Source organism: Mesorhizobium sanjuanii, from assembly GCF_002529485.1.
Classification (GTDB): Bacteria; Pseudomonadota; Alphaproteobacteria; order Rhizobiales; family Rhizobiaceae; genus Mesorhizobium; species Mesorhizobium sanjuanii.
Window position 1 is genome coordinate 1 of the sequence record NZ_NWQG01000068.1, and the last position, 50,794, is coordinate 50,794.

General features: G+C 62.9%; 51 protein-coding genes. 30 read left to right on the forward strand and 21 right to left on the reverse strand.

What is annotated here, in order from left to right:
- Both scpA and CN311_RS12670 read right to left on the reverse strand, forming a co-directional pair.
- Window positions 1-1,423, reverse strand: a 1,423-nt coding sequence (gene scpA, locus CN311_RS12665; RefSeq protein WP_097574060.1) for a methylmalonyl-CoA mutase, incomplete at its 3' end; no start/stop codon positions are given.
- Window positions 1,420-2,862 (reverse strand): methylmalonyl-CoA mutase subunit beta, encoded by a 1,443-nt coding sequence (locus CN311_RS12670; RefSeq protein WP_097574061.1) that lies wholly within the window; start codon window positions 2,860-2,862, stop codon window positions 1,420-1,422. The genes scpA and CN311_RS12670, both read right to left, overlap by 4 nt.
- Window positions 2,863-3,141: 279 nt before the next feature.
- Between CN311_RS12670 and CN311_RS12675 the strand changes: the two genes are divergently transcribed.
- Entirely contained in the window at window positions 3,142-4,686 is a 1,545-nt protein-coding gene (locus tag CN311_RS12675; RefSeq protein ID WP_097574062.1) for a helicase HerA-like C-terminal domain-containing protein, read from the forward strand.
- Between the two features lie 176 nt (window positions 4,687-4,862).
- Here CN311_RS12675 and CN311_RS12680 read toward each other — a convergent pair whose 3' ends face one another.
- From CN311_RS12680 to CN311_RS12690, 3 genes are all read right to left on the reverse strand, one after another.
- Window positions 4,863-5,150 carry a hypothetical protein gene (locus CN311_RS12680; protein ID WP_097574063.1) on the reverse strand — a complete coding sequence of 96 codons (288 nt, stop codon included), beginning with the start codon at window positions 5,148-5,150 and terminating at the stop codon, window positions 4,863-4,865.
- A gap of 298 nt (window positions 5,151-5,448) precedes the next feature.
- Complete coding sequence (locus tag CN311_RS12685) at window positions 5,449-6,276, reverse strand: L,D-transpeptidase (RefSeq protein ID WP_097574064.1); 828 nt, start codon at window positions 6,274-6,276, stop codon at window positions 5,449-5,451.
- Between the two features lie 166 nt (window positions 6,277-6,442).
- Complete coding sequence (locus tag CN311_RS12690; protein ID WP_097574098.1) at window positions 6,443-7,105, reverse strand: haloacid dehalogenase type II; 663 nt, start codon at window positions 7,103-7,105, stop codon at window positions 6,443-6,445.
- Between the two features lie 207 nt (window positions 7,106-7,312).
- Between CN311_RS12690 and CN311_RS12695 the strand changes: the two genes are divergently transcribed.
- The 4 genes from CN311_RS12695 (at window position 7,313) to CN311_RS12710 (ending at window position 10,517) form a co-directional block, all read left to right on the forward strand.
- The gene (locus CN311_RS12695) at window positions 7,313-8,191 is read left to right on the forward strand and encodes a branched-chain amino acid aminotransferase (protein WP_097574099.1); all 879 of its coding nucleotides are present in this window, start codon (window positions 7,313-7,315) and stop codon (window positions 8,189-8,191) included.
- 186 nt (window positions 8,192-8,377) lie between these two features.
- Entirely contained in the window at window positions 8,378-8,974 is a 597-nt protein-coding gene (locus CN311_RS12700) for a superoxide dismutase (protein ID WP_006330956.1), read from the forward strand.
- 142 nt (window positions 8,975-9,116) lie between these two features.
- Window positions 9,117-9,560 carry a c-type cytochrome gene (locus tag CN311_RS12705; protein ID WP_097574065.1) on the forward strand — a complete coding sequence of 148 codons (444 nt, stop codon included), beginning with the start codon at window positions 9,117-9,119 and terminating at the stop codon, window positions 9,558-9,560.
- Between the two features lie 9 nt (window positions 9,561-9,569).
- Window positions 9,570-10,517 carry a cytochrome c gene (locus CN311_RS12710; RefSeq protein ID WP_097574066.1) on the forward strand — a complete coding sequence of 316 codons (948 nt, stop codon included), beginning with the start codon at window positions 9,570-9,572 and terminating at the stop codon, window positions 10,515-10,517.
- A 6-nt stretch (window positions 10,518-10,523) separates the two neighbouring features.
- On the opposite strand, the gene CN311_RS12715 is transcribed toward CN311_RS12710, so the two are convergent.
- The 4 genes from CN311_RS12715 to CN311_RS12730 all read right to left on the reverse strand — a co-directional run bounded on the left by CN311_RS12715 (window position 10,524) and on the right by CN311_RS12730 (window position 14,823).
- Complete coding sequence (locus CN311_RS12715; protein WP_097574067.1) at window positions 10,524-11,372, reverse strand: LON peptidase substrate-binding domain-containing protein; 849 nt, start codon at window positions 11,370-11,372, stop codon at window positions 10,524-10,526.
- Window positions 11,373-11,576: 204 nt separating this feature from the next.
- Entirely contained in the window at window positions 11,577-11,966 is a 390-nt protein-coding gene (locus tag CN311_RS12720) for an SET domain-containing protein (RefSeq protein ID WP_097574100.1), read from the reverse strand.
- A gap of 110 nt (window positions 11,967-12,076) precedes the next feature.
- On the reverse strand, window positions 12,077-12,703 hold the full coding sequence (locus CN311_RS12725; RefSeq protein ID WP_097574068.1) for a LysE family translocator: 627 nt from the start codon (window positions 12,701-12,703) through the stop codon (window positions 12,077-12,079).
- A complete protein-coding gene (locus CN311_RS12730; protein ID WP_097574069.1) occupies window positions 12,700-14,823 on the reverse strand; it encodes a S9 family peptidase in 2,124 nt (707 codons plus the stop codon). Before CN311_RS12730 ends, CN311_RS12725 begins: the two co-directional genes overlap by 4 nt.
- A gap of 115 nt (window positions 14,824-14,938) precedes the next feature.
- Here CN311_RS12730 and CN311_RS12735 point away from each other — a divergent pair, with 115 nt between their 5' ends.
- Window positions 14,939-15,310 (forward strand): SH3 domain-containing protein, encoded by a 372-nt coding sequence (locus CN311_RS12735; protein ID WP_425351071.1) that lies wholly within the window; start codon window positions 14,939-14,941, stop codon window positions 15,308-15,310.
- Window positions 15,311-15,744: 434 nt separating this feature from the next.
- On the forward strand, window positions 15,745-16,170 hold the full coding sequence (locus tag CN311_RS12740) for a Ros/MucR family transcriptional regulator (protein WP_023673680.1): 426 nt from the start codon (window positions 15,745-15,747) through the stop codon (window positions 16,168-16,170).
- A 71-nt stretch (window positions 16,171-16,241) separates the two neighbouring features.
- On the opposite strand, the gene CN311_RS12745 is transcribed toward CN311_RS12740, so the two are convergent.
- Together CN311_RS12745 and CN311_RS12750 are read right to left on the reverse strand one after the other, a co-directional pair.
- On the reverse strand, window positions 16,242-16,670 hold the full coding sequence (locus CN311_RS12745) for a SufE family protein (RefSeq protein WP_097574070.1): 429 nt from the start codon (window positions 16,668-16,670) through the stop codon (window positions 16,242-16,244).
- 113 nt (window positions 16,671-16,783) lie between these two features.
- Window positions 16,784-17,176, reverse strand: a complete 393-nt coding sequence (locus CN311_RS12750) for a DUF5330 domain-containing protein (protein ID WP_097574071.1) — start codon at window positions 17,174-17,176, stop codon at window positions 16,784-16,786.
- Window positions 17,177-17,709: 533 nt separating this feature from the next.
- Here CN311_RS12750 and CN311_RS12755 point away from each other — a divergent pair.
- The 3 genes from CN311_RS12755 (at window position 17,710) to CN311_RS12765 (ending at window position 20,632) form a co-directional block, all read left to right on the forward strand.
- On the forward strand, window positions 17,710-19,449 hold the full coding sequence (locus tag CN311_RS12755) for an ATP-binding protein (RefSeq protein ID WP_097574102.1): 1,740 nt from the start codon (window positions 17,710-17,712) through the stop codon (window positions 19,447-19,449).
- Window positions 19,424-20,197 carry a peptidoglycan-binding domain-containing protein gene (locus CN311_RS12760; protein WP_097574072.1) on the forward strand — a complete coding sequence of 258 codons (774 nt, stop codon included), beginning with the start codon at window positions 19,424-19,426 and terminating at the stop codon, window positions 20,195-20,197. Before CN311_RS12755 ends, CN311_RS12760 begins: the two co-directional genes overlap by 26 nt.
- A gap of 87 nt (window positions 20,198-20,284) precedes the next feature.
- A complete protein-coding gene (locus CN311_RS12765) occupies window positions 20,285-20,632 on the forward strand; it encodes a DUF1491 family protein (protein ID WP_097574073.1) in 348 nt (115 codons plus the stop codon).
- Here the strand turns inward: CN311_RS12765 and CN311_RS12770 are convergent.
- Window positions 20,619-21,563 carry a hypothetical protein gene (locus CN311_RS12770; protein WP_245440818.1) on the reverse strand — a complete coding sequence of 315 codons (945 nt, stop codon included), beginning with the start codon at window positions 21,561-21,563 and terminating at the stop codon, window positions 20,619-20,621. The two genes, CN311_RS12765 and CN311_RS12770, sit on opposite strands and share 14 nt — an antisense overlap.
- Between CN311_RS12770 and CN311_RS33400 the strand changes: the two genes are divergently transcribed.
- Both CN311_RS33400 and CN311_RS12775 read left to right on the forward strand, forming a co-directional pair.
- On the forward strand, window positions 21,484-21,753 hold the full coding sequence (locus CN311_RS33400; RefSeq protein ID WP_245440820.1) for a hypothetical protein: 270 nt from the start codon (window positions 21,484-21,486) through the stop codon (window positions 21,751-21,753). The genes CN311_RS12770 and CN311_RS33400 overlap by 80 nt on opposite strands.
- Before the next feature lie 79 nt (window positions 21,754-21,832).
- On the forward strand, window positions 21,833-22,042 hold the full coding sequence (locus tag CN311_RS12775; protein WP_245440816.1) for a hypothetical protein: 210 nt from the start codon (window positions 21,833-21,835) through the stop codon (window positions 22,040-22,042).
- A gap of 134 nt (window positions 22,043-22,176) precedes the next feature.
- Here CN311_RS12775 and CN311_RS12780 read toward each other — a convergent pair whose 3' ends face one another.
- The 4 genes from CN311_RS12780 to CN311_RS12795 form a co-directional block, all read right to left on the reverse strand.
- On the reverse strand, window positions 22,177-22,725 hold the full coding sequence (locus tag CN311_RS12780) for a DUF1254 domain-containing protein (RefSeq protein ID WP_208866484.1): 549 nt from the start codon (window positions 22,723-22,725) through the stop codon (window positions 22,177-22,179).
- Window positions 22,718-23,302: a DUF1214 domain-containing protein gene (locus tag CN311_RS12785; protein WP_097574077.1), complete on the reverse strand. Its 585-nt coding sequence runs from the start codon at window positions 23,300-23,302 to the stop codon at window positions 22,718-22,720. Before CN311_RS12785 ends, CN311_RS12780 begins: the two co-directional genes overlap by 8 nt.
- Before the next feature lie 117 nt (window positions 23,303-23,419).
- Window positions 23,420-25,576: a transglycosylase domain-containing protein gene (locus tag CN311_RS12790; protein WP_097574078.1), complete on the reverse strand. Its 2,157-nt coding sequence runs from the start codon at window positions 25,574-25,576 to the stop codon at window positions 23,420-23,422.
- 177 nt (window positions 25,577-25,753) lie between these two features.
- Window positions 25,754-26,392, reverse strand: a complete 639-nt coding sequence (locus CN311_RS12795; RefSeq protein ID WP_097574079.1) for a TetR/AcrR family transcriptional regulator — start codon at window positions 26,390-26,392, stop codon at window positions 25,754-25,756.
- A 120-nt stretch (window positions 26,393-26,512) separates the two neighbouring features.
- On the opposite strand from CN311_RS12795, the gene CN311_RS12800 reads away from it, so the two are divergent.
- From CN311_RS12800 to CN311_RS12815, 4 genes are all read left to right on the forward strand, one after another.
- Entirely contained in the window at window positions 26,513-28,924 is a 2,412-nt protein-coding gene (locus tag CN311_RS12800) for a GcvT family protein (RefSeq protein WP_097574103.1), read from the forward strand.
- A gap of 12 nt (window positions 28,925-28,936) precedes the next feature.
- Window positions 28,937-30,490 carry a trimethylamine methyltransferase family protein gene (locus CN311_RS12805; protein WP_097574080.1) on the forward strand — a complete coding sequence of 518 codons (1,554 nt, stop codon included), beginning with the start codon at window positions 28,937-28,939 and terminating at the stop codon, window positions 30,488-30,490.
- A gap of 195 nt (window positions 30,491-30,685) precedes the next feature.
- Complete coding sequence (locus tag CN311_RS12810; protein WP_097574081.1) at window positions 30,686-30,940, forward strand: hypothetical protein; 255 nt, start codon at window positions 30,686-30,688, stop codon at window positions 30,938-30,940.
- Window positions 30,937-31,203, forward strand: a complete 267-nt coding sequence (locus tag CN311_RS12815) for a DUF1488 family protein (RefSeq protein ID WP_097574082.1) — start codon at window positions 30,937-30,939, stop codon at window positions 31,201-31,203. The genes CN311_RS12810 and CN311_RS12815 overlap by 4 nt, the downstream gene beginning before the upstream one ends.
- A 91-nt stretch (window positions 31,204-31,294) precedes the next feature.
- Here CN311_RS12815 and CN311_RS12820 read toward each other — a convergent pair whose 3' ends face one another.
- Together CN311_RS12820 and CN311_RS12825 are read right to left on the reverse strand one after the other, a co-directional pair.
- Window positions 31,295-31,471 (reverse strand): hypothetical protein, encoded by a 177-nt coding sequence (locus tag CN311_RS12820; protein WP_245440817.1) that lies wholly within the window; start codon window positions 31,469-31,471, stop codon window positions 31,295-31,297.
- A 47-nt stretch (window positions 31,472-31,518) separates the two neighbouring features.
- On the reverse strand, window positions 31,519-31,734 hold the full coding sequence (locus tag CN311_RS12825) for a hypothetical protein (RefSeq protein WP_097574104.1): 216 nt from the start codon (window positions 31,732-31,734) through the stop codon (window positions 31,519-31,521).
- A gap of 233 nt (window positions 31,735-31,967) precedes the next feature.
- Here CN311_RS12825 and CN311_RS12830 point away from each other — a divergent pair, with 233 nt between their 5' ends.
- From CN311_RS12830 to CN311_RS12870, 9 genes are all read left to right on the forward strand, one after another.
- Window positions 31,968-32,375 (forward strand): DUF3168 domain-containing protein, encoded by a 408-nt coding sequence (locus CN311_RS12830; RefSeq protein ID WP_097574083.1) that lies wholly within the window; start codon window positions 31,968-31,970, stop codon window positions 32,373-32,375.
- A 167-nt stretch (window positions 32,376-32,542) separates the two neighbouring features.
- Window positions 32,543-32,842, forward strand: coding sequence for a hypothetical protein (locus CN311_RS12835; protein WP_097574084.1), 300 nt, complete (start codon window positions 32,543-32,545; stop codon window positions 32,840-32,842).
- 102 nt (window positions 32,843-32,944) lie between these two features.
- A complete protein-coding gene (locus tag CN311_RS12840) occupies window positions 32,945-33,610 on the forward strand; it encodes a response regulator transcription factor (RefSeq protein ID WP_097574085.1) in 666 nt (221 codons plus the stop codon).
- Window positions 33,594-35,048 carry an ATP-binding protein gene (locus CN311_RS12845; protein ID WP_097574086.1) on the forward strand — a complete coding sequence of 485 codons (1,455 nt, stop codon included), beginning with the start codon at window positions 33,594-33,596 and terminating at the stop codon, window positions 35,046-35,048. Before CN311_RS12840 ends, CN311_RS12845 begins: the two co-directional genes overlap by 17 nt.
- A 214-nt stretch (window positions 35,049-35,262) precedes the next feature.
- The gene (locus tag CN311_RS12850) at window positions 35,263-35,703 is read left to right on the forward strand and encodes a hypothetical protein (RefSeq protein WP_097574087.1); all 441 of its coding nucleotides are present in this window, start codon (window positions 35,263-35,265) and stop codon (window positions 35,701-35,703) included.
- A 123-nt stretch (window positions 35,704-35,826) separates the two neighbouring features.
- A complete protein-coding gene (ccmI, locus tag CN311_RS12855) occupies window positions 35,827-36,960 on the forward strand; it encodes a c-type cytochrome biogenesis protein CcmI (RefSeq protein ID WP_097574088.1) in 1,134 nt (377 codons plus the stop codon).
- Between the two features lie 3 nt (window positions 36,961-36,963).
- Window positions 36,964-37,407, forward strand: a complete 444-nt coding sequence (gene ccmE, locus CN311_RS12860) for a cytochrome c maturation protein CcmE (RefSeq protein WP_097574089.1) — start codon at window positions 36,964-36,966, stop codon at window positions 37,405-37,407.
- Complete coding sequence (locus tag CN311_RS12865) at window positions 37,407-39,398, forward strand: heme lyase CcmF/NrfE family subunit (RefSeq protein WP_097574090.1); 1,992 nt, start codon at window positions 37,407-37,409, stop codon at window positions 39,396-39,398. The genes ccmE and CN311_RS12865 overlap by 1 nt, the downstream gene beginning before the upstream one ends.
- Entirely contained in the window at window positions 39,395-39,856 is a 462-nt protein-coding gene (locus tag CN311_RS12870; protein WP_097574091.1) for a cytochrome c-type biogenesis protein, read from the forward strand. Before CN311_RS12865 ends, CN311_RS12870 begins: the two co-directional genes overlap by 4 nt.
- On the opposite strand, the gene CN311_RS12875 is transcribed toward CN311_RS12870, so the two are convergent.
- Together CN311_RS12875 and CN311_RS12880 are read right to left on the reverse strand one after the other, a co-directional pair.
- On the reverse strand, window positions 39,853-40,161 hold the full coding sequence (locus tag CN311_RS12875; protein ID WP_097574092.1) for a type II toxin-antitoxin system RelE/ParE family toxin: 309 nt from the start codon (window positions 40,159-40,161) through the stop codon (window positions 39,853-39,855). The genes CN311_RS12870 and CN311_RS12875 overlap by 4 nt on opposite strands.
- Window positions 40,158-40,427 carry a CopG family ribbon-helix-helix protein gene (locus CN311_RS12880; protein WP_097574093.1) on the reverse strand — a complete coding sequence of 90 codons (270 nt, stop codon included), beginning with the start codon at window positions 40,425-40,427 and terminating at the stop codon, window positions 40,158-40,160. Before CN311_RS12880 ends, CN311_RS12875 begins: the two co-directional genes overlap by 4 nt.
- Window positions 40,428-40,622: 195 nt before the next feature.
- Here CN311_RS12880 and CN311_RS12885 point away from each other — a divergent pair, with 195 nt between their 5' ends.
- From CN311_RS12885 to CN311_RS12905, 5 genes are all read left to right on the forward strand, one after another.
- Window positions 40,623-42,161 (forward strand): DegQ family serine endoprotease, encoded by a 1,539-nt coding sequence (locus CN311_RS12885; RefSeq protein WP_097574094.1) that lies wholly within the window; start codon window positions 40,623-40,625, stop codon window positions 42,159-42,161.
- 318 nt (window positions 42,162-42,479) lie between these two features.
- On the forward strand, window positions 42,480-43,154 hold the full coding sequence (locus tag CN311_RS12890) for a response regulator transcription factor (RefSeq protein WP_165779684.1): 675 nt from the start codon (window positions 42,480-42,482) through the stop codon (window positions 43,152-43,154).
- A gap of 6 nt (window positions 43,155-43,160) precedes the next feature.
- Complete coding sequence (locus tag CN311_RS12895) at window positions 43,161-44,627, forward strand: sensor histidine kinase (RefSeq protein WP_097574095.1); 1,467 nt, start codon at window positions 43,161-43,163, stop codon at window positions 44,625-44,627.
- Window positions 44,627-47,593 (forward strand): bifunctional [glutamine synthetase] adenylyltransferase/[glutamine synthetase]-adenylyl-L-tyrosine phosphorylase, encoded by a 2,967-nt coding sequence (locus CN311_RS12900; RefSeq protein WP_097574096.1) that lies wholly within the window; start codon window positions 44,627-44,629, stop codon window positions 47,591-47,593. The genes CN311_RS12895 and CN311_RS12900 overlap by 1 nt, the downstream gene beginning before the upstream one ends.
- A 61-nt stretch (window positions 47,594-47,654) precedes the next feature.
- Window positions 47,655-48,128, forward strand: a complete 474-nt coding sequence (locus tag CN311_RS12905; RefSeq protein ID WP_097574106.1) for an EF-hand domain-containing protein — start codon at window positions 47,655-47,657, stop codon at window positions 48,126-48,128.
- Between the two features lie 93 nt (window positions 48,129-48,221).
- Here CN311_RS12905 and CN311_RS12910 read toward each other — a convergent pair whose 3' ends face one another.
- A complete protein-coding gene (locus CN311_RS12910; protein WP_097574097.1) occupies window positions 48,222-50,543 on the reverse strand; it encodes a PAS domain-containing sensor histidine kinase in 2,322 nt (773 codons plus the stop codon).
- Window positions 50,544-50,794: the final 251 nt, after the last annotated feature.

Consider the following 50,794-nt stretch of genomic DNA (forward strand, 5'->3'; position numbering starts at 1 on the left):
CCTCGGCATTGTCGATCTTCAGCACGTCGACCTCGATGTCCGTCTCTGGCCGATGCGCGTTGACGCCGACCAGCATCTGCTCGCCCGAATCGATGCGCGCCTGGGTGCGGGCGGCCGCCTCTTCGATGCGCAGCTTCGGGATGCCCTTTTCGGTTGCCGCGGCCATGCCGCCAAGGCTTTCGACCTCCTCGATATGGGCGAGTGCGCGCGCCGCCAGATCGTACGTCAACCGCTCGACATAGGCCGAACCGCCCCATGGGTCGATGATGCGGGTCGTGCCGGATTCCTTCTGCAGGATGAGCTGCGTGTTGCGGGCGATGCGGGCCGAATGGTCGGTCGGCAGAGCCATCGCCTCGTCGAAGGAGTTGGTGTGCAGCGATTGCGTATGGCCTTGAGTCGCGGCCATCGCCTCGATCATGGTGCGGGTGATGTTGTTATAGGGATCCTGCGCCGTCAGCGACCAGCCCGACGTCTGGCAATGGGTGCGCAGCGACAGCGAGCGCTCGTCCTTCGGCAGGAAGTTCTTCAGCATCAGGCTCGACCACAGAAGCCTTGCGGCCCTGAGCTTGGCCACTTCCATGAAGAAGTTCATGCCGATCGCCCAGAAGAACGAAAGCCGCGGTGCGAAACGGTCGATATCGAGACCGGCCGCGACGCCGGCGCGGGCATATTCGATGCCGTCGGCGATCGTATAGGCGAGCTCAAGGTCGGCCGTCGCTCCCGCCTCCTGCATGTGGTAGCCGGAGATCGAGATCGAATTGAATTTCGGCATATGCCGGGACGTGTAGGAAAAAATGTCCGACACTATCCGCATCGAAGGCTTGGGCGGATAGATGTAGGTGTTGCGCACCATGAACTCTTTCAGGATGTCGTTCTGAATAGTTCCGGCGAGGTCCTTCTGCGCAACGCCCTGCTCCTCGGCGGCCACGATATAGAGCGCCATGATCGGCAGCACCGCGCCGTTCATCGTCATCGAAACGGTCATCTCGTCGAGCGGGATGCCGTCGAAGAGCTGGCGCATGTCGAGGATGGAATCGATGGCGACGCCGGCCATGCCGACATCGCCCGCGACGCGCGGATGGTCGCTGTCGTAGCCGCGATGCGTGGCGAGATCGAAGGCGATCGACAGTCCCTTCTGGCCGGCGGCAAGGTTGCGCCGGTAGAAGGCGTTCGATTCCTCCGCCGTCGAGAAGCCGGCATATTGCCGGATCGTCCAGGGCTGCTGGACATACATGGTCGGGTAGGGGCCGCGCACAAAGGGCGGCAAGCCGGGATAGGTGTCGAGGTTAGGCAGCCCCTTGAGATCGCCCTGGTTGTACAGGTGCTTGACACTCAGGCCTTCCGGCGTCAGCCGCTGGCCTTTGATCTCGATCGGTGCGCGGCGCGGCGCCGACCAGTCGACCTTGCTGAAGTCCGGGATCATGACGCTGCTCCGATCGCCTGGTCGATCTGGATCGGAAGCAGCGGCTCGCAGACCGCCACGCTTTCGCTCAACGCTTGCCGCCTCTCGGCCGCCAGCGTTTCGACCGGACGTTCGCTACTGGACGGGTAAAGCGTCGTGCCGATGATGGCGCGTTCGCCCGCCTGATAGGCAGCGTTGCGGCGCGCCGAGGCTGCCTGGACGCGCTTCTGGATGTGCCCTTGCTGGAGGCTGGACAGCACGCCGCCTTCCGCCTCGATCCGCTGGAATTCTTCCCAGGCTGCTTCACAGAGGTCCGTGGTGAGCGCCTCGACGGCGCCCGAGCCGCAGGCGGGATCGGCGACATGATCGATATGGCTTTCATTGGCCATGATCAGTTGTGCGTTGCGGGCGACGCGGCGGGCAAAGCCCGCCGGCAAGCCATGCGTGATCGTGTGCGGCAGGATGGAGATCGAATCCGCGCCGCCGGCCGCTGCCGCAAAACCGGCAATCGCGGTACGCAGGATGTTCGTCTCCGGGTCCATCGTCGTCATCATGCGGAAGGACGTTTCGGCATGGATACCGGCCGTGGAGGCAGGGATCGAGCAGGCCTCCTGAACACGCGCCCACAACCTGCGCAGCGCCCTGATCTTTGCCATCGACACGAATTGGTCCTGGTCGACGCTCAGCGCAAAGCCGATATGGGGCGCTGCATAGACGAGCGGCTGGCGGGCCTCCTCGAACATTCTGAGATAGGAGACCGCCGAGGCCATCATCGTGCCCAGTTCCTGCGCCTCGGTGGCGCCGGCATTGTGGAATACGCGTCCATCCGCTTCCAGCAGAACACCCGGCACGCCCATCGAGAAGAAATGCGCCAGCGATTGCGGCATCGACGCCTTCAAGGCCTCGATCGACATACGCAGTCGTCCGGTTCCGGCAAAGATCGCCGCCGGATCGATGCCGAAGGACAGATTGAGCTTGGTCGGGTCGGACCGGCGTTTGCTCAGGAACGCAACCAGCCAGTCGGCCACGGCGCGGCTCCAGGGATGGGCGTCGATGCGGACCTGGACGCGGCTGAGCGGCACGCCGTCGAGCACGGTCTCCAGCGCCTCGGCCGTCCTCGGCAAGCCATAGCCGAATGCATTCGGCGCGCCTTCGAAAACCAGCGACAATCCGGTCGCACCCTGCGCGACATCCTCCAGCGCCTGGCTTCTGGCGCGGTCGATATCTGGATCGTCGACACGCTGGCTGACGATCCATGGCGATCTGGGGTTTGCCCGTACGAGAGGCTCCGCCGCCGCGGCGCGATCGTAGAGTGGCTCGATGCGGATGGCATCGTCTGTATGGGAGACGAGCTTTTCCTCGAAGGATCCGCCGGCGAGCGCCTTTTCCACCAGCGCCAGCCATCGCTGCCGCTCGGCGTTCGGAAGTTCGGCATCGTGGATCAAGGCACCGGCGCCCATCCGCTCTCCTCGTCTTGTTGGCCTCGTCTTTTCGGCCGTGTGTGTCGGCCTGGAAGGCCAGTCTACGGTTCCCGTTCCCATATCACAATGCGACATGCTCCCTGTGACGGTGAACCGTTAACCGATTGCCAAACATGCACAAAATCCGCAAGCTTCGAAAATGCAATTTCGACCACGGGCATTGTCGCTGCCCAATCGCGTCATTATACCTGCGGCAGGGCCCGTTACTTTATCATATTCAGGCCTTTGATCATTTTGGGCTTTGCGGAGACCGGACACATGGCTGACGACACAAGCATCTTCATCGGGGCCAGCCGCAAGCCCGACGACAGCTACCAGCGCCCCGAACGCCTGCTGCTGCAATATGGCAATCGCCATGGCATGGTCACCGGCGCGACCGGCACCGGCAAGACCGTCACCTTGCAGATACTGGCGGAAAGTTTCTCCAATGCCGGCGTGCCGGTCTTCTGCGCCGACATCAAGGGCGACCTGTCGGGCATCGCCATGATGGGCACGGCACAGGATTTTCTGGTCAAGCGCGCCAAGCAGGTCAAGCTCGATCCTTATGAATTCCAGGAATTTCCGGTCATCTTCTGGGATCTGTTCGGTGAGCAGGGCCATCCGATCCGCGCCACCATATCGGAAATGGGGCCGCTGCTCCTGTCACGCCTGATGAACCTCTCCGAGGCGCAGGAAGGCATCATGAACATCGCCTTCCGCATTGCCGACGAGGAAGGCCTTTTGCTGCTGGACCTGAAGGACCTGCAGGCGCTTCTTTCCAACATTGCCGATCGCGCCCAGGAAATCGGGGCTCGCTATGGCAATGTCACCAAGCCTTCGGTCGGCGCGATCCAGCGCTCCTTGCTGGTCCTTGAGAGCCAAGGCGCGGCGAACTTCTTCGGCGAGCCGGCGTTGCGGATCGCCGACATCATGCGCACCACCCGCGATGGGCGCGGCGCCATCAGCGTGCTGGCCGCCGACAAGCTGATGATGAATCCCCGGCTCTATGCGACATTCCTGTTGTGGCTGATGTCGGAACTGTTCGAGGAACTTCCCGAGGTCGGCGATCCCGACAAGCCAAGACTGGTCTTCTTCTTCGACGAGGCGCACCTTCTGTTCGACGATGCGCCCAAGGTGCTGATCGACCGGGTCGAACAGGTGGTCCGCCTGATCCGTTCGAAGGGCGTCGGCGTCTACTTCGTCACCCAAAATCCGCTGGATGTCCCGGAAACCGTCCTGGCCCAGCTCGGCAACCGGGTGCAGCACGCTTTGCGCGCCTACACGCCGCGGGAACAGAAGGCCGTGAGGACGGCTGCCGAGACGTTCAGGCCCAATCCCGACTTCGACTCTGCGACCGTGATCACGCAGCTCGGCACCGGCGAGGCACTGGTTTCGACGCTGGAAGCCAAGGGTGTGCCATCCATGGTCCAGCGGACGCTGATTCGACCGCCAGCGTCGCGCCTTGGTCCGATCACGCCCGACGAGCGTCGCAAGCTGATCGCTGAGAGCCCGGTTGCGGGGCAGTACGACCAGACCATCGATCGCGAATCGGCTTTCGAGATGCTGCTGAAAAAAGCCAAGGACGCTCAGGAAGCGGAGGCGCAGCAGCAGGAAAGCGGCCGCTCACGCTGGACCATTCCAGGCTTCGGCAATGACGATCCAGTCCCCCAGACCACCGGCGGCAGGCGCACATCGGCACCCCGACCGTCCAATCGCCAGACGGTGGCGGAGGCGGCGATCAAATCGGTGGTGCGCTCGGTCGGCTCGTCCGTGGGCCGGGCGATCGTGCGGGGGATTCTCGGCAGTTTGTCGAGGGGGCGGTGAGAGCGTCGTGCGAATGTCGCGTTGCGCCATGACTGCCGTCGCGATGCATGTTGGTGAACGACCGAAATTGGCCGGGGAACGACCGCTGTCAGGGCGCTGCACCACGGCGGCGCCGGGCCGACGCCCATAACGCAGGCGATTCGATGCGACGGGCGCCAAGGGCTGTACCTGACCCCCTATGTTCCCTTCACGATTCTTGGTTTAGTCGGTCGGCGGGATTGAGCAGCGCTCTCGAGGGCCAAGGCCAACCGCTTCTCGTCTTCGATGGCGCGATCGACTGCCTCAATTTCCTCTTGGAGCACCTTCAGCTCCGCTCCGTAGCTGGAGCCCTCGCTGTCCCCAATCTGAAAGCCACTTGCCCGCATTGCGTCGCGAGTATGGTGCACGTTACGGACTCCTTCGCGTCGAGTTGCGACCAGGATGTCCCTGAACTCTCCAAGACGTTCAACGTGATTGCGAGCCATTGAGTTCTCCTATTTTGTCGTCATCGTCGCCGTAGGCGATTCAGAACGGCTGAAACTTACGGAGATACTCTCGACAAAGCATGAGTGCGGAAGCTCAAATTTGAACGTCTTGCAATCGCGTGGAGCGCGGCAAGCGACGCTGATCTCAACGTCCGAGATCGGCGCGAATCTGTCGTAGGCACGCCGACTGTGGGCGTCGCGCCGGGCCGCCACACGGCACGGCAAAGCCCGATGGCTCGCGCCACTACCAACCGAAAACCAGCAGTAGTGAGGAAGCTCTCGTTCGGCTTCAACCAGCTCAGAAAACCTGGTCGGTAATCGCCCTCACCGGGCCAAGCAGAATCGATCCTTCCGGCACGCCGGAGTCGATCGGAATGGCCTTCCGGTTTGGCGTCGCCACCATCTGCTGGCCGACACCGGCGGTAACGATTACCGGCGTTTTCGAGGGCACACGATCATAGAGATCGATGATGTCCTGGTTTATCAGGCGAACGCAGCCCGAAGACACCGATTTGCCGATCGAGTTCCATTCCGGCGAGCCGTGCAGGCGGTAGAGCGTGTCCACATTGCCCTGGAACAGATAGAGCGCGCGCGCGCCGAGCGGGTTCTTCAGCCCGCCAGGCATGCCGCCATTGTCGGCGCTATATTTTGCCAGTTCGGGTTGGCGTGCGATCATTTCGTCCGGCGGGGTCCATTTCGGCCATTTCTGCTTCCACTGGACGACGGCGTCGCCGGACCATTCGAAGCCGGCGCGGCCGAGCCCGACGCCGTAGCGGATGGCCTGCCCACCCTGACGCACGAGATAGAGGTGGTGGCCGACCGTATCGACAACGATTGTGCCGGGCTGCTGGCCGGTCGGATCAGGAACGATCTGACGCAGGAACTGCTCGTCGATTTTCTCGTACGGTATGCCCGGCAAGTCGAACCCGCCATCGCTGACCGGAGCATACATTGTCGCGTAGTCGAGCAGCGGTGGCTCGACAAAGGCCGGCGGCGGAGGCTCCACCGGCTGCCGCTGCCCTGCGGTGGCGCAGGCGGAAACCGCAATCGAGGCGGCGCCAAGCGCTGCGGCGTTCAGAAAGCCGCGGCGGCTCAGGCGATAGGATTCGATGTCGGTTGTAAACATGGTTGCCTTTATTAGGTTTCAAATCGAAACAAAGCGTGAATGCGTTGATTGGTAACCCACCAATGCCCGGCGCGATAGGCGGTTCCAAATCTGGCCTGACGGTGGACAAACAAAGGCGAAGCTGTGACCGCGCCGTCCCTGTTGCACTGCGGCCACATGTTGAGCATCAGCCGCCTGTCAGCAGGCCTTCGAGCGAGGGCAGGATCAGCGCCGGCGGAAAGTCCCGGTATTCCTCGGGCTGGTTGGCGCGGTTGATCCAGACGGTCCGGAAGCCGAACTTGGTGGCGCCGGCCACGTCCCAGCGGTTGGATGACTGGAACGACACCGCGCCGGGATAGAGGCGCCAGTTCGTGGTGACCATGTCGTAGACCGACGGATCGGTCTTGAAACGCTTGACGGCATCGACGGAGTAGATGTCGTCCAGGACCTGGTCGAGCGCGGCGGATTTGACCGCCGCTTCCAGCATTTCAGGCGAGCCGTTGGACAGGATCGCCAGTTTTGCACCCGACGCCTTCAGCGCCTTGAGCACGGCCGGCACTTCCGGATAGCAGTCCAGTCGCCAATAAGCCTCAAGCAGTTTCGTCTTGAGCCCCTTGTCCGCCGATGGAACCTTGCGCAAGGCGAAATCGAGCGCCTGTTCGGTGAGCTGCCAGAAGTCGGCATAGGCGCCCATCAGCGTTCTCACCCAGGAATATTCCAACTGCTTGGCGCGCCAGATCTCGGACAGAAGCTGGCCGTCCGGCCCGATCTGATCGGCATGACGACGCACGGCAGCATGCACGTCGAACAACGTGCCGTAGGCGTCGAAAACGTAAGCCGCAAAATGCATGGCGACAGTTTTGCGGTGCGGCGGCACAAGGTGCAAGCCCTGATTGCAGTCAGGGACCAAATCGACGCCGACGGGTCGCCGCAGGCTGGACACCGATATCGGTTGGTCTGGACCGCTGGCCCTCAACAAATCTCGCCTATGCCCGTTGACGACTGCCGCCAAAGCATCTTCCATGCCGGCTCCAAGGCACGAAAACGGAACCAAGCGATGACACTGGCGACTGCGGCGCAATCCGCGACATGGACGTATGTCGACGGCGACTGGTATGAAGGCAACGTCGCGATCCTCGGGCCGCGCAGCCATGCCATGTGGCTCGCCACCAGCGTGTTCGACGGGGCCCGCTGGTTCGAAGGCGTCGCCCCCGACCTCGACCTCCATGCCGCAAGGGTGAATGCATCGGCGATCGCGCTCGGTCTTAAACCGTCGATGAGCGTCGACAAGATAGTGGGGCTGACCTGGGACGGGCTGAAGAAGTTCGACGGCAAGACGGCGGTCTATATCAGGCCGATGTACTGGGCCGAGCATGGCGGCTACATGGGGGTGCCGGCCGATCCGGCATCGACCCGCTTCTGCCTTTGCCTCTACGAATCGCCGATGATCTCGCCGACGGGCTTTTCGATCACCGTCTCGCCGTTCCGGCGTCCAACCATCGAAACCATGCCGACCAACGCCAAGGCGGGCTGCCTTTACCCCAACAACGGCCGGGCCATCCTCGAGGCCAAGATGCGTGGTTTCGACAATGCGCTGGTGCTCGACATGCTGGGCAATGTCGCTGAGACCGGGACCTCGAATATTTTCCTTGTCAAGGACGGCCACGTGCTGACGCCGGCGCCGAACGGCACCTTCCTGTCCGGCATCACCCGCTCGCGCACGATGACACTGCTCGGCGAGTACGGCTTCAAGACCACTGAAAAGATGCTGTCGGTGCGCGATTTCCTCGAGGCCGACGAGATTTTCTCGACCGGCAACCATTCGAAAGTCGTGCCGGTCATCCGCATCGAGGATCGCAATCTCCAGCCCGGTCCGGTGGCCAAGAAGGCGCGCGAACTCTATTGGGATTGGGCGCATTCGACGTCCGCCGGCTGATCCGCCATCGTTTTGCCTGCCTGCCCGTTGTTTTGACGCAGGGTCCTTGCGCAAAACCATGTGACACTCTTCCGGAACCCGCCTAGAAAGGGAACCGGCGCTTCATTCCGGAGTTGTTCCAGCTCAATCCAGCCCTATCTTAGTCCGGTATCGACACCGGGTTCTTTCCACGAGGGAGTATCATCCATGGCTTTTGAATTGCCCGCTCTGCCCTATGACTACGAGGCCTTGCAGCCTTACATGTCGAAGGAGACGCTAGAGTATCATCACGACAAGCACCACAAGGCCTATGTCGACAACGGCAACAAGCTGGCCGCGGAGGCCGGCATGGGCGACCTGTCGGTCGAGGAAGTCGTCAAACAATCCTTCGGCAAGAACGCCGGGCTCTTCAACAATGCCGCCCAGCACTACAACCACATCCATTTCTGGAAATGGATGAAGAAGGGCGGCGGCGGTAACAAATTGCCGGGCGCCCTGCAGAAGGCCGTCGACAGCGACCTGGGCGGCTACGACAAGTTCAAGGCGGACTTCATCGCCGCCGGCACCACACAGTTCGGTTCGGGCTGGGCCTGGGTTTCCGTCAAGGATGGCAAGCTGGCGATCTCGAAGACGCCGAATGGCGAGAACCCGCTCGTCCACGGCGCGACGCCGATCCTTGGCGTCGATGTCTGGGAGCATTCCTATTACATCGACTATCGCAACGCCCGGCCGAAATATCTCGAAGCCTTTGTCGACAGTCTCATCAACTGGGACCACGTCCTCGAACTCTACGAAAAGGCCTGATTGATCTCCAGAAAAGCCCCATCGGGGGCTTTTCTTTTTTCGGCTCAAGATTCACACAAGCGTGAGGCGAAGTTCCGGAATTATTAGGCCATCCTTGCCGTTAGTGTTTTGTCCTGAAATGCCTCAACATGGAGCCAATTGAATGAGAAAGCTTGTTATCGCCATCTCTATGCTCGCCTTTGCCTGTTCGGCGGCTTTTGCCGACCCGATACTGGATCGGCAGGCTCTGATGAAGGAACGCGGCAAGATCGTCGGCGGATTGTCGAAAGTGGTCAAGGGTGAGGAGCCTTTCGACGCGGCGGCGGTGCTGACGCAGTTGCAGGCGCTTGAGGCCAACGCCGAGAAATTCGATACCGGCGTTGAAGCGCTTTTTCCGGCGGGCAGCGATACTGGCGACACCACGGCTTCGCCAAAGATTTGGGAAGACATGGCTGGCTTCAAGGTGGCTGAACAAAAGTATCTCGCCGACACCAAGGCTGCGGTCGCTGCCGCACCCGCTGATGTCGACAGCCTGAAGGCGCAGTTTGAAACGATTGCTTCCAATTGCGGCACTTGTCATCAGAGCTACCGGATTAAAAAGGGCTGATCGCGGGCGATGCGCCTGCTGAAAAAACTCGTCGGCGCCGTTCTCGTTCTGGGCGGCGTCGGCGCCGTCGCCGGCTGGTTCCTGTCGGCGCCGGTCAGGCTCGATGCCGAAACGCTGGCTAAACTCGGCCCCGGCGATGCCGCCAGGGGCAAGCGCATCTTTTATGCCGGCGGCTGCACGTCATGTCATTCCAAGCCGGGATCGCAGGGTGATGCCCGCCTTCAGCTGGTCGGCGGTCTCGAGCTCAAGACGCCGTTCGGCACCTTCGTGCCGCCCAACATTTCGCAGGATGCCAAGGACGGCATTGGCGCATGGTCCGTCGAAGACCTCGCCAACGCCATGCTGAAGGGCGTCTCGCCAAGCGGCGAGCATTTCTATCCGGCGTTTCCCTATGCATCCTACGCGCGCATGAAGCCGGCCGACATTGCCGATCTCTACGCCTTCTTGAAGACGCTTCCCGCGGTGGCCGGCAAGGCGCCAGCCAATTTGCTGGGCTTCCCATTCAATATTCGTCGCGGCATCGGATTGTGGAAACGGCTCTATCTGAGCGACCAGCCGGTGATTGCTTTCCCCGACGGCACGCCGGCGCCGGTGTTGGCCGGCCGCTATCTCGTCGAAGGACCGGGCCATTGCGGCGAATGCCACACGCCGCGGGACTTTATCGGCGGCACTAAGAAGAGCGAATGGCTGGCCGGAGCCCCTGCCGCCGAAGGCAAGGGCATCGTACCGAACATCACCCCGGGCGAAGGCGGCATCGGCGAGTGGTCGCAGGCCGACATCGCCAATTATCTCGAAACCGGCTTCACGCCGGATTTCGATTCCGTTGGCGGCGCCATGGTCGACGTCCAGAGAAACATGGCCGAGCTGACGCCGGACGACCGCGCGGCGATTGCAGCCTATCTGAAGGCCGTCCCGCCGCACCCTAACGGCTATCCGGCGCGAAAGCCGGCGAATTAGCACCCGTCAGCCGGTTGGCGCTGGCCTTATCTCAGGCCGGCCGGCCTTCATCAGGTCGAGGATTTTTTCGAGCCGGGCGACGACATCACCGGTTTCCAGAAGTTGCTGCTTCTGTTCGATACTGATCGACAGCAGCGGCGCGAGCGTATCGGCCAGCACACCGGGATCGCCGATGGAGGACAGACCGAGCCGCGCCTTGGGCCTTCGTTGGATCGAGGAAAAATCGATGTTGGCGTAGCTCTGATATGTTTCGAGAACCGCGCTCGAACGTGCTTCCGCCTCCGCCGATTGGCCACGCTGCTCTTCGACCGGCGCGACCTCCGCCGTCAGAAAGTCGGCGTTGACCAGGCGAAGGATCGCTGTTCGCTGGAGGCCGGAGACGGAAACCTTGAGAACTCCATCCACCTGCGTCTGGCAGTTTATCACGCTTGCCGCGACACCCACCGGATAGAGAGAATCAAGCGTGCCGGGATCATCGTCGGTCGCCCGCCTCTGGGCGACCACAAGAACGCGGCGGTCGCCTGCCACCGCGTGCTCCACCGCGCGCCGCGTTTTGTCGCGGCCCACGAAGACCGGCACCGTCATTTGCGGAAAGAGCACGAAATCCCGCATTGGAAAAATCGGCAGCACCGCGCCGGAGGAGGGGGGCAGGCTGGCCCTGGGCGTGGGGTTTCTGGGCCCGGCGCCGACTGGTTGGCTCGCCTGAATCCTCGCAGCCAACACGTTCCAGTCGCGGAGGCCGAGGATCCTGGCAATGAGCTCGAGGCTTTCGCTGTGGGACAGGGAAACGGATTTGGCGCTCAGCGCTTCGGACAGCGTTTGCGCCATGGCTTTTGCATCGCGGAAATCGCGCATGGAATGATCCTTTGCTTTGAAGAACGGAAGACGTCAGGGCTTGCGTTACTGACCCGTTCGTTCGGGCAAAGGGAGCCTGAAGTGGCTCGATACATTCACCTTACCCCGGAGGGTGCAAGCAGCAGGTCGTATCCACCTGCCTGGAAGGTGCGCTGAAGGTCCGGTGTTGTCAATCCTGCCCGCGCTGCATTCCACGTTCCCGATTTACGGGTGGCGATCGCCCAGGAAATCGAAACCGGTTTCGAAGAAATGATTGTAGTCACAGGTCAATTCCTCGCCGGCCGCGATGTCGCGCAACGCATATGTCTCCTCCGGCGAGGAGACGTCACAATTCGGATCATCGTCGTGGTTCATATAGCGCGCATCGTCGGCTTCGAAGACGATGTAGTTGGGGTCGCGGCGGTCGGGATAGGAGTAGCGGTCGAGATAGGCTTTGACCGGCCCGGTTTCACGCTCGTAGGTCTCGACCTCGATGCGGCGGTCGTATTTGGGGTCGAGCTTCCACACCAACGTGCCGCGGGGAATGTGGTTCTTGGCAAAGACGCCGATACCCTGGATGGGCGATTTGTCGAGATAGACGTCGACGAGCAGCATGGCGGAACCTTGGCGTGACCGGTGGTTTGCGGCTGTGAAAAAGCCGCGCACTGGGTAGCGCGCGGCCGTTGCAATTGCGAGCGGAAAATCAGCGGATCGTCGTTCTCGCTTTAGCGCTGCTGCAGCGCCAGACGGACGCCCAAAGCGCAGTAGATTCCGCCGACAATCTTGCCCTGCCATTTCAGCACTTTCGGATTTCGGCGCAGGAAAGTGCCGAGCCGCCCGGCGCTTACTGCAAACACGACCGTGCTGAAAAAGCCCAGCAAGACGAAGACCACTCCCAACACAGTCAACTGAAGCATGACCGCCCCATTTTCGGGCCGCACGAACTGAGGAAGAAATGCGAGGAAGAAAAGCGCGGTCTTGGGGTTGAGCACCTCGGTCAGGATAGCCTGCCGGAAAGCCTTGGCAGCGGAGATCACAAGCACCCCGGTAGCCGGGTTGGCCGGCGTTTTTTCGATGATCGCGCGGATGCCGAGATAAACGAGGTAGGCCGCGCCGATGTACTTTACGATGCTGAACAGCATTGCCGAAGCGGCGATGACAGCCGAAATGCCGACTATCGCCATAAAGGTGTGAACCACGTCGCCGGCCGCGATCCCGGCGCCGGTGGCGATGCCCACCTTCGTTCCGGAACTCGTTGCCCGCGCCACGGTCAGAAGGGTGGCCGGGCCTGGAATGAACACAAAGCCGAGCACAACAGCGATATACGCAGCCAATGTAGCCAGATCGATCATAGGTCGGTTCCTCCGGTAAGGTCTGCCTTCCCCGCAACCTTCAGCGCGAAGGCATATGTATAGGCGATCTCTTCCAGCCGCGAAAACCGGCCGGAGGCGCCGGCATGGCCTGAATCCATGTTGATCTTGAACAGCACCGGATGGTTGCCGCTCTTGCGGTCGCGCAGCCGCGCCACCCATTTGGCCGGCTCCCAATAGGTGACACGCGGATCGGTGAGGCCGGCCAGCGCCAGGATCGGCGGATAGTTGAGTGCGCCGACATTGTCATAGGGCGAGTAGGCGGCGATCGTGCGGTAATCCTCTTCCGAGGCGATCGGATTGCCCCATTCGGGCCATTCCGGCGGCGTCAGCGGCAAGGTGGCGTCGAGCATGGTGGTGAGCACATCGACGAACGGAACCTCGGCGACGATGCCGCCGAAGCATTCCGGCGCCATGTTGACGATCGCCCCCATCAGCATGCCGCCGGCCGAGCCGCCTTGCGCGACGATGCGGTCGTGCGCCGTGTAGCGCTCGGTGACGAGATGATGCGCGACAGCGATGAAATCCGTGAACGTATTCATCTTGTGCGCCCGCTTGCCGTCGTCGTACCAGCCGTAGCCCTTGTCCTTGCCGCCGCGGACATGGGCGATCGCGTAGACAAAACCGCGGTCGACCAGCGAAAGGCAGTTGGTGTTGAACGAGGCCGGCACCGTGATGCCGTAGGAGCCATAGCCGTAGAGCAGGCAAGGTGCCGATCCGTCGAGCGGCGTATCGCGGTGATGGATGAGCGAGATCGGCACCAGTTCGCCGTCGCTGGCGGGCGCCATCAGCCGCCGGGTGACATAGTGATCCGGGTCGTGTCCGGACGGGACTTCCTGGGTCTTCAGCAGCACGCGCTCTCGGGTGCGCATATTGTAGTCGAAGACCTGCGCCGGCGTTGTCATCGACGAATAGGAGAAACGCATGATCTCGGTGTCGTATTCATAAGATCCCGACAGGCCGAGCGAGAAGGCTTCCTCGTCGAGCGAGATGAGGTGTTCCTCGCCGCTCTCGCGGTCGCGGACGACGATGCGCGGCAGGCCCTCCTTGCGCTCGAGCCTGACCATATGATCCCTGAAGCCGATCACCGAGAGGATCAGCCGGCCCGCTTCGTGCGGCACCAGTTCCCGCCAGTTGGCGCGCACCGGATCGTTGGTCGGCGCCGTCATGATCTTGAAGTCCTTGGCGCCGTCGGCATTGGTCAGGATGAAGAAGATGTCGCCGCCTTCCTCGAGGTCGTATTGCAGGCCGGTTTCGCGCGGGCAAACCAGCTTCGGTTCGGCCAACGGCTCGTCGGCGCGCATGATGCGGTATTCCGAGGTCTCATGATCGTTGATGCCGATCATGATCCATTCATTGGAGCGGGTGCCGCCGACATTCATGAAGAAGCCGGGGTCGGTTTCCTCATAGATCAACCGGTCGTTTTCAGGCCTGTCGCCAAGGGCATGGAACAGTACCTTGGAAGGGCGATGGTTGGAATCGAGGCGGGTGTAGAAAAATCCGTCGTCGCCGGCATCCCACACCCCGCCGCCGCCCGTATCCGCAATCTGGTCGGTCAGCTCGTTGCCGGCGGCGAGGTCGCGCACGCGAAGCGTGAAGAATTCGGAGCCCTTGTCGTCGAACGCCCACAAGAGCTTTTGGTGATCGGCCGAATGGTCGACGCCGCCGAGGCGGAAATAGGCTTTGCCTTCGGCTTCCGCGTCGCCGTCGAGCAGGATCTGCTCGTCGCCGCCATCGCGCGGCATGCGGAAATAGCGCGGCTGCTCGCCGCCGAGCTTGAAGGACGACCCGTAGGCATAAGGCCCGTCCTTCATCGGCACGGACGAATCGTCTTCCTTGATGCGGCCCTTCATTTCCCCGAAAAGCTGCTTCTGCAGCCGGGCAGTGTCGGCCATCAGCGCCGCCTGATAGGCGTTCTCGGCTTCCAGTTGAGCGCGGATATGGCTGTCGAGCAGGGATGGATCCCTGAACATCTCTTGCCAATTACCGGCTCTCAGCCAGGCATAGTCGTCCGTCCGGGTCACGCCATGATGGACGTCGAAAACCGGCCGCTTCTCTGGCTGTGGCGGGCTGAGGGTCGGAAATGCTGGGGTTCTGGTCATTGCGTCTCGCTGTGGAAGTTACTTGAATGGCGAATGAACACGCCGATCAGCGCTGGTTCAAGGGTCGTGATGCATTGTGATGGCGGGCTCAAGAAGATGAGCCGAGGAGAGGACGATGATGAAATTCTATGTTCGCACCGCTGCGGCTCTCGCCGTCGCTTTAACTGTTCTGGCCCATGCTGACCAATCTCATGCAACCGTGTTCGCAGCTTGGCAAGTGACCAACGTGCCGTCTGGCGACACGCTCAACGTGCGCAAATATCCCTCCGGGTCATCGCAGAAGCAGGCCGCCTATCCCAACGGCGCCGTTCTGCAGATGACCGGCAAATGCACCGGCGGCGTCAACCTGCTCGATATCGCCAATCAACCGGCCTCGCAGCAGGTGGAAAAGGTCCGCTATCGCTGGTGCGAAGTCTGGCACGATCCGGCTCAAAGCGGCAATTTCGTCACCGGCTGGGTTTATGGAAAGTACATCGCTCCCCATTGACGGATCCGTGCCGGCGGCAGCGCCGATTTCTGATTTGCTAATGTGCAGCAAGCACGTCGCAACCTGTGGTTTTGTTGATTTGGGAAACAACCAGATAGCCATGTGTCACGATCAAGCATAGCCAAGCATTGGGCCTTCTTTGATGCACATTACGGATGTAAAGACGGTCTTACGTCGCGTCAACGGCCGCTGGTCTGACCAGAGAAATACCCCAAAGCTACACGCAGCACGAAAGATTGAAGCTGATCGCGGACTATTTGATTAACAACAACGAATATAGCGCCACAAGCGAATTGACTTACTTGTTCTGCGGGCCCATTAAGATATCGCGACGCGAATCGTAGAGGCTCTTTCCTGCAAAAAAGTTCGCGCGATGCCCGACCTCTCAAAAAAGGGCGTAGACAGAAACAACACTCGTTGGGGCCATGAAGACCATGGATATTGTCGAAACACCTTCCAGAAACAGTGATGCGCTGATCGAATTGACCGCCGATGTGGTGGCCGCCTATGTCAGCAACAATCCAGTGCCGGTCGGCGAACTGCCGAATCTTATCGCTGATGTCCATGCCGCTCTCGGGCGCGTGGGCGGTGCCAGCGAACAGCCTCCTGCCGACAAGCAGAAGCCGGCTGTAAACCCGAAACGCTCCGTCCATGACGACTACATCGTCTGCCTTGAGGACGGCAAGAAGTTCAAATCGCTGAAGCGTCATTTGATGACCCATTACGGTCTGACGCCGGACGAGTATCGCGAAAAGTGGAATTTGGACGCAAGCTATCCGATGGTTGCTCCGAACTACGCCGCTGCCCGCTCCCAGCTCGCCAAGAAGATGGGTCTCGGCCGCAAGCGCAAGGGGCGCTGAAGCCGGCTCTCCTTACAGCCTGGATATGACAGTCGACGGCGCCCTCGGGCGCCGTTTGCTTTTCGGAGTGATCAGGCGGTCTGCTTCAAGGCTGTCTCGGCATCGCGCTTGATGCGCTTGACCATCGAACGAAGGCCATTGGCGCGCTGCGGCGACAGGTGTTCGTCAAGGCCGAGCGCCTTCAAAGTGGCTTCGGCATCCGTGTTCCGGATCTCGCTGGCGGGTCGCTCCGAAAACAGTGCCAGCATGATGGCAACAAGGCCGCGCACGATATGGGCGTCCGAATCGCCCTGGAAGGTGATAACCGGGTCGGCGCCCGGTCCCTGTTCGGTGGTCAACCACACCTGGCTGACGCAGCCGGGCACCTTGTTGGCTTGGTTGCGGTCGGCGTCGGGGAACGGCGGCAGCGCTTCACCCAGTTCGATCACATAGCGATAGCGGTCTTCCCACTCATCGAGCAGGGAGAAGTCGTCGCGTATCGTCTGGATCGTCGTGGTCATCAACCCGGATATAGTCACCCGGCGCCGCCGCGTCACGAAAAAAGAGGAAAAACACCGCAGGCGTCGAGAGGTCGGACGCGCCTGCGGTGTCGCCAAGAAGGCGGCGAACCGTCTTAGTTTGTCGTCTGCATCCTGACCGGTATGTCGACTGTCGCCGGCAGGACGATAGTCTCTGCCACGCTGCCGGTCGCGACAGTAGTGTCGAGCCCTGTCGTTGGCTTGCCGTCGGTCTGCCCGTCGGTCTGCTTGTCGTCCAGCATGGCGGCCGCGATCTTGGCGGTCTCCTTGGCGCGGGCAGTGATTGTTTGCATCGCCGACTTGCCGGTCTCGCAGACATCGGGCTTGCGTTCGCATATGCCGGCAATGTCGCCGACCGCTTCGCGTGCCGCAAACAGAGCCTGGAGTGGGCCGACAGCCTGGTGACCAGCGTCGTCGGTTCCGACACTCAACGGCAACGCCAGAAGCACCAGCGAAAACCAGAAAGCCATTCTTATCAGAAAGCTCATAGGGACTGCCCTCATCCGTGACCCGGATCATGCCTTCGTGCGGCATGACCTCTTTTATGGGCATGATCGTGGCACATGCGCACCAAAGGACGGCTTGCCCGCTCAGCGAAAATTTTCCTCAAATTTTAGGCAAATTCGAAACGAGCGTTTTGCAATGGATTTGCTTCAAATCCCAGTTGATTCTCTTAAGTGAAAAGTAACCATCTAGCTATTTGTTTTTAAACAGTTTTTATTGGGAAGGCTGTGCGCTGGCGCCGATTGTCCGGCGCGCAACCGTAGCCCGCCCGGATAACCCTCCGTTTACTATGGCTGCAAATGCCCCGGGGTTTCCAATGCCGGCCTCCCAATATTTGTCGCATGCCGGGCATTGGTCGGCACCGCCTTATCCATTCCTTAAACGCTGGATGCGAGTTTCAGATCAATAAAAGCGACCTGCGAAGCAGGGCAGTTCACGACCGGGTGCAAGTGCGTTGAGTTCAATCGGGGCCAGATACGTTGAGTTGCCCGGCGCGATGGCCGCCGGTTGCGAGCGTATGGTTCATCCATCCATCCTTGAGCAGAACGATCGCCTGCGCCAGCGCCGCTTCATCGGCGTCATGCTGGCCGCTCCGTTCTTTGCCGCGGGTGCCGCGGTCACGCTGGTCACCTCCGGCATGGGCGCGGCCGTGACCGTGGCCGCGATCTTCGCCAGTTTCGGCCTTTGCTGGTTTGCCGCTTTGCTGGTGGCGGCGACGGGCAAGATGGCGCTTGCCGGCCGGGCAGCCCTGGCGATGGGCGGTCTCGCTGTGGCCGGTGTCATTGCCGCCGCGGGAGGCCTGGCTTCGCCGGTCGCCTTGCTTGCCCTGGCGCTGCCGTTCGAAGCCTGGTGGATCGGCGGCTCGCGGCGCGCGCCACTATGGGGGGGAGTAGCCGCGCTCGCAGCCGTCCTTCTGCAATATTTTGCCGGCTCCGTCTTGCCGCTCAATCCCCCGCAGATTGCCGCCTGGCACTGGCTGCTGCCGTTGGCCTGGGCGTTCACGCTTGCTCCTCGCCTCGCGGCACTTGGCAATCCGGCCGGCGCGCGGCTTGATCCGGCGGTCGACGATCGGCTCGAGAACATCATCGATGCCGTTGTCTTGAGAGTCGGCAGGCATGGCGAGGTTCAGGATGCGTCGGCCAAGGCGCGCACGCTCCTGAAGCTACAACCGGAACTGCTGCTCGGCACCGGCCTGTTCGACCGGATTCATCTCTCTGATCGTGTGGCATACCTCAGCGCGCTGGCTGACATGCGCGATGGCGCGTTGGCGCGCCGGCTCGATCTTCGCGTCAGGCTGCCGCAGGACGGCGGTGGCGCGACGGCGGACAACTACCGGCCGTTTTCCCTTGAGCTGGCGCGGGCGGAAAAACAAGAGGATGTCTTCACACTCGTCCTGCGCGAGAATGGCGAAGTGGCTGCATTGCGCGAAGACCTTGCCGCCGCGAGCGAGGCGGCGGCTTCCGCCGAAGTGGCGAAGGGGCGGTTCCTGGCGGTCGTCAGCCACGAGCTTCGCACGCCACTCAATGCCATCATCGGTTTTTCCGACATGCTGCTGCACGAAATGTTCGGCGGCTTCAAGGATCCCCGGCAGAAGGAATATGTCGGCCTGGTCAGGGAGTCCGGCCAGCATTTGCTTGCCGTCGTCACCTCGATTCTCGACGTTTCAAGGATCGAGTCGGGCGCCTATGCGACCCAGCCGGAACCGTTCCGTTTCGTCGAAGCGGTCGAAATGTGCCAGTCGATGATGCGCTTGCAGGCCGAGGCAAAGAACATCGATCTGCAAACGCAGATCGCGCCGGATGCGGGCGAGATAAATGCCGATCGTCGCGCCGTGCAGCAGATCCTCATCAATCTCGTCTCCAACGCCATCAAGTTCACGCCCGATGGCGGCGATGTCGTGGTCGGCGCCAAGCGGATCGGCTCGCGGCTGCATTTTTGGGTCAGGGATACCGGCATCGGAATTGCGGAGGAAGATTTCGAAAACCTCGGCAAGCCGTTCATGCAGATCCAGAACGATTACACCCGCCGCTTCGAGGGAACCGGCCTCGGCCTGTCGCTGGTCAAGGGCCTGGTGGCGCTGCACGACGGCACAATGTCGATCGAGAGCATGCCCGGCGAGGGCACCACGGTCACGATCAGCCTGCCGGTGAAGGGACCAAGGGGACGTTCTACCGACAAGCCCGGCGTGCTGCCGATGCCCGCGGCCAGGACGAAGGGGGAAGGGGACAGGAATGGCTCGCTCCGCAAAACAGCCTAAGGCGGTCAGGCGCCGCGGCAACGCCCTTCAGGGCGGCGCGGTTGCGGTTGGCAGCATGATCTCGCGCAATCCGGTTCTGGTCGGCGGCTCGACCGCCTTCCTGGTGACGCTGTTCTATGTCTCGGCCAATGCCCTGTGGTATCAGCCATTCCCACATGCCGGCGCGTTTTTCGCGACCAGGAGCATCGAGGCCTTTCCTCGCGCCGACACCGACGAGCCCGAAACCACCATCAACATCGTGCGGCCGGGACCGGCCCTGGCGCCGGTCAAGAGCGATCCGGTCGTCGAACAGGTCCAGGGCATATTGAAGGACCTCGACTTCTATTCCGGCACGGTTGACGGCATTACCGGCCCCAACACGCGCAAGGCCATCCAGGCCTATCAGCAGAAGGTCGGGCTCAACGCTTCCGGCGAGATCGACAGCGTCCTGCTCGATCAACTGGGTGCCACGCCAACCGCCTCGACGGCGGTGCCGCATCCGGCCCCCCGCCCGGACCAGACGGCCGCCATCCCCATTCCAGCATCGGCGTCGGCAGGTGCGGCAGCGCCGGCGCCCGATGCCCGCATCATCAAGATCCAGGCCGGGCTGAAAGCATTCGGCAATGACGACATGCAACTCGATGGCGTGGTCGGCGCTCGCACAAAGGCCGCGATCAAGGAATTCCAGTCGCTGTTCGGACTGCCGGAAACCGGCGAACCCGACGAGGTCGTGTACGTCAAGATGCGCGAGATCGGTCTCACCAACTGAACTTGACCAACTGACCGTCGAAGCGATCACTCGCGAATTGGCGAAAACCTGGCTAAACAGCATCCGGATCTCGTCCGGAGTTTTGTTATGCGCGTAACCACCGATCTGTGGGTGTCGGCCCTTCTGCGCCGGGTTTTCGGCGCCGGCGGCTTTGCCGCCGTGGTCAAGCGTGGCGCGACCGAGGCGGGCGCTGTCTTTGTGCTGGCGCGGGGCAGGTTGGGCGAGCTTGCCCTGTTCGGGCCGGCGCCGCAGACGAGCTACGATTCGGCCAAGCCCGACGACCGTTTCTTCAGCCCGCTCGGCGCCGGCGACGATGCCGCCGCGCTCGACGCAAGGCTGGAGAGGGAGAAAAAATTCGATCCCGATATCTGGGTGGTGGAGATCGAGGCCGGCGCCGTTCCGGTCGAGGAGCTTATTGCCGTCAAGATGCCTTGAGGCTGGCGATGGCGGGACCATTGCCGCTGTCTTGCGCCATGCGCGTATCGGCGTTCGCGGCGGCGCGCACGATGCCGCGAACCACCCTCGACAAGGTCTCGGCTTTCCAGTTGCGCACCTTGTCCAGCGCTGCGTCGCGATGCAGCAGGCGGTAACGATCGAGGAAGATGCGGATGGCCTGCGGATGCGGAAACGCGGTGGGATAGATCGCGGCCGCGATCAGGAACGCCTTGTCCTCGCCGAGGTCAAGGGCGCGCAAGGCGGCCAGCAGCGATGTATAGTTCTGGTTTGCGGTAAGCGACCGCGCCGTCGAGAAGTCGATGTCGAGCGCGTCTGCCAGCGCGGTCTGGAAGAATGCCGCGTTGCCGGTCAGCGCCGTCTCGCGCAGTTTGACATAGGTCTGCGCGCCGACGAACGGATTGACGGCCAGACCGCCGCTCTCCGCATCGGTGCGCATCATCGACCGCAACCGGCGTCGCGCATTTTCGGCGCTGGCGCCGGGTAGCGGCTTTCTATCAGGGACGGCAGCAGCGATTTCGGCGCTCTCGGCCGCATCAGTGACCGCGTCGGGCTGCTGCACGCGCACCAGCGTCGGCTTTTCGAGCACCCTGATCAGCTGGGCGATGGTCGGGTTCAAATTCTTGCGGCGCGCGATGGCGCGCGCATGCGGCAGCCCGTGACGCCCGATGAGCGCGATAAGGTCGACGTCGCTGACGGAGCGCGAGCGGATAAGCAGCGGCGCGGCGATATCGACTGGTTCCTCGCAGAGCCGCCTGACCAGTGCGGCAGGGGCATATTCGCATTCGGAAAGCGCTGCGGCGACGTAGCGGCGTGACTCGACCGACACGCTGTTGAAAAGCGGCATCGTCAGGTCTTCGAGTTGCGCGATCTCCCGGCGCGAAGGACGGGTGAGCGAGCAGAATGCCGACACCGCCGCGCGGAACAGCCTTTCGGCCTTTCCCGATTCAGTCCGTATAACGATTTGCCTGAAATCCGAAGATGACACGGAGGATACGCCCGACACTCGACACGATCTGGCCATGCTCAACCGGGACTGTGTCGGTTTCGCCTTTGACAAGAACAAAGATCAAGTTAGCGACGATCCGTTAGCGTTCCGTTAACCTACTGCCATCCTTAATCACAATTGGAGGCGTTGCGTTATGCTCCGGGGCAACCGAGAGGAATGCACGAACCATGGGCATGGTACTGTCTTTCGTGCCGCGAACGGCGGCAACCAATCGAGCAGTTAGAAACACCGGCACACCGGCGGCGGTGATCATCTTTCCCGGGGTCCGCTATGAACAGCGGCCACTGACGGGCGAGGCGAGGCCGGGCGTCGATCCGGACAAGCCAGGCTCGTCGGCGACGATGCCAAGCTCGTCGGGGACGCTGCCTGTTCCGCACCACTGAGTTTCGGGATCGGCTCTGGAGCAATTCCAGGAAAAGTGTGAAACGGTTTTCCCGGGAAAAGCGCGTAGCGCTTTCCCTTGGGAACTGCGCAAAAACAAAGAGATAGAGCGGTTCGGCGTTAAACGGTGACCGCTCTAGAAATCCTGCTGCTCACAGGAACCCTGATCGAGAAACCGCGACACGGTTGGCTTCCAGCTGTCGTCGGGCACGAAGGCGCGGATGACGAATATGCCTTCGTCGATGGGCGCTTCGACGAAGATCGCTCCTTGCAATTCCTCGGGAAGATCCTTGCGCACCTCGATCATCTGCGCGGGCGTCAGCACCACGCTGTCGAGCTGTCCCGCCGTCGCGCTGTGATCGTTGAAGGAATAGACATTGTGGCCGTTGCGGTCATAGACGGATACGGACCAGAACGGCACGTTCCCCGGCGCGGTGATCCGCACCATGCCGTCGGTCAGGTCGAACCGGCAGGCGGCCGCGTAAAACAGCGGATCGACCGACTTCACCACCGGAGCGCCGCCGGCCTCCGCGTCCAGCCTGGTCATCTTGTAGAGGTCCGAGGCCATGGCCAGCCGCGACCAGGCACCGCGTTCGGAAAACTCCGGTACAAGCAGCACCACGATGATGTGCACGATGCCGGCGCCAAGCAGCCCGAGCAGGATTGCATGCAGCAGCTTACGCATTGCAGCCGACCTTGAGGATCCGCGGCAGCGTGACATCGGACAGACCCGTGCTGCTGGCGATCGGGGTGTCGTAGAATGTCAGCACGAAATACATCCGCCCGGTGCCCTCGGTCAGCAGCCAATTGCCCGGCGCGGGGCGGCTGCCGACGGAAATGGTCACCGAATTGTTGGGCTGGCGCAGGACCTGGTAGGATTGGAGCGCCGCAAGCCTTGGCCTGGCGGTCTGGATCGCACCGAGCGACTGATCGGCGGCGTAGAGGGTCCAGAATCGCGCCGTGGGAAATCCGCCTTCGATCGTGTAGGCGCATTGGCGCATGAGCTGTTCGCCGCTGGAATCGCGCTCGGCGATGAAGGACAGCCCCTCAGCCCGCCCGAGCGCCAACACGCCTTCGCGCGCCACGCGGGCCTTCGAATAAGGGTCCGCCGCCGGCGTGCCGATATCGGGGAACGCCGTCCATTGGCCGATCCTGATCGCCCCGACGCCGTCCTGCGTCTTCAGGGCATACCAGACGCTGCCGCCACCACCACCGATGGCTATGGCAAGCGAAAGCAGCGTGAGCAAGACGTTCTTGAGCATGAAGAGCCGCGGGTGAGAAAGCAGGAGCGCTGCTCGGGATATCGCGGGGCAGGGGGGCATGGCAAGCATGGCCGTCGGATGCCGCGACGCAGATCCCGACGCTGAGCTAGCGGCAGGTCAAAGCGCCGACAGGGTCTCCGGCGTCGCGGGAGGCTGGAGGACGGGCGCCGACTGGAACAGCCTGGTCATGTCCCGCAGCGCCTGCGTGGTCTGGCTGGACAGTACTGGCGGGCGTTCGGCGGCGGCGTCAGCCGCTGCCTTCTCGGCGTTTTTCTTCTCCGCCTCCACGGCCTTGGCCGCGACCTCTTCGTCGACGAAGGGGTGTTCGAGACCGGGGATCGGCTTGAGGTCGATATTCTGGTGCGCGTAGGCCATCAGGCGTTGCCACACCATGGCCGGCAACGAGCCGCCGGTCATGTTCCTGGTAGGGGAGAAGTCGTCATTGCCCATCCACACGGCAGCGGTGTAGTTGCCGGTGAAGCCGACATACCAGGCATCGCGGTAGGCCTGGGTGGTGCCGGTCTTGCCCGCGGAAACGATGTTGGGAAGGGCCGCGCGCCGCGCCGTGCCCATCACCGGCACCGCCGCCAGCATGGTGTTCATGTATTTGAGCGCCTGCTCAGACAGCACACGGCGCGGCGGCGGCGCGTCCTTGGCGAAGTCGTAGACCACTTCGCCGGTACGGGTGACGAGCTGTGAGATGCCGTGCCGGGTGCCGACAAAGCCGTTCTGCGCAAACACGCTGTAGCCTGTCGCCTGGTCCATCACGGTCATGCCCGACGTGCCGAGCACCATGGTCTTGTGCGATTCGAGCGGCGATTCGACGCCCATCGCTTCGGCCATTGCCTTGATCGGCTTGATACCGAGATAGTCCTTGGCCAACCGCACCGGCACGGTGTTGATCGATTTGGCGATCGCCGTCATCAGCGTGACATTGCCCGCGGATCCGCCATTGTAATTGTGAGGTGACCAGCCACCCCAGGAGATCGGTCCGCCGGAAACGACCGAGTTCGGCGTGAAGCCGTGTTCCATGGCCGTCGCATAGACATAGGGTTTGAATGACGAGCCGGTCTGGCGCAGCGCCCTGGTGGCGCGGTTGAACTGGCTGGCGCCATAGTCGCGGCCGCCGACGATCGCCCTGACCGCGCCGTTGGTCTCGATGACCACCATGGCGCCTTCGGTGACGTTGTACTCCTTGCCGAATTGACGGAGATGGAACTCCATCGATTCTTCGGCCGCCTTCTGGATGTTGGCGTCGAAAGTGGTGTGAGCGACCAGCGAATGCTGGCCAGGCTTGGCGATCTTCTTGACCTCGTCGAAGGCCCAGTCGAGATAATAGTCCGGGCTCTTCTGCTCGCCGCGGTCGACGATTTCGGCCGGATGCAGCCTTGCCTGCAGCACCTGGCCTTCGCTCATGAAGCCGGCATCGACCAGGTTGGACAGCACCACATTGGCCCGCGCGCGGGCCGCAGGCAGGTTGATATGCGGCGCGTATTTTGTGGGCGCCTTGAACAGGCCGGCCAGCATCGCCGCCTCGGCGAGGTTGAGGTCCTTGACGCTCTTGCCGAAATAGAAATCGGCCGCCGCCTCGATGCCGAATGTGCCGCCGCCCATATAGGCGCGGTCGAGATAGAGCTGGAGGATTTCCTTCTTCGACAGATTGGCCTCGAGCCACAGCGACAGGAAGGCTTCCTTGATCTTGCGCTCCAGCGTCCGTTCATTGGTCAGGAACAGATTCTTGGCGAGCTGCTGGGTGATGCTCGAACCACCCTGGACGACGGAATTGGCCCGCACATTCTCGAAAATGGCGCGGGAAAGGCCGAGCACGTCAATGCCGTGGTGATCGAAGAAGCGCCGGTCCTCGGTGGCCAGCACAGCCTTGATGACCTGGTCCGGCATCTCGTCGACCGGCACCGAATCGCGCTGGATGATGCCGCGCTGGCCGATCTCGTTGCCGTAGCGGTCGAGGAAGGTGACGGCAAAGTCGCCCTGGGCACGCCAGTCGCCTGCCGTTTCCTGGAAAGCCGGCATAGCGAGCGCCAGCATGACGACGATGCCGCCGGCGCCGAGCGTGAAGCCTTCGCTCAGAAGCTCGATGGTGCCGCGCCGCCAGCCGGTAACGCGAAAACGCCGGAAAAAAATAGTGGCCGCTTCCCAGAACTGGCGCGCCTTGAAGCCGATCTCGTAGAGCGAGGAATCGAGCCACGCATCGACCGCGAGCAGCCTGGCGGCGATCGGACCTCTTCTCTTGCGTGGCTCCAAAGGATTGGTCATTCCGGAAATCCGCCCCCCAGCGCGACCTTGAGAACCGCAAGCGGGCAATTTCAGGGCGGCGCACTGCCCGCGACTATGCGTCGATTTTGATCCCGCTCACAAGGGTAAGGCAGGCTCATGCGCGAGGTCTGTTGATCGAAAAGGGCGCGCTTGTTGCAAGCGCGCACGCTTCCGACGTCACCGCGCCGCCATAAAGCGCATGAAATGCGCCACGTCGGCCCCTTCAGGCTCCTGGCCGGTGAAACTGCGCAGGTAGGCGGCCAGATGACTGACCCGTGCCTCGACGGGTTCCCTAAGGTCGAGCATGTAGTAGCCTATCTGCATGTAATAGAGCACCCGGGCACGGATGAAGGCGTCTTCCTCGTCATAGCCGTGTTGGCGATACATGTCGCGGATGGCGCTCAGCCTATCGTCATCGGCCTTGTCGATCGCCCGGCGCACGTCGTCGGAACGCCGCGCCCATTCGCGGATGGCGAAGTCGAGCCTGGGATCGAACAGCCGCTCGTCGGCCCAGCATTCGAACACGTTCAAGACGCCCATGATAATGCTTTTGGCCGGCCGTTTCGCGCGTTCGACGATCGCCTGGGTGTTGGTTTCGTGCCAATGGGCGAGCAACTGGTCGAGCAGATCCTGGCGGCTCTGGAAATACCAGTAGAAGCTCGAGCGCGACACGCCGAGCTTTTGGCCGAGTGGCAGCACGCGCACGCTTTCAACGCCGTCGGAAATCAGCGTCTGCAGCGCAAGATTGATCCAGTCCCAGCGCGTTACCTTGATGTTGCCGGGCGCCGGCTCGTCCTGTGGAGCGATCACGATCATGCACCCACACTTGGCATGACGGGTAACGACGCGCAAGCCGACTGGACACCTATGTCTGCACTCTAGACACATATGTACAGTGCATATATGGTGCCGAGGTCGAGCAGCCCGGAGGAAGCCGTGAAGTCGCACTATCGTGCAGTCGTCATCGGGGGTGGTGTGGTTGGCGCCTCGGTGCTCTACCATCTGGCGCGGTTCGGCTGGACCGACGTCGCGCTGATCGAGCGTGCCGAACTCACGGCCGGCTCCACCTGGCACGCGGCGGCCGGATTCCATGCGCTCAATGCCGATCCCAATGTCGCGGCGCTGCAGGACTATACGATTAAGCTCTATCGCGAGATCGAGGCCGAATCCGGTCAGAATGCCGGCCTGCACATGACCGGCGGCGTCAACATGGCCAGCGACCCCGCCCGCTGGGAGTGGCTGAAATCGGCCTGGGCGGTGTTCCAGTCGGTCGGCATTGAAACCGCCCGGCTGGTGACGCCGGAGGAGATCAAGGCGATCTGCCCGATCGTAGACGTCAGCGATGTGCTGGGCGGTCTCTATGATTCCAACGAAGGCCATCTCGACCCTTACGGCACGACGCACGCCTATGCCGGAGCGGCGAAAAAGCGCGGCGCCGATGTCATCCTGCGCAACCGTGTCCTCGACCTGAAGCCGCGCGCCGACGGCGGCTGGGATGTCATCACCGAGCAGGGCACGATCGTTGCCGAGCATGTCGTCAATGCCGGCGGCCTCTGGGCAAAGCAGCTCGGCCGAATGGTCGGCGTCGACCTGCCGGTGACACCGATGGAGCACCACTATTTCGTCACCGAGGACATTCCGGAGGTCGCGGCGCTCGACAGGGAGCTTGGCCTTGCCGTCGATCTCGACGGCTTTGCCTATCTGCGCCAGGAGCGCAAGGGCGTCCTGCTCGGCCTCTATGAGCAGAACCCAAAGCACTGGAACATGGATGGAGCGCCGTGGGACTACGGCATCGAGCTGATCCCGGAAGACATCGAGCGCATCAGTCCGGAGCTCTCCAGGGCATATGAGCGCTTTCCCTGCCTTGCCACCGCCGGCATCCGCAAATGGGTCAACGGCGCCTTCACCTTCACACCGGACGGCAACCCGATCGTCGGGCCGGTGCGCGGCGTCAGGAACTACTGGGTCGCCTGCGGCGTCATGGCCGGTTTCAGCCAGGGCGGCGGCGTTGGCAAATCGCTGGCCGAATGGATGATCCATGGCGAACCGCAGGCCGACATTTTCGGCATGGACGTTGCCCGCTATGGCGCCTTTGCCGCCAACCGCTGTTATCTCAAGCAGACGACGCGCCAGTTCTACGCACGCCGCTTCGTCATGACCTTTCCCAATGAGCGTCTACCCGCCGGGCGGCCGCTGAAACGCCCCGGCGCCTATGACGGCATGACGGCGGCCGGATGCGAATGGACCGCGTCGTGGGGGTTGGAAATCCCCGCCTATTTCGCGCCGATGGGCTTTCGCGAAAACACCACGCTGAAGCGCTCCAACGCCTTCGACATCGTCGGCGACGAAGTGCTGCAGGTCCGGCGCGCCGCCGGCCTCGTCGATACATCGGCCTTTTCACGCTATGCCGTCTCGGGTCCGGGCGCCGAGGCCTGGCTCGACCGGCTGTTGGCCTGCAGACTGCCGAAACCGGGGCAGGCGAAGCTCGCGCCGATGCTCGGCCATGACGGCCGGCTCAAGGGCGATCTGACCGTCTTCAACTGGGGTGGCGGCGACTACTGGATCATGGGCTCCCACTATCTCAGGGAATTCCACATGCGCTGGTTCCAGGACCATGCGGCGGAAGGCGCGGCCGTCACCGATATCTCCGACGCAATGTCCGGCTTCCTCGTCACTGGACCGAATGCGCGGGCGGTTCTTGCACGCACCACGCATCAGGATATTTCGGCTGACGCCTTGCCGTTCATGGCCTGCGGCGCGTTCGACATCGGCATGGTGCGTGCGCGTGTGGCGCGTCTGTCGATTGCCGGCGAGCTCGGCTTCGAGATCAACTGCCCGGCCAGCATGCATGCCACCTTGCGCGAAACGCTGCTTGCCGCCGGCGAGGATCTCGGTCTTGCTGAGATCGGCTTCTATGCGTTGAATGTGCTTAGGCTGGAAAAGAGCTTCGGCATCTGGTCGCGCGAATTCACCCAGGGTTATACGCCAGGCCAGACCGGCCTCGATCGTTTCATCGCCTTCGGCAAGGACGGCTTCATCGGCCGCGAGGCTGCATTGAAGGAGCGCGAGGGCGTCACCACACGGTGCGTCGTGACGCTTGAGGTCGACGCCGTCGACGCCGATGCCAGCGGCTTCGAGCCGGTCTGGCACAAGGGCCGGCGCATTGGCTTCGTCACCTCGGGCGGCTATGGCTATTCGGTCGGCAAGAGCCTCGCGCTGGCGCTGGTCGATCGCGATTTCGCCGGGGAGGGCACTGCCTTGTCTGTGCACATCGTCGGCGTGGAGCGGGCGGCACGGATCATTGCGGCCTCTCCCTACGATCCCCTGGGCAAGACGATGCGGCAATGAGGAGGTTCTGTGATGGTCGACGAAGCCGCACGTGATATCAGGCGCGAGCGCCGGCGCGGACGCACTGGCGAGGCCGGTAGCGAATCCAGCCGGCGGCCCGACTATCGCTCGCTGAAGAATCCCTTCCTGCCGCAGCCGGTCTTTTCCGAAGATCAGGTCGTCGCCATCCACGACACGGCACTGCGGGTGCTCGAAGAGCTCGGCATCAAGGTGCTGCTGCCGCAGGCGCGTGCAGCCTATGCCAGTGCCGGCGCGCTGGTCGACGAGGACAGCCAGATGGTGCGCATCGGCCGCGATATCGTCGCGGCCGCACTGGCCTCGGCGCCGAAGTCGATCACGACACACGCTGGGGATCGCTCGCGCGATGTCGCGCTCGAGCTTGGTACGATGACGTTCCTGGCCGGCTGCGGCGCGCCCAACGTCACCGACCTCGAACACGGCCGGCGGCCGGGAACGCTTGCAGCATTCGAGGACTTCATCAGGCTGGTGCAGCACTTCGACGTTCTGCACATGCTGGGGCCTTGCATCGAGCCGCAGGATGTCGACAACCGCTTCCGCCACTACGCCGTCAACCGGGCGCAACTGACGCTGTCGGACAAGGTCCCCTTCGTCTTCGCCCGCGGCACACCGCAGGTCGAGGACGGTTTTGCCATGATCAGGCTGGCGCGCGGCCTGTCGGAGGACGAATTCTTGAGCGGCGCCCATTGCTACACCGTCATCAACACCAACTCGCCGCGCCAGCTCGATATTCCGATGGCGCAAGGCATCATCGATTTCGCCAGGGCAGGCCAGATCTCTATTATCACGCCGTTCTGCCTGGCTGGCGCCATGGCGCCGATCACCGTCGCCGGCGCGCTGACCTTGCAGCATGCCGAGGCGCTGGCCGGACTGGCGCTCGCCCAGATCGTGCGGCCGGGCGCGCCGGTCGTCTACGGCTCCTTCTCCTCCAATGTCGACATGAAGTCGGGCGCGCCGGCCTTCGGCACGCCGGAGCATGTCAAGGCAACGCTCGGCGCCGGCCAGCTTGCCCGCTTCACCGGCCTCCCCTGGCGGTCAGGCGGCGGCAGCGCCGCCAACATCTCGGACGCGCAGGCGGCCCACGAAACGCAGTTCGCTTTGTGGGGTTCGGTGCTTGCCGGCGCCACCGTCTGCATCCATGCTGCCGGCTGGCTCGAAGGCGGCCTGAGCGTTTCCTTCGAGAAGCTGATCACCGATATCGAGGCGTTGCAGACCATTGCCGAACTCTGCGCTTCGACGCCTGGCGATGAAAGTGCGATCGGCTTCGAGGCGATCGCCGAAGTGCAGCCCGGCGGGCATTTCTTCTCGGCCGGACACACTATGGCGCGCTACCGCACCGCCTTCTACGAGCCGCTGGTCGCCGACTGGTCCAATTTCGGCAATTGGACGCAGGCCGGGTCAAGAACCGCCACAGAGCGCGCCACCGGCGTCTGGAAGCGCACACTGGCCGACTTCCGGCCGCCGGCTTCGGCCGCCGCCACATCAGGCGTTCTCGACGAATTCATAGCGCGGCGCACCGAAGAGGGCGGCGCAGCGCCGGTCTCGTGATGTAGCACCCGATTGATAGGAGTGCCAAAAAATATTCATGCCTCTATTGGTAACTAATCGATAGTATTATTTTGCCGAGTGATTTTCGCATCTCGCCGAATCAAAAATAATGCAAAAAATTGATTTTTCGCCACGAGTTCCTACTTTTGATTGGAAACTCGCTTTTATAATATCGGTCACAGGGAGATTTTATCGATGGCGGAATCTGGCCAGAATATCATGGAGAAAGCCGAAGCGCGGTTCATGGAGAAGCAGAAGAAAACTGCGGAGCGAAACCAGGCGACGGCCGAATATGTTTCCGAGGCAAAGGCCAGGGTCATCAAGACGGCAAGACTGCGGGCGCTACGGCTGGCCAAGGAAGAGGCCGACCGTGCCGCGGAGGCCCTGAACCCGACGCCAAAGAAAAAGCGGGCAGCAAAGAAGGCTTCTGCGCCGGAGGTAAAATCATGAGCCTGACATTCCCCAATCGCAGCCGCAGTTATGATGAGGCGGGCAAGCGTATCCGCTTCGTCGGCCATGACGGCATGTTCCAGATTGCCTTCTCTGTCGCCGCCGACGCCATGTCGAAGATGCAGCCGGGAACGGCCGCCGACGAGGCCGGCTATCTCGCTGCCTTCGACACGGCGTCCAGTTCGATCCATGATGTAGCCAGGAACGCCTATGCGCGCACCCGTAAGAGCATCTATGTGCTGACCGCAGCCGATTTTCGCTAAATCCCGAATGTCCTCGCGTTCGGGGCCGACGCGCCAGATCCATCCCGATCCATATGTGCCGGCGCAGCAGGCGTGTCTCAGGGCTTGCGATCTACCTTTGCCCGTCGCCTGACGTCCCGGCTGTTAAGCCGATCGACCATGCGTTAGCATCGCGCGTGTTCATGCCGACCATGATTTGGTGTTTGAGTTCGGCAGGTTGGCCAGTGAAGACGTCAAAGATGGTCCAGCTGTCGGGCTGCTCCATACGCAATGCATAACGGTTTGCCATTCTGGCGCCCTTTGACTGCCGCACCCTGCCGACAGATGTCGATGCCGTCAGGTCTGCATGACGAAGAACACTGCCGCCAGAACAGCGACTGTCCAGACTACCACGGACAGTTTCAAGGCCATGCCTCCGTGCAGAGATAGAAACGCCCGCATGCCTGCCAACATGCCGTTCATGCTCTTCGCCACAGTCGGTCTCGCTGAAATCGGAACCGATGGCTTGATCCCAAGCTTTCCAAAAACAGGCAGCAGCGATGGTTCGCGCACGAAAACGATCTCGAATGTCCGGAGAAACCAGGGACTTCCATAGCACGCTTCTTCAAACTCCTTGCATGCCAAATAAAAACAGGCGGGCCACTACAAAGGCGTCCCTGGCGCGCTGAAGGCGGCCATATGATGGTCGGACGATCTGGCGCGGGAAGCTCAACGCGGTTAGGTTGGAAACAGGAAGCGTCGCGGGCGCAAAGCCTGTCAAAGCGCGACGGGCGAGGGGATGACAGATGACGGCGCCCGGCGATTTGCAGCAGGCCCTGTTCCAGAGGTTGAAAAGCGACGCATCGCTGTCTGCGCTGCTGGGTGGCGCCGGCCTTGTCGAGCAGGCAACCGACAAAGTCGCCTTTCCCTACGTGACTTGCGGCCACACCAGCGCTTTTGACTGGGACACTGGTGCCGACAATGACGCCGATCAGCTTGTGACATTGCATGTTTGGTCAAAAGCCCATGGCGACGCCGAAACGCGTAACATCATGGACAGGATCGAGGCGCGCCTCGCCGACGCCACGCTTGTCTTCGGCCCGCATGGCCAAACACGGCTGTCGCTGGAATTTGCAGAAGCCCGCTTTGACGAGGATCTGGCGGTCCATCATGGACTGCTGCGCTTTCGCGCCATCACGCAGGAAAACGCCTGAGGCACTTTCAATATCGGTGAAACGGAGTCTAGACTGGCCTTTCGCTGACTTCACCGGGTTGGGGGTCTCAAGTCGGTTGTCTCGCGTTTCAGGGGTGTTGCGGGCATGGTTTTTCGGGCGTTCACCGTTCATTTCACGTTCAGCACCGATGCGTTACAACACCGACCATGAAAACGCTTCGCTCCCACTTCAAAACCGCGATACTGGCGCTTGCTGCGACAGGTCTGTTCGCGTCGCAGGCGACGGCGCTGCCGGTCGCCGTGCCTGAGCAGGCTTCACCGATCATTCTGGCCGCTTCCGACTGCTACGCGATCGGCCAGCAGGTTGCCCAGCAGAACGGCGGCACGCTGGCCAAGGCCTCGCAGTCGACGCGCGGTGGCCAGGCGGTCTGCGTCATCGTCGTGCTGGTCCCGGGAAAGGACGGGCAGCGCCCGCGCCGCTCCGAAATCGTGGTTCCGCTGAACTGACCCAATCTTCCACCCCGAAGGCCTCCGTTTCCCAGGCCGCTGGAATCGGCCTATATCTGACACCGGCAACAGGCCAACGCTTCAACAGGTAACGATCCCCGCATGCGCGTACTCGTCGTCGAAGATGACAAGGATCTCAACCGGCAGATTTCGGACGCGTTGGCTGATGCCGGCTATGTCGTCGACAAGGCTTTCGACGGCGAGGAGGGTCATTTTCTCGGTGACACCGAGCCTTATGACGCGGTCGTTCTCGACATCGGCCTGCCGCAGATGGACGGCATCAGCGTGGTCGAGCGCTGGCGCCGCGGCGGCCGCAAGATGCCGGTCCTTATCCTGACGGCGCGCGACCGCTGGAGCGACAAGGTATCCGGCATCGACGCCGGCGCCGACGACTATGTCACCAAGCCGTTCCACATCGAGGAGGTGCTGGCCCGGGTCCGTGCCTTGATCCGGCGCGCGGCCGGCCACGCGTCGTCGGAACTGACATGCGGGCCGCTGCGTCTCGACACCAAGGCGTCCAAAGCCGACGTCAACGGCGTGCCGCTGAAGCTGACGTCGCACGAATTCCGCCTGCTTGCCTATCTGATGCATCATATGGGCGAGGTCGTGTCCCGCACCGAGCTGGTCGAGCATCTCTATGATCAGGATTTCGACCGCGATTCCAACACAATCGAGGTCTTTGTCGGGCGGCTTCGCAAGAAGATGGGCATCGACATGATCGAAACCGTTCGCGGCATGGGCTACCGCATGCGTGAGCCGGAGGCGTAAGGCGGAACCGCTGCCTACCCAGCAAACCATAAGGTCGCCGCTTTCGCTGCGGTTGTGGCCGCGATCGCTGGCGTTCCGGGTGATCGCCTTTTCCACGATCTGGGCGATCCTCACCCTGATCGTCATCTTCACCCTCATCACCACGCTCTACCGCCAGGCGAGCGAGCGTGGCTTCGACAGCCTGCTTTCGGCGCATCTGTTCAATCTGATCGGTTCCGTCGGCGTGTCCGAAGGCGGTTCGCTGACCGGCGCCCCCGATCTTGGCGATCTGCGATTCTCGGAGCCGAATTCCGGCTGGTACTGGTCGGTGGAGCCGGCGTCGGAGGGCGTGCACGGCGATCTTCATTCGTCCTCGATGACCAAGGCGATCCCATCGCCCAGCGTCGCCGAGGTCCCTTTCAATTCCAGCTTCCAGCGCAGCTACGCCACGGAAGGCATCGATGGCGAGGAGCTGGAAGTGTTCGAGAGCGAGTTCGTCCTCGACGCGAAAAACCGCGCCGCGCGCTTCCGCGTCATGGGCAACCAGACTGAGCTTGACCAGGAGATTGCCAGCTTCCAGCGCCGCCTGCTGACTTATCTTTCCCTGTTCGGCGTCGGCATGATCGCCATCAACGCGATCGCCATCCTGCTCGGCCTGCAACCCTTGCGCCGGGTCCGCAACGCGCTTGCCATGGTGCGCGAGGGCACGGCCCAAAGGCTCGACGGCCACTTCCCGGCAGAGATCGAACCGCTTGCCAACGAGACCAATGCGCTCATCGAAAACAACAAGCGCATCGTCGAGCGTTCGCGCACGCAGGTCGGCAACCTCGCCCATTCGCTGAAGACGCCGCTGGCGGTGCTCATCAATGAGGGGCGGGCGCTTGGCGGCGCCAGGGGCCAGCTCATCGCCGAGCAGGCTGCCTCGATGCAGAAGCAGGTGGACCACTATTTGCAGCGTGCCCGCGTTGCGGCGCAACGCGACAGCGTCGTCTATCGCACGCCGGTGGCGCCACTGGTCCAGCGCATGGTGCGCGTGCTGCAAAAACTCAACCCGCAGACTGATCTCTCGCTTTCGTTGCCGGCAACGGATATTATCTTTGCCGGCGAACGGGAGGATCTGGAGGAATTGCTCGGCAATCTTCTCGACAATGCGATGAAATGGGCAAAGGGCGCCGTCGCCGTGTCGGTTTCGCCAATCTCGGGCAAGGGTGGCGCCGGCAAGGAAGGTCTTGCCAATCTGTTCGAGATCAGCATCGAGGATGACGGCCCGGGCATTCCCGAGGACAAGGCGCGCGAGGCGCTGCAGCGCGGACGGCGCCTCGACGAGACAAAGCCGGGGACAGGGCTCGGGCTGGCCATTGTCGCCGACCTGGTCAACGAATATGGAGGTGCTCTGGCGCTGGAACGGTCTGGCATGGGCGGGTTGAAGGCGGTGGTTCGATTGCGGAGCCTTCAGTGATAGTTTGCGAGCAGTCGCACTACAGCGCCGCGCGTCCTCTTGGACGCGCAAAGGACGCTGTAGCACTTTGAATTAGCGCATGATCCTTTCCGAGAATCGGTTCCGATCTTCGGGGTCATGCGCTTGCCAAATTTCCGACAAACATCAACACTATGGCCACGCCGACCTCCCGAAGGCGCGAGCCAGCTCTAACTTGAGAAAACCGGTTGTTGGCATGAAGATTCGCGTCGCGCTCGTTTCCGCACTGCTCGCCGTTTCCGGCTGCACCACATTGGGCAAGGGCCCGGGCGTCACCGTTGCCCCGCAACCGGCCTCACTGCCGCCAAGCGGCGGCAAGGTGACGACGACGATCATTTCCGCCATGGGTGGCGGTCTCGTCGGCGGATCGATCGGCTCGGGGCTCAGCGATGCGGACAAGCGCAAGGCGCTGGAAGCAGAATACAAGGCGCTCGAATACACCGCGAGCGGCCAGAAGGTGACATGGAAAGGCGACAGTTCGGGCCGCTCGGGCGAGGTCGTCGCTGCTCAGCCCTATCGCGTCGGTTCGCAGGATTGCCGGCAATACACCCATACGGTGTTTACCGGCACCGCCGGCGCCACCGCGCGCGGCACCGCCTGCCGCAACGCCGATGGCAGTTGGACACCGCTGACCTGAGCTCAATTGTTCCGATCGGCCGCTTCGGTTGATATCGATCAAGGACATGCGGCGCCCCGGCCGTCAAAGCGTCGCAGTACGCCTGTGTTGGCAGCGCAAGGCTCTGCCGCTATTGGAAGAACCATGCTTTTCTGGGTCATAGCCGCCATTCTCACGCTGGGCGCAAGCCTGGCGGTGCTGCTGCCGCTGGCCGGCGGTTCGAAGGGCGCGTCCGCCGCCGGCGACCATGACCTTGAAGTCTATCGCGACCAACTGTCCGAACTCGACCGCGATGCGGCGCGCGGCCTGATCCAGCCGGCCGAGGCCGAGGAGGCGCGCGCCGAAATCGCCCGCCGCATCCTTCGCCTGGGCAATGCGGATCCGGCCGCCAAGGCCGCCGGGCCGTCGACAGCGACGCGGCTTGTCGCCACGGTTGCGGTTCTGGCGGTTCCGCTGATCAGCTGGGGTTTCTACAGCGAACTCGGCTCGCCCGACCTGCCGTCGCAGCCGCTCAGCGCACGCCTGGCCAAGAATCCCGCCGACAGCTCGGTGGACGAACTGGTGGCGCGCGCCGAAGCCCATCTTGCCGCCAATCCGTCCGATGGCAGGGGCTGGGATGTGCTGGCGCCGATCTATCTGCGCCTGCAGCGGTTCCCCGACGCGGTCGGCGCCTATCGCAACGCCATTCGTCTCGATGGCGACAGCGCCGCTCGCCAGGCCGGTCTCGGCGAGGCGATCGCCAATGCGGCTGGCGGCATCGTTTCGGCCGAGGCGCAGGACGCGTTCGAGGCAGCCTTGAAGCTCGATCCGGCCAATCCAAAGGCGAACTTCTATCTTGCCATGGGCCTGGCGCAGGAAGGCCGCGTCCCGGAAGCGACGGCGGCCTGGCAGAAAATGCTCGGCACGTTGCCGCAGGACTCACCCTGGCGCCGTGCCGTCGAGCAGGCGCTGGCAGAGTCCGCGAACAAGGCCGTCGCTGCTGGACAGCCTGCGAAGGGTCCGGATGCCGGAGAGGTCGACGCCGCATCGTCAATGTCGCCGCAGGACAGGCAAGCGATGATCGAGACCATGGTTGCGAGCCTCGACGAGAAACTGCGGCAGAATCCGCGCAACGCGGAGGGATGGATGCAACTCGTTCGTTCCTATGTCGTGCTGGGCAAGGCCGACCAGGCGCGCGATGCGCTGGGTCGCGGTATCGCCGTCTTTGGCCGCGACAGTGAGGAAGCCAGGAAATTCACCGCCTTTGCCGCCTCGCTTGGCCTGACGGCGACGGAGTAGACGATGACGCGCAAGCAGAAGAGATTATCGGTGATCGTCGCTGGCCTGGCCTTTCTCGGCGTGGCCACCGGGCTGACCTTCTATGCGCTTGGCCAGAAGGCCTCCTATTTCTACATGCCCGCCGACCTGACGACTGCCAGTGTGCAGCCTGGCCAGCGTATCAGGCTGGGTGGGCTGGTCGAGAAAGGCACCATCCAGCGCGGGCAGGGCGCCACGGTCGCTTTTTCGGTGACCGACACGCACAAGTCCGTCAAGGTCATGTATACGGGTATCCTGCCTGACCTTTTCCGCGAGGAGCAGGGCGTCATCACCGAAGGCACCTTCGGCCCGGACGGGGTCTTTGTCGCCGACAGCGTGCTGGCCAAGCACGACGAGAACTACATGCCCAAGGAGGTGGCCGACGGCCTCAAGGCCAAGGGCGTGTGGCAGGAAAGCAAGAGCGAATAATGGTTGAAACCGGACATTTTGCGCTCATCCTCGCCTTCGCGCTGTCGCTCGTCCAGATGCTGGTGCCTCTCTACGGCGCGCGCATCGGCAACCCGAAAATGATGGCCGTCGGTGGTCCTGTCGCCGTGACCGGCTTTGCCTTGACCGCGCTCTCCTTCGCCGCACTTGCGACAGCCTATGCGAGCTCCGATTTTTCGGTGGCGAGCGTCTGGGAGAACTCGCATTCGCTGCAGCCGTTGATCTACAAGATCACCGGAACCTGGGGCAATCATGAAGGCTCGATGCTGCTCTGGGTGCTGATCCTGACCTTCTTCGGAGCGCTCGTCGCCGTCTTTGGCGGCAATCTTCCCGCAACGCTGAAGGCCAATGTGCTGGCCGTGCAGGGTGCGATCGGCGCCACCTTCTTCCTCTTCATCCTGACCACGTCCAATCCATTCGCCAGGCTCAATCCGGCACCCATCGAAGGCCGCGATCTCAACCCGATCCTGCAGGATCTCGGCCTCGCCGTCCATCCGCCGCTGCTCTATCTCGGCTATGTCGGTTTCTCCATCTGCTTTTCCTTCTCGGTCGCCGCCCTCATCGAGGGCCGCATCGACGCGTCCTGGGCGCGCTGGGTGCGGCCATGGACGCTGGTCGCCTGGATGTTCCTGACCGGCGGCATCGCCATGGGCTCCTACTGGGCCTATTACGAGCTCGGCTGGGGCGGTTTCTGGTTCTGGGATCCGGTCGAGAACGCCTCCTTCATGCCATGGCTGGCGGGAACGGCGCTCTTGCATTCGGCGATCGTCATGGAGAAGCGCTCGGCGCTGAAGATCTGGACGCTGCTGCTGGCGATCCTGACCTTCTCGCTGTCGCTGCTCGGCACCTTCCTGGTGCGTTCCGGCGTGCTGACCTCGGTACACGCCTTCGCCACCGATCCGACGCGCGGCGTCTTCATTCTCTGCATCCTGACGCTGTTCATCGGCGGTTCGCTGGCGCTGTTTGCCTTGCGCGCCTCGCGGCTGACGGCCGGTGGCCTCTTCCATCCGATCTCGCGCGAAGGCGCGCTGGTCCTCAACAATCTGTTCCTGACCACCGCCACCGCCACCGTGCTGGTCGGCACGCTTTATCCGCTGGCGCTCGAAGCCGTTACGGGCGACAAGATCTCGGTCGGTGCGCCGTTCTTCGACCTGACTTTCGGTCCGCTGATGCTGCCGCTGCTGGCGATCGTGCCATTCGGGCCGCTGCTGGCCTGGAAACGCGGCGACGTTTTTGCCGCGGCACAGCGCCTGATGGCGGCCTTTGCCCTGGCGCTCGCCGCTATGCTGGTGACAGCGCTGTTCGTCGATGGCGCCTCGGTGTTCGCGGCACTTGGCGTCGGCCTCGCCGTCTGGCTGGTCTGCGGCGCGCTCACCGATCTTGCAGTCAAATCCGGCGCGGGCAGCGTGGCGCCGGCCATCATGCTGCGACGTTTCGCCGGCCTGCCGCGCTCCGTCTTCGGCACCGCGCTCGCCCATCTCGGCCTTGGCCTGACGCTGCTCGGCATTGTCGGCACGCTCAGCTTCGGTGCCGAGAAGATCCTGTCGATGCGTGCCGGCGAGGCCGTCGAACTGTCCGGCCATACGCTGCGTTTCGAAGGGCTCTATCCGGCTCAAGGGCCTAATTACAGCGAGGACCGCGGCCGCTTCGCCCTGCTTGGCGCCGACGGAAGCACCATCAGCGAAGTCACTTCGGCCAAGCGCTTCTATCCGGTGCGCCAGATGACGACGACCGAGTCCGGCATCAAGACGATCGGGTTCAGCCAGCTTTACGTCTCGCTTGGCGACGAGGCGACCGACGGCTCCGTCGTGGTGCGTCTGTGGTGGAAACCGCTGGTGACGCTGATCTGGGGTGGTGGCCTGGTGATGATGGCGGGCGCGGCGATGTCGCTCATGGATCGGCGCCTGCGCGTCGGCGCGCCGTCGCGGCGTCGCAAGCCGACAGGCGCCGTGCCTTCCGCGGGCCTGCCATGACCAGGTTCTCGCTCGCCTCGCTGGTGCTGCTCTTGTCGCTGTTGTTTGCCGGCGGCGCCTTCGCGGTGAAGCCCGACGAGGTACTGCCCGATCCGGCGCTCGAGGCGAGAGCGCGCGCCCTTTCCGAGGGGCTGCGCTGCATGGTCTGCCAGAACCAGTCGATCGACGAATCCGATGCCGACCTCGCCCGAGACCTGCGTGTCCTGGTGCGCCAGCGCCTGGTCGCCGGCGACAGCGACCAGCAGGTGATGGACTATATCGTTTCGCGCTACGGCGAGTTCGTGCTTTTGAAGCCGCGCTTCAACCTGCGCAATGGCTTGCTCTGGGGTACGCCGATCCTTCTGCTTCTGGCCGGCGGGTTCTTCATCGTGCTGACCGCCCGATCGCGCCGTTCGACAGCAACCGCTGCATTGACTCCCGAGGAACAGGCGGCGCTGGATAAGATGCTGGGTAATTAATTCGGCCATTCCTCCGGCGGCCAGTCCCGCGACGTGTGAATGACGTGCAAGATAATGACGCTCTCACGACTCGCGATCGGCCCCAACTGATAGGCAATGATGTAGGGCAGGCGGCTGATCGGCCGCTCATAGGTGCCTGCTACCCGGCCAGGCCGGCCAGTCGCCATGTCACCAAGTTGCTGGCCCGCTTCGCGAATGCGATCAGCGAGGCGTCTGGCGGCGGCAGGATTGTCACGCGCGATAAAGGCGACCTGGTGTTTGATGTCATCCAGCGCTTCTCGCGACCAGGTGACAAACCGCTTCACGTCTTGCCTGCGCGCTTGGCTTCCGCTGCTTCGATGACGGCGTCGATTTCCGCCATGGCTTCGTCGTGGGGCACGACACGGCCTGCCGCCGCGTCGGCCACGCCGCGTTTGATGCCTTCAATGATCTCAAGCTCGCGATCGACATAAGCCGATATGGCCTCGGCCGCGAGGAAGGATTTGCTGCGCCTTGTGTCGGCGGCGATCCGCTCAAGCTTCAGCTTGGTTTCGGACGAAACCCGAATTGTCATGGTGGCGCTTGCTGTCATAGTGAAAGCCCTGTGCTGAATTGTATACAACATAGGGCAGCAGACGAGCATAACCAAGAGATTTGTGCGCCCTTGTTGCCAGTACATTACAAAACTTTCATGCACTGGAAATGGCGCCGTAATGTGCGCCCCTCTATTCCTCCTTGCCTGAGGATGCTCACCAGAGCGCATCCCTTCAAAGAGGATACGAGAACCATGAATATTGCCCCCAATTCATATCCCCGCACCCGCAAGCGTCTGATGGCCGCCGCCGCTTCTGTCGCCATTGCCGGCGCGATAGGCTTCGCTGCCGTCACCACCGGGACCGCCCCGGTTCTGGCCGATGCTGTGCGCGTCGAGGCCCCGCAGGTCCCGAGCTTCGCCGATGTCGTCGAGCGGGTCTCGCCAGCGGTCGTCAGTGTCAAGGTCAAGGCCAGGATTCAGCCGGCCGCCGATGACGGCTCCGACGATCAGGGCGGCTTCGACAACCTGCCCGACAATCCGCAATTGCGCCGCTTCTTCAAGGAGTTCCGTGGCTTTGGCGATGGCCAGGACCAGGGTCATCGCCGTTTCGGGCGTCGCGACCGCCACAACGACCAGCCTCGGCCGGTTGCGCAGGGCTCCGGCTTCTTCATTTCCGATGACGGCTATCTCGTCACCAACAACCATGTTGTCGAGGAAGGCTCGGCCTTCACCGTGGTGATGAATGACGGCAAGGAACTCGACGCCAAGCTGATCGGCACCGATCCGCGCACCGATCTCGCCGTGCTCAAGGTCGATGGCGTCGGCAAGTTCACCTATGTCGACTTCGCCGATGATTCCAAGGTCCGCGTCGGCGACTGGGTCGTGGCCGTCGGCAATCCGTTCGGCCTTGGCGGCACGGTTACCGCCGGCATCGTCTCGGCCCGTGGCCGCGATATCGGCGCCGGCCCCTATGACGATTTCATCCAGATCGACGCCTCGGTCAACCGCGGCAATTCGGGTGGCCCGACCTTTAATCTCAACGGCCAGGTCGTCGGCATCAACACCGCTATCTTCTCGCCGTCCGGCGGCAGCGTCGGCATTGCCTTCGACATTCCCGCTTCGACCGCCAAGCAGGTAGTGGAAGACCTGATGAAGAACGGCTCCGTCCAGCGCGGCTGGCTCGGCGTCGAGATCCAGCCGGTCACCTCCGACATCGCCGAATCGCTCGGCCTTAAGTCCGAGAAGGGCGCGCTCGTTTCCAGCGCCCAGGACGATGGTCCCGGCAAGAAGGCCGGCATCACATCAGGTGACGTCATCACCCAGGTCGATGGCAAGGATGTCGCTTCGCCGAAGGAACTGGCTCGTCTCATCGGCGCCTATTCGCCCGGCAAATCTGTCGACGTCACGGTCTGGCGTGATGGCAAGAGCGAGACGGTCAAGGTCGACCTCGGCAAACTGCCCTCGAGCGACAAGCAGGCCTCGGCCGACCAGCAGCAGCCCGCCGCACCGGCAAAGCCCGACACGCTGGCCGATCTCGGCCTCACCGTTACCAAGTCGGACAATGGCAAGGGCCTTGTCGTGACCGATGTCGACCCGGACAGCGATGCCGCCGACCGCGGCATCCAGCCCGGCGACGTCATCACCTCGGTCAATTCGACTGAGGTGAACGGCACCGACGACGTCGCCAAGGCGATGGCCGATGCGGTGAAGTCCGGCCGCAAGGCGGTGCTGATGCAGATCACCCGCGACGACACCAATCGCTTCGTCGCGCTGCCTGTCGCCAAGGGCTGATGTATCAGACTTTTCCAATGCGGTGGTTTTCAAACACCCCCGAGCCATCGCATGGGAAAGCACGGAGCCTGAACACGTTAGTCAGTCATCGTGTTTTGCTCCAGCGGCAGCGGGCTCCCATCGCCCGCTGCCGCGTAATCCAAACATGTCGCCCAAACGAGCTTGACCCGAGGCTGGGTAGCGGTTGGGGCAACGGCGTACTAAAACAAAGACTTATCGCGTATCCTTGAATCGCTTTGTTTGCGATACGCCAAGGTGAAGGCCATGATGCACATGCCGGCCACTCAATCTTCCAGCGAAATCGCGTATAACGGCTCTATGAAGATTCTCGTCATAGAAGATGACCGCGAGGCCGCGGATTACCTCCAGAAGGCCTTTGCCGAGGCCGGGCATACCGCGCATGTGGCGGGTGACGGCGAAACCGGCTTCGCTCTCGCCGATGCAGGCGACTATGACGTGATGGTCATCGATCGCATGATGCCGCGCCGCGACGGCCTCTCGGTCATCGCTGGATTGCGTTCCAGGGGCAACACGACGCCGGTGCTGATCCTGTCGGCGCTCGGCGAGGTCGACGACCGCGTCACCGGCCTGCGCGCCGGCGGCGACGACTATCTGACCAAGCCCTACGCCTTCTCCGAACTGCTCGCCCGCGTGGAAGTGCTGAACCGTCGCGCCAGTTCCAGGGAAGCCGAAACCGTCTATCGGGTCGGCGATCTCGAACTCGACAGGCTTTCCCATTCGGTTCGGCGCGCGTCGCGTGAGATCACGCTGCAGCCGCGCGAGTTCCGCCTGCTCGAATATCTGATGCGCCATGCCGGTCAGGTGGTGACGCGCACCATGCTGCTCGAAAATGTCTGGGACTATCATTTCGATCCGCAGACCAACGTCATCGACGTTCATGTCTCGCGGTTGCGCGGCAAGATCGAGAAGGGCTTCGACAAGCCGATCCTGCATACGGTTCGCGGCGCCGGCTACATGCTGAAGAGCGGGTAGGGCCTTATGGCACTGTCCCTGCCGGCCATCATGAAGACGACGGCGGCGCGGCTTTCGGCGCTTTATCTCCTGCTTTTCGCGCTTTGCGCCGTGCTGCTCGTCTTCTACATGACCTCGCTGTCGGCGCGCATGCTGACCGCACAGACGCAAGACACCATCAACGACGAGGTGCTCGGCCTCGCGCGGGCCTATCAGCGCGGTGGTCTGCCGGTGTTGGTGCGCGTAGTCGAGGCCCGCTCACGCCAGCCCGGCGCCAACCTCTATCTGATCGCCGACACCAATGGCCAGATCCTGACCGGCAATGTGCAGAGCCTTGAGCCGGGCGTGATCGAGACCGAAGGCTGGACGAAGGAACCGTTCTCCTATCGGCGCTTCGGTGAGGGCGAGCTCGAACGGCAGCGCAACCCGGTCTCCGATCAGCAGTCCGGCGAGAATGAAGTGCAGGCGCAGGGCGAAAAGGGCCACAACGCCATTGCGCTTGTGCTGCGCCTGCCCAACCAGATGATCATGCTTGTCGGCCGCGACCTCGGCGAGCCGGAGCGGTTCCGCGCCGTCATTCGCCGCGCCCTGATGCTGGCGCTGGGCATGATGGGGCTTGGCGGGCTGCTGATCTGGTTCTTTGTCGGCCGCGCGGCGCTGAAGCGCATCGACAGTGTGTCGGAGGCGAGCCGCCGCATCATGGGCGGCGATCTTTCCGGCCGGTTGCCGGTTACCGGCGCGGGCGACGAGTTCGACCGGCTCTCCGAAAACCTCAATTCCATGCTGGCCAGGATCGCCACGCTCAACGAGGGTCTGAAGCAGGTCTCCGACAACATCGCCCACGATCTGAAGACGCCGCTGACCCGGCTGCGCAACCGCGCAGAGGCGGTGCTTTCCGGCAAGCACAGGACCACCGACTACCGGCAGGCGCTGGAAGGGACCATTGCCGAGTCCGACCAGCTGATAAAGACCTTCAACGCCATCCTGATGATCTCCAGGCTGGAGGCAGGCTATTCCTCGGAAAGCACCAGCCGGGTCGACCTGGCGGCCGCCGTGCGCGACGTCGTCGAACTCTACGAACCGGTGGCGGAAGAGGCCGGCGTGACGCTGGAGAGTTCGGTCGAAGGCAGTTTTGCTGTCGACGGCAATCGCGAGCTGATCGGCCAGGCGTTGTCGAACATCGTCGACAACGCGATCAAATATTCGACCGATTCGACCGGCAAGCCCGGCGTGCGCGTGACGCTGGAACGGGTTGGCGGCGAAATCAGGCTTACTGTCTCCGACAATGGCCAGGGCATTCCCGACGACGCCGATCGCGCACGGGTGACCGAGCGTTTCGTGCGGTTGGAAAAAAGCCGCTCGCAGCCCGGTTCCGGTCTTGGCCTCAGCCTCGCCAAGGCGATCATGACGTTCCACAATGGACGGATTGATCTTCTGCCGGCAGATCCCGGATTGTCGGTCGTCATGAGTTTTCCCGGACGGGAGGAGCACTGATGGCGGCGAGGGCGGCTGCGAAGCGGGTCGGGGCCAACTGGCTTTTGCAGCCGGCGGCCAGGCTTGTTCCACTGGATCCAGACCGGGCCAGGCGAGAATTGTCGGAGATCGCTTCAGCCGCGCAGGAAGAGGGGCTTGCCCGGCTGGCGAAATTCCTGACCGGCAAGGAAGCCGCTCAGGATTTGCTTGCCGCCATGTTCGACCTGTCGCCGTTCCTGCGCGACATGGTGCGCCGCCGCCCTGAGATTCTTGACACGCTTTTCGATGAAACGGTCGAGGCGCGGCTGGCCACGATCGGCGCTGCCATCGACAAGGCCGCGCGTGCGCAAGCTGTCTCCGAAAGCAGCCTGATGATGGAGCTGCGGCAATGGAAGACTGAAGCACATGTCCTGATTTCGCTCGCCGATCTTGCAGGCGAAGCCGAGACCGCTGTCACGGTGCGGCGGTTGAGCGATCTTGCCGATGCCTGCACCCGTGCCGCCGTCGACTTCCTGCTTCGCGATGCGCACGAGCAAGGCAAGCTCAAATTGCCCGACCCGGAGGATCCTTCGCGGCAATCGGGCTGGATCCTGCTCGGCATGGGCAAGCTCGGCGCGCATGAATTGAACTTCTCGTCCGACATCGACCTCGTCGTCTTCTTCGACCCGGAAGCGCCGGCCGTCATCGATCCGCTCGACGCGACGGAGCTGTTCTCACGCCTGACCCGCCGGCTCGTCCGCATCCTGCAGGACCGCACCGAGCACGGCTATGTCTTCCGTACCGACCTCAGGCTGCGCCCCGACCCCGGTTCAACGCCGCTGGCGATCCCGGTCGAGGCGGCACTGCGCTACTACGAGGCGCGTGGCCAGAACTGGGAGCGCGCCGCCATGATTAAGGCGCGTCCGGTGGCCGGCGATATCGCGGCCGGCGACGCGTTCCTCAGGGAATTGCAGCCCTATGTCTGGCGCAAATACATGGACTATGCGGCGATCGCCGACGTCCATTCGATCAAGCGGCAGATCCACGCCCATAAGGGGCATGGCGAGATCGCGGTCAAAGGCCACAACGTCAAGCTCGGCCGCGGCGGCATCCGCGAGATCGAGTTCTTCGTCCAGACCCAGCAGCTCATCGCCGGCGGCCGCTTTCCCGATCTGCGCGGCCGCGAGACCGTGCCGATGCTCGGCCAGCTTGCGGCGCGCGGCTGGATCACGGCCGACGCCCGCGACACGCTCACCAGCCAATATTGGTTCCTGCGCCGCGTCGAGCATGCCATCCAGATGGTCGCCGACGAGCAGTCCCACACGCTGCCGGAAGACGACGAGGGGCTGGATCGCATTGCCCATATGCTGGGTTTTGCCGATGCGGCAGGTTTTGCCGTGGCGTTCCGCGCCGCCCTGCACCAGGTCGAACGCCACTACGCCGCGCTTTTCGAAACCGCGCCCGAGCTTTCGGCCGGCGTCGGCAACCTTGTCTTTACCGGCGACGTCGACGATCCTGATACGCTGCAGACCTTGAGCGGCCTCGGCTTCCAGCGGCCGAGCGACATTTGCCGCGTCATTCGCGGCTGGCATTTCGGCCGCTACCGCGTCACCCAGTCGGCCGAGGCGCGCGAACGGCTGACCGAATTGACGCCGGCGCTGCTCAAGGCATTCGGCCAGACGCGCCGGGCCGACGAGGCAGTCATTCGCTTCGACGAGTTTCTCGCCGGCCTGCCTGCCGGCATCCAGCTCTTCTCGCTGCTCCAGTCCAATCCCGCCCTGCTGAAACTGATGGCGACGATCATGGGCGCGGCACCCCGGCTGGCCGCGATCATCACCCGCCGGCCGCATGTCTTCGACGGCCTGCTCGATCCGGCCCTGCTGACCGAATTGCCGGACCGCGCCTATCTGTCGGCGCGTCTCGCTGCCTTCATAGAAGGCGACCGGGCCTATGAGGACGTGCTCGACCGCTTGCGCATCTTTGCATCGGAACAGAAATTCCTGATCGGGGTGCGGCTGCTGGCCGGTTCGATCGACCCGGCCCGTGCTGGCCGCGCCTTTTCCGATCTCGCCGATCTCACCATCGATGCGGCCTTGCAGGCGGTGATCGCCGAGTTCGCACAGCGCCACGGCCGCATCGCCGGTGGTACCATTGCGCTGCTCGGCATGGGCAAGCTCGGCAGCCGCGAATTGACGGCCGGCTCCGATGTCGACCTCATCCTGCTCTACGATCACGATGCTGACGCCGAAGACTCCGACGGCGACAAGCCGCTGGCGCCTTCCCACTACTACTCCAGGATGACGCAGCGGCTGATATCGGCCGTGTCGGCGCCGACGGCCGAGGGCGTTCTCTACGAGCTCGACCTTCGCCTGCGCCCCTCCGGCAACAAGGGGCCGGTGGCCACCCATGTCGACGCCTTCAAGAAGTATCAGCGCCAGGATGCCTGGACCTGGGAGCATATGGCGCTGGCCAGGGCCCGCGCCATCGGCGGCGATCAGGCGCTCTGCGCCGAGGTCGAGACGGACGTGACGGCGGTGCTGGCCCTGCCGCGCGATGCCGCCAAGGTGATGGCCGAAGCGTCCGAGATGCGCGCGATGATCGAAAAGGAGAAGCCGCCGCGCGATCTCTGGGACATCAAGCTGGTCCCGGGCGGCCTTATCGATCTCGAATTCATCGCTCAGGTGGCCGTGATCACAGGGCAGGTCGATGCCGGCCGCAGGGCCACCGGGACAGCCGACATCCTGTCTCGCCTGGCGCCGGATTTCGCCGAGGCCCAGGTCAGGCAGGAACTCTGCGATGCCTATGTTCTCTATTTGGCGCTGACCCAGATGATCAGGCTCTGCCTCACCGGCGTGTTCGAACACGATGACGTGCCGCCGGGGCTTTCAGATCTGCTTCTGGCGGTCACCGACCTGCCGGATTTCGGAGTGCTGGAAGCACACCTCAAGGAGACGTCGCAAAAGGTCAGAAAGAATTTCGACCTTTTGCTTCGTGCCAAACGACCGTGACGGCAGAAGCCCGAAGGTAGTTCGGATCGCATCGGGGGTGACGATGCAACAGGAGAAGACCATGAGAAAGTCAACCAAACTTGCCCTTGCCTTCGTAGCCTTAGCCGGCGCGGTCGGCACCACGGCCTATGCCGAAAATAATGCCAGTGCCAGAATGCGCGAGGGCATGATGATGCGCCTCAGCAAGGCGATGAAGGATTCGGACGGCACCATCACGTTCGACCAGTTTTCCGATGCCATGAACGCACGCCTGAAGAAGATGGTCGCCGACAATGGCGGCAAGCTGACCGTCGCCCAGCTCGCCGACGCACTCGAGAAGGCGCGCTTCGAGCGGATGGCCAAGCGTATCATCGCCCGCTACGACACCAAGGGCGACGGCACGCTGACGACCGATGACATCACTGGTCGCGAGAAGAAGGTCTTTTCCATGCTCGACCGCAACAATGACGGCAAGATCGAGAAGAGCGAACTGCCGAAGGGCGGTCGCATGGGTGGTCACCGTCAATGGGGTGGCGGCAACGGCAGCATGCAGTGAAATGCTGTATAGGCGTCCGGCGGCGTTCGTCGCCGGATTAGCCTATGCCTCATTCCTTCGCGCCAGCGCTGCGGAGGATTCTTACAGAATCCGTCAAGCTGCAGCCTTGACCGCCTGCGCCGCCCTCTTGACGGGAATGCGCACCGACACGATCGTGCCGACACCTTCGGTGGAGCGGATTTTCAAGGCGCCGCCCTGAAGCTCGGCTAGCGAGCGCGAGATGGCGAGGCCAAGACCGGAGCCGGTATGGCTCTTGGAAAACTGGTTCTGCACCTGTTCGAACGGCCGCCCGAGTTTGCTTAGGGCCTCTTTCGGGATACCGCAGCCATTGTCTTCGATCGTCAGCACCAGCGCGCCCGACATATTGCGGGCTCTCACCGCTATGCGGCCGCCCTGGCCGGTGAACTTCACCGCATTCGACAAAAGGTTGATGACGATCTGCTTGATCGCCCGGCGATCGGCGAAGAGCGTCAGCGAATCGGGGATGCGTGTTTCGACGGAAATCGACTTTTCCGCCGCCTGCAGCGAGACGACGCGTACGGTCTCCCGGATCAGCGGGCAGAGGTCGATTTCCTCCCGGTCCATCGAGAACTGGCCGGCCTCGATCTTCGACATGTCGAGGATGTCGTTGATGACGCCCAGCAGATACTTGCCGCTGCCGTTGATGTCGGTGGCATATTCCTCGTAGCGCGACGAACCGAGCGGCCCGAACAGGCCCTGTTCCATCAGCTCGGAAAAGCCGATGATGGCGTTGAGCGGCGTGCGCAATTCATGCGACATGTTGGCTAGGAATTCGGACTTGGCCCGGTTCGCCGCCTCGGCGCGCTCGGTTTCCTTCATGTATTTGCGATTGAGCTCGACCAGTTCGCGCGACCGTTCTTCCTCGGCCCTGCGGGCGAGGCTGAGATCGTGGATGGTCGCCATCAGCCGGCGCTCGCTGTCGACCAGCTTCTCCTGATGCAGCTTGATCTGGGTGATGTCGGAGCCGACCGAGACGATACCGCCGTCCCTGGTCCTGAGTTCGTTGACCTGCAGCCAGCGGCCGTCGGCGAGCTGCCGCTCGAAGGTCGCGCCGCCTTGCGCCCCGCTGGTGTTGGCAAGCCGCCGCTCCGAGGCGTAGGCCAGCATGCGATCTTCCAGCACGGCGCGCGAGGCGCCCGGCATCACATCGCGATCCGACAGGCCGTTGTCCTGCTGGTATTTGGAATTGCACATGATCAGCCGCTGGGCCGAATCCCAGAGCACGAAGGATTCGTTGATGTTCTCGATGGCGGTCCGAAGGCGCAGGTCGGCGGCCTCCGAGCGCAGCGCCAGATGCCGCTGCTCGGTGACGTCCACGGCGATGCCGATCAGCTGGATCTCCGGCGCCTCCGGATCGATGACCTGGGCTCTTGCGCGCATCCACACCCACTGTCCGTCGGCATGGCGCATACGGAACACCTGGTCGATATGATCGATCTCGCGACCGACGATGCGGTTGGCGAGCTCGAACAGGTCGCCATCCTCGGGGTGGATGATCTCGTCGACCTCGCCGAACGACAGCATTGTGTCGCAGGGCTCGTAGCCCAGCATGTCGTACATCGAGCGCGACCAGTACATCTTGCCGCGCACCATGTCCCAGTCCCACAGGCCGCAGCGGCCGCGCACCAGCGCCATGTCGATGCGCTGATGCGCTTCGAGATAGATGCGGTCGGCGGCTTGCGCCCGCGCCGCCTGGCCGAAATAGGCATAGAGGATGATGATCAGCACGCCGGCGGTGAGCACGAACAGTGTCACGTTGAGCGAGACCGTCTTGCGCCATGTGTCGAAGACCGCCTCCTGTGGCACCAGCACGGCCGCGGCATTCTTCTTGTTGGTTGCCAGGCTCACCGCCGCGAACCAGTCGTGTCCGCCGATGCTGACCTCCATCACGCCTGCACGATCGCCGAACATGAACAGCGGCTGGCCGCCAAGCACCAGGCTGTCGAGCGAGCGCCCCTGCCACCCTGTCGTGAGCGGCGACACGGCGATGATCTTGAAGGCGCCATCGGTGATCGCAAGCACGTGGCTTCGGCCCATGGCCCCCTGGCGGCTGGTGTTCTCCAGCAGATCCTGGGCGGCTCCAGACGCGGCATTGGGGTCGGCCGAGATTGCGCTGGCCATCTGGCCTGCCGCCAGCGCCAGCACCGCCCTGGCGTCGCGCTCGACTTCGTCGCGTTCGTTCATCAGCGACAGGAAGCGCAGCGCCGCGATGACGATCAGGAAAATTATGATGAGGGCCGGTATCGATCGGCGCAGAAACGGCTCGGCCGCCAGCAGCCGCCGGTAGGCGGGTTCGGCGATGAGCCGTGCATTGCCGGCGAGACCGTCGCGTCTCGCCTCACGCCGCTCAAAAGCCGTCCCTCCGGGCGCGCCCCACGCGTCCGCCTTCGCCATAAATGGCACTCCCCGAATCTGTCTATGACGCTTGACGATCCGGCTACGCCGCACTTCCGAATCGTCCGTAAAGAATCAAAGGTGATTCGCCTTGTCCAGAGGCGCGGCGAAAAAAGATTAAAAATCGAATAAAATAATCAAGGCCGCGGTCTCCTTCCCCCTTGAGGCTGGACAGCCGCCGAAGGCGGATGGACGGCTGGGGTCGCTGCGGCAATGCTCGACGTTTCTTCTGCCGTCGCGCTTGAGAGAGG

Coding starts and splice junctions, on each gene's coding strand:
- CN311_RS12745 (WP_097574070.1), bottom strand. CDS start 16,670: ATGACCACGACGATCCAGACGATACGCGACGACTTCTCCCTGCTCGAT.
- CN311_RS12760 (WP_097574072.1), top strand. CDS start 19,424: ATGGCTCGCTCCGCAAAACAGCCTAAGGCGGTCAGGCGCCGCGGCAAC.
- CN311_RS12740 (WP_023673680.1), top strand. CDS start 15,745: ATGGATATTGTCGAAACACCTTCCAGAAACAGTGATGCGCTGATCGAA.
- CN311_RS12805 (WP_097574080.1), top strand. CDS start 28,937: ATGGTCGACGAAGCCGCACGTGATATCAGGCGCGAGCGCCGGCGCGGA.
- CN311_RS12830 (WP_097574083.1), top strand. CDS start 31,968: ATGACGGCGCCCGGCGATTTGCAGCAGGCCCTGTTCCAGAGGTTGAAA.
- CN311_RS12680 (WP_097574063.1), bottom strand. CDS start 5,150: ATGGCTCGCAATCACGTTGAACGTCTTGGAGAGTTCAGGGACATCCTG.
- CN311_RS12790 (WP_097574078.1), bottom strand. CDS start 25,576: ATGACCAATCCTTTGGAGCCACGCAAGAGAAGAGGTCCGATCGCCGCC.
- CN311_RS12810 (WP_097574081.1), top strand. CDS start 30,686: ATGGCGGAATCTGGCCAGAATATCATGGAGAAAGCCGAAGCGCGGTTC.
- CN311_RS12910 (WP_097574097.1), bottom strand. CDS start 50,543: ATGGCGAAGGCGGACGCGTGGGGCGCGCCCGGAGGGACGGCTTTTGAG.
- CN311_RS12750 (WP_097574071.1), bottom strand. CDS start 17,176: ATGAGCTTTCTGATAAGAATGGCTTTCTGGTTTTCGCTGGTGCTTCTG.
- CN311_RS12780 (WP_208866484.1), bottom strand. CDS start 22,725: ATGCGTAAGCTGCTGCATGCAATCCTGCTCGGGCTGCTTGGCGCCGGC.
- CN311_RS12820 (WP_245440817.1), bottom strand. CDS start 31,471: ATGGCAAACCGTTATGCATTGCGTATGGAGCAGCCCGACAGCTGGACC.
- CN311_RS12730 (WP_097574069.1), bottom strand. CDS start 14,823: ATGACCAGAACCCCAGCATTTCCGACCCTCAGCCCGCCACAGCCAGAG.
- CN311_RS12725 (WP_097574068.1), bottom strand. CDS start 12,703: ATGATCGATCTGGCTACATTGGCTGCGTATATCGCTGTTGTGCTCGGC.
- CN311_RS12715 (WP_097574067.1), bottom strand. CDS start 11,372: ATGCGCGATTTCCGCGATGCAAAAGCCATGGCGCAAACGCTGTCCGAA.
- CN311_RS12685 (WP_097574064.1), bottom strand. CDS start 6,276: ATGTTTACAACCGACATCGAATCCTATCGCCTGAGCCGCCGCGGCTTT.
- CN311_RS12850 (WP_097574087.1), top strand. CDS start 35,263: ATGAAGATTCGCGTCGCGCTCGTTTCCGCACTGCTCGCCGTTTCCGGC.
- CN311_RS12840 (WP_097574085.1), top strand. CDS start 32,945: ATGCGCGTACTCGTCGTCGAAGATGACAAGGATCTCAACCGGCAGATT.
- CN311_RS12670 (WP_097574061.1), bottom strand. CDS start 2,862: ATGGGCGCCGGTGCCTTGATCCACGATGCCGAACTTCCGAACGCCGAG.
- CN311_RS12735 (WP_425351071.1), top strand. CDS start 14,939: ATGATGAAATTCTATGTTCGCACCGCTGCGGCTCTCGCCGTCGCTTTA.
- CN311_RS12700 (WP_006330956.1), top strand. CDS start 8,378: ATGGCTTTTGAATTGCCCGCTCTGCCCTATGACTACGAGGCCTTGCAG.
- CN311_RS12755 (WP_097574102.1), top strand. CDS start 17,710: ATGGTTCATCCATCCATCCTTGAGCAGAACGATCGCCTGCGCCAGCGC.
- CN311_RS12705 (WP_097574065.1), top strand. CDS start 9,117: ATGAGAAAGCTTGTTATCGCCATCTCTATGCTCGCCTTTGCCTGTTCG.
- CN311_RS12835 (WP_097574084.1), top strand. CDS start 32,543: ATGAAAACGCTTCGCTCCCACTTCAAAACCGCGATACTGGCGCTTGCT.
- CN311_RS12695 (WP_097574099.1), top strand. CDS start 7,313: ATGACACTGGCGACTGCGGCGCAATCCGCGACATGGACGTATGTCGAC.
- CN311_RS12885 (WP_097574094.1), top strand. CDS start 40,623: ATGAATATTGCCCCCAATTCATATCCCCGCACCCGCAAGCGTCTGATG.
- CN311_RS12890 (WP_165779684.1), top strand. CDS start 42,480: ATGAAGATTCTCGTCATAGAAGATGACCGCGAGGCCGCGGATTACCTC.
- ccmI (WP_097574088.1), top strand. CDS start 35,827: ATGCTTTTCTGGGTCATAGCCGCCATTCTCACGCTGGGCGCAAGCCTG.
- ccmE (WP_097574089.1), top strand. CDS start 36,964: ATGACGCGCAAGCAGAAGAGATTATCGGTGATCGTCGCTGGCCTGGCC.
- CN311_RS12865 (WP_097574090.1), top strand. CDS start 37,407: ATGGTTGAAACCGGACATTTTGCGCTCATCCTCGCCTTCGCGCTGTCG.
- CN311_RS12775 (WP_245440816.1), top strand. CDS start 21,833: ATGGTACTGTCTTTCGTGCCGCGAACGGCGGCAACCAATCGAGCAGTT.
- CN311_RS12880 (WP_097574093.1), bottom strand. CDS start 40,427: ATGACAGCAAGCGCCACCATGACAATTCGGGTTTCGTCCGAAACCAAG.
- CN311_RS12870 (WP_097574091.1), top strand. CDS start 39,395: ATGACCAGGTTCTCGCTCGCCTCGCTGGTGCTGCTCTTGTCGCTGTTG.
- CN311_RS12690 (WP_097574098.1), bottom strand. CDS start 7,105: ATGCATTTTGCGGCTTACGTTTTCGACGCCTACGGCACGTTGTTCGAC.
- CN311_RS12895 (WP_097574095.1), top strand. CDS start 43,161: ATGGCACTGTCCCTGCCGGCCATCATGAAGACGACGGCGGCGCGGCTT.
- CN311_RS12720 (WP_097574100.1), bottom strand. CDS start 11,966: ATGCTGCTCGTCGACGTCTATCTCGACAAATCGCCCATCCAGGGTATC.
- CN311_RS12795 (WP_097574079.1), bottom strand. CDS start 26,392: ATGATCGTGATCGCTCCACAGGACGAGCCGGCGCCCGGCAACATCAAG.
- CN311_RS12675 (WP_097574062.1), top strand. CDS start 3,142: ATGGCTGACGACACAAGCATCTTCATCGGGGCCAGCCGCAAGCCCGAC.
- CN311_RS12765 (WP_097574073.1), top strand. CDS start 20,285: ATGCGCGTAACCACCGATCTGTGGGTGTCGGCCCTTCTGCGCCGGGTT.
- CN311_RS12710 (WP_097574066.1), top strand. CDS start 9,570: ATGCGCCTGCTGAAAAAACTCGTCGGCGCCGTTCTCGTTCTGGGCGGC.
- CN311_RS12900 (WP_097574096.1), top strand. CDS start 44,627: ATGGCGGCGAGGGCGGCTGCGAAGCGGGTCGGGGCCAACTGGCTTTTG.
- CN311_RS12815 (WP_097574082.1), top strand. CDS start 30,937: ATGAGCCTGACATTCCCCAATCGCAGCCGCAGTTATGATGAGGCGGGC.
- CN311_RS12785 (WP_097574077.1), bottom strand. CDS start 23,302: ATGCTCAAGAACGTCTTGCTCACGCTGCTTTCGCTTGCCATAGCCATC.
- CN311_RS12905 (WP_097574106.1), top strand. CDS start 47,655: ATGAGAAAGTCAACCAAACTTGCCCTTGCCTTCGTAGCCTTAGCCGGC.